The sequence below is a fragment of the Janthinobacterium sp. LS2A genome, from assembly GCF_036543145.1.
Lineage (GTDB): Bacteria > Pseudomonadota > Gammaproteobacteria > Burkholderiales > Burkholderiaceae_D > Janthinobacterium > Janthinobacterium aestuarii.
The window spans coordinates 1-57200 of record NZ_JAZHPB010000004.1; the positions used below are offsets into that span (position 1 = coordinate 1).

Below are 57200 nucleotides of genomic sequence, written 5' to 3' on the forward strand. Positions count from 1 at the left end.
ATTCCCGACCATCATCGGCGCGAAAGTGGCGGCGCCGCACCGTCCAGCCGTGTCGTATGCGGGCGACGGCGCCTGGGGCATGAGCCTGATGGAAACGATGACCTGCGTGCGCCACAACATTCCCGTCACAGCCGTGGTGTTCCACAACCGCCAGTGGGGTGCGGAAAAGAAAAACCAGGTCGATTTCTACAACCGCCGCTTCGTTGCCGGTGAGCTCGACAACCAGAGCTTCGCGGAAATCGCGCGCGCCATGGGCGCCGAAGGCATCACGGTCGACAAGCTGGAAGACGTGGGCCCGGCCTTGAAGAAGGCGATCGACATGCAGATGAATGAAGGCAAGACGACCATCATTGAAATCATGTGCACGCGCGAGCTGGGCGACCCATTCCGCCGCGATGCGCTGAGTAAACCAGTGCGGCATCTGGATAAATATAAAGATTACGTTTGATTTGCTGGTGTTGTTGGATTACGCCCTCTGGGCTAATCCAACCTACGCACACGGATGGCGTGTGTGTAGGTCGGATTAGCCGGGCGCAAGCCCGGCGTAATCCGACACAGCGCTGTGACGAAATTCTCACACATTGTCACGGAAGTATCATAATTTCACTAAAGAATACAAGGCGTCCCGTTTTTTGAATTATTTGATTTGACAAGCCCATGCTTAAGGCTTAAATTCAATAAAAGACAAAAAACGGAACGTAGCGTATCAAAAACGATTTACGGAGACCACCATGAACCACCCTGTACCGCACACCGATGCCGTCACCACTGACTTCCTGCAAGCGTTCGGCGATGCCTGGAACCGCCACGATATCGAGGCCCTGATGGCCGCCATGGCCGACGATTGCGAATTCCATGCCGTGGCCGGCCCTGACTTGCTGGGCAAGAGTTTTATTGGCCGCGACGCCGTGCGCGCCGGCTTCGAATTGGCCTGGCAAACCTTCCCCGATGCCGCCTGGCTGAATCCAGAACACTTCGTCAGCGGCGAGCGCGGCGTGACGGAATCGACGTTTGCCGGCACCAAGGCGGACGGCACGCGCATCGAAGCGCGCATGGTCGACATCTTCACTTTCCGCGATGGCAAGATCGCCGTGAAGAATGCCTTCCGCAAGGATCGCCCACCGGTCGCTACCGGCAACAAAGCCTGAGCCAGCACGTTCACCGGGAATGATCATGAACAAACCTGTCGACACCCCATCTGACGTACTGGGCACCAGCACCGCCGCCCGCACGTCCTACGATCCCGCCTACGATCCGCTGGTGGCCCAGCGCCCCGGCCATGGCAATGCCTACGCGCCCACCTACTGGATCGGCACGGCCGGTGAGCCGCCCGCCGACGACGGCCCCATCACGCATGACATCGACGTCGACGTGGCCATCATCGGTTCCGGTTTCACGGGCCTGTCCTGCGCCATCTTCCTTGCCCAGGAACACGGCATCAAGGCGACCGTGCTGGAAGCGAACCGGGTCAGCTGGGGCTGCAGCACGCGCAACGGCGGCCAGGCGCAATGCACGACGGGCCGCCTGAAGCGCTCGCAGTGGATAGACCGCTACGGCATGGACACGGCCCTGAAACTGCACGCGGAAGTGTGCGACGCGATGGAAACGTTCAAGAAGATCACGGCCGACATCGATTGCGACCCGCAGCCGGGCGGCCACCTGTATATCGCCCACAACGCGAAAGCCATGCCCGCGCTGGAAAAAGAAGCCAAGATCATGCGCGAGATCTTCAAGTACGACGCACGCATCCTCGACGCCGACACCGTCAAGCGCGAATTCGTCGACGACAAGGAAGCGGCCGGCGCGCTGCACGAGCCGGAAGGCATCGGCATCCACGCAGGCAAGCTGGCGTTCGGCTACCTGCGCAAGGCCCGTGCGCTGGGCGCCAAGGTGCATCCGTCCAGCCCCGTGATGGGCTGGGAAACGCGCAACGGCGTGCATTATCTGCAAACGCCGGGCGGCGTGGTGCGTGCCCGTTCCGTGGCCGTGGCCACGGGCGGCTACACCTCGCCCCACTTGCATCCGCAAGTGAAGAACCGCCTGCTGCCGATTCTGTCGAACTCGCTCGTCACGCGTCCGTTGACGCCGGCGGAAATCGAGGCGTGCAACTTCCGCACCCACCAGGTGATTACGGATACGCGCATCCTGCGCCACTACTACCGCTTGATGCCGGACAACCGCGTGCAGATCGGCAGCCGCAGCGCCATCACGGGCGCCGACGCGCCGGACGACAAGTACAAACAGTTTTTGATCAACGATCTGCACCGCAAGTTCCCCGCGCTGACCGGCATCGCCATCGATTATTCGTGGTGGGGCTGGGTCGACGTCAGCCACGACATGATGCCGCGCATCGTGCAACCGGATCCGAAGCAATCGATCTTCTATTCGCTCGGTTACGGCGGCAACGGCGTCATGTATTCGGCGCAGGCGGGCCGGCGCATGGCCGAACGCATCGCGGGCAAGGCCAGCGACACGGGCTTGCCGATCTTCAATTCGAAACTGCCGTACCCGAACATGATGGAACTGGTCGAGTCGCAAGCGTTCGCCCCGTTCCGCCGCCTGGGCCAGCGCTTCCTGTACCGCTGGTATCACTTGAAAGATGAAGTTTTCTAAAAGCAGCACTGCAGTTCAAGTCGTCGCATGAGCTGGCATAGACCGGCCAGCGACGCCATCCGCAAGGATGTTATTGCCCGAACGTTCACACATAACAATAACTTGGAGTGAGACATGAACACAAATACGAGCAAAACCCCGAGCAAAACAGGTTTTTCAACGATGCGCCGCGCCGTCCTCGGCACCCTGGTGCTGGGTGCCGCCCTGGCTTCCAGCGGTACCGCCTTCGCGCAAAGCAAGGAAGTGACGATTGCCTATCAGGAAATCAACGGTCCCTTCCTGGTGGCGATCGCCAGCGGCGAAGTGGAAAAAACCACCGGCTATAAAATTAACTGGCGCAAGTTCGACTCGGGCGCCAAGGTAGCCACCGGCATGGCGTCCGGCGACGTGCAGATCGGCGTCATCGGCTCCAGTCCCTTGACGGCGGCCGTCAGCCGCGGCGTCGACCTGCAGCTGTTCTGGATCATCGACGACATCAATGAAGCGGAAGCGATGGTGGCCCGCAATGGCGCCGGCATCGCCAAGCCGACGGACTTGCGCGGCAAGAAGATCGCCGTGCCTTTCGTTTCCACCACGCACTTCCATACCATGTTCGCGCTGGAAACGTGGGGCATCAAGCCCACGGAAGTGAAATTGCTCAACATGCAGCCGAATCAGATCGCCGCCGCCTGGGAACGGGGCGACATCGATGCCGCCTTCGTGTGGGACCCGGCCTTGAGCAAACTCAAGCAAAACGGCAAGGTCCTCGTCACGTCCGGCGAATTGAGCAAGAAGGGCAAGGCCACGTTTGACGGCATGGCCGTCGAGCGCGCCTGGGGCGAAGCGAACGCCGACTTCATGGCCAAATTCGTCAAGGTGATGGCCGCTGCCGACGCCGACTACCGCGCCAATCCGAAGGCGTGGACCATCGATTCCCCGCAAGTGAAAGCCAACGTCAAGCATTCGGGCGCGGCCGCCAAGGACGTGGCCGCTTCCGTGGCCCTGTACGCCTATCCATCGCTGCAGGAGCAGGCGTCGCCAGCCTGGCTCGGTGGCGGCGCCAAGGGCGGCGTGGCGCAAGCCTTGCTGGCCACGGCGCAATTTTTGAAGGGCGAAGGCAAGATCGACACCCTGGCAACAGATTACGCCAAGTATGTGACACCCAGGTATGCACAGGCCGCCGGCCTGCTGAAGTAAACGTTGTGCGATGGCGCGCCTGCGGGCGCGCTGACTGAACAGAATGCGTTGAACTGAAGTGACTACACCTATGCGGGGCACATGATGGAAAATCTCTACGTCAAGGATGTCAGCGTGATTTATCCGGGCAAGACGGCCGGTGAACGCGTACATGCCTTAAATAATATCAATCTCACCATCAATAGCGGCGACTTCGTCGTCGCGCTCGGTGCCTCGGGCTGCGGCAAGACCACCTTGCTGAGCCTGATGGCGGGCTTTATCGCCCCATCCAAGGGCGAGATCATGTTGGGCAGCAACAAGGTGGAAGGGCCGGGTGCCGACCGTGGCGTCGTGTTCCAGAAACATGCCTTGCTGCCATGGCTGAACGTGATGGAAAACGTGGAATTCGGCTTGAAGCTGCAAGGCGTGGCTAAAGCCGTGCGGCGCGAACAGGCGGCAAAAAACCTCGCGCTGGTCGGCTTGAAGGACTTTCACGACAATATGATTTATCAGTTGTCGGGCGGCATGCAGCAAAGGGTGGGCATCGCCCGCGCCCTGACCAGCAATCCCGCCATGCTGCTGATGGATGAACCGATGGCCGCGCTCGATGCGCTGACCCGCGAAACCATCCAGGAGTTGCTGCTCGATATCTGGGCCAAATCCAGCACCATGTTTTTCTTCATTACCCACAGCGTCGACGAGGCGCTGTTCCTGGCGAACCGGCTGATCGTCATGTCGCCCCGTCCGGGCCGCATCACGCACACGTATGAACTCGATTTCAACAAGCGCTTCCTCGAATGCCGCGATGCGCGCGCCGTGAAATCGAGCCCGGACTTCATCAAGATGCGCGAAACGGTGCTCAACATCATTTATGGCGACGAACGCGCTGTCAATAAAGAGCTGGAGGTGTCCCATGCATAGCCCATCCGCCGTGGGATTTCCTCCCGCCAGCACCAAGCGCGCCGGCTTCTTTGGCCGCCTGTTCGCTCCCCGCTGCGCCATGCCCGGCGAAGCGTTCGGCGCGCCGGGGCAGGGCAATTCCAGCCGCATCGCTACCGTCACCGTCATCGCGGTGCTCTTGCTGTGGTTCGGCGTGACGGCCAGCGGCATGGTCAAGCCGCTGTTCCTGCCGTCGCCGCAAGCCGTCTATGAAAAGTTCATCATGGCGGCGACCACCGGTTTCGGCGGCGCCACCCTGTGGGAACACACTGTCGCCAGTCTGGTGCGTGTGTTCGGCGCCTTCGGCCTGGCCTGCCTGTTCGCCATTCCCATCGGCGTGATGATGGGCGTCAACCGCGTGGCACGCGGCATCTTCGATCCCTTGATCGAGTTCTACCGCCCGCTGCCGCCGCTCGCTTACTTGCCACTGGTCATCATCTGGTTCGGCATCGGCGAGTTTTCGAAGGTCTACCTGATCTTCCTGGCCATCTTCGCACCGATGGCCATCGCGGCCCGCGCCGGCGTCAGCTCCGTGTCGCTGGAGCAAATCCACGCGGCTTACTCGATGGGCGCTACCCGTTTCCAGGTCATCGTGCACGTGATTTTGCGTGCCGCGATTCCGGAAATCCTCACCGGCATGCGTATCGGCATCGGCGTGGGCTGGACCACCCTGGTGGCCGGCGAAATGGTGGCGGCCACGCGCGGCCTCGGCTACATGGTGCTCAGCGCTTCCGAGTTCCTGGCCAGCGATGTCGTGATCATGGGCATCATCGTGATCGGCTTCTTCGCTTTCCTGTTTGATTTGATGATGCGTTACCTCGAACGTACCCTCGTGCCATGGAAGGGCAAGGTGTAAGACGTTCTTGGGAGTGGCTCTTACGCCACAAGTGTTGCCGCCGCTCCCATTTTTTTAACCAGCAATAACCCAGCAATACCCCGTACTTACTCTCCAGCGCGCTTGCCCCTTGGCGACCGCGCCGGGCCGCTGCATTTCCAGATTGACTTATGGCATGCAGCCAACCAGACTGATTTGATGATGTATCGATGCTGCTTGACGGTGTTGCCTAAATAAAACAAAGCCGCGCGGCTGAAACATGCCGCAGCAGGCGAGGGCGCACCGAGCTTCAGATATTACTAGGAGACACAAATGATTAGCGAATCGCATAACAGTACCGGCTTGCAGCACTCGCTGAAGCAACGCCACATGAGCATGATCGCCATTGGCGGCGTGATCGGCGCCGGCCTCTTTGTCGGCAGCGGCGTCATCGCCAAGGCCGCCGGCCCGGCCGCCATCCTGTCCTTCCTGCTCACGGGCGGCCTGGTCGTCCTGATCATGCGCATGCTGGGCGAACTGGCTTCGTCCCTGCCCGTGGTCGGCTCCTTTTACGAATATGCGCGCCTGGCCTTCGACGACAAGCCGAAGGTCTCGAAATTCCTCGGTTTCATGAGCGGCTGGATGTACTGGTATTTCTGGGTCGTCGTCGTGGCACTGGAAGCCATCGCCGGCGCCAAGCTCGTCAACTTCTGGCTGCCCGACGTGCCGTCATGGTCGATCAGCCTGGTGCTGCTCGTCTCGATGACCATCCTTAACCTGTTCTCCGTGAAAGCGTTCGGCGAATTCGAATTCTGGTTCGCTTCGATCAAGGTGGTCGCCATCATCGTCTTCCTGTTCGTCGGCGCCCTGTTCATCACGGGCAGCCTGCCCAACAGCATCCCGACCCTGGGCTTTTTGACGAGCAACGGCGGCTTCATGCCCCACGGCTGGGGACCCGTGCTCAGTGGCGCCGTCGCCGCCACGGCCTTTTATTCGGGCGCCGAGATCGTCACCATCGCCGCCGCCGAAACGTCGGACCCGGCCAAGGCCATCGCCCGTGCCACCAATTCCGTCATCACGCGCGTGCTGATGTTCTATGTCGGTTCCATGTTTGTCGTCGTCTGCATCGTGCCATGGGATTCGCCAGCCATCGCCACGCCCTTCGTCAGCGCCCTGACCGTCATGAATATCCCGTACGCGGCCCACATCATGAACGCCATCATTTTGACGGCCGTGCTGTCGGCCCTCAATTCCAGCCTGTACGCCTCGTCGCGCATGATCTTTGCGCTGACGCGCCGTGGCGATGCCCCGACGGGCCTGGTCAAGCTGAGCAAGAACGGCGTGCCGATCCGCGCCATTTTGTTCAGCACCTTGTTCGCCTATTTCGCCATTGCCGTATCGTATGTGTCGGCCGACCTCGTGTTCCCCTTCATCGTCAATTCCTACGGCATCCTGATCCTGTTCGTCTACCTGCTCATTGCGATATCTCAATTGCGTTTGCGCCGCCGCCTCGAGCGCGAATGCCCGGAACGCATCAAGGTGCGCATGTGGCTGTTCCCCTACCTGACGTATTTCACCATCATCGCCATGCTGGTGATCCTCGGCGCCATGAGCGTGTCGTCCGATACGGAGCAGCGCGTGTCTTTCTGGTTCGGCCTGTTGAGCGTGGTCATCATGAGCGTCATGTACTACATCAAGAAGCTCGTCAACGACGATCGCAACGGCGACAACGAAGCCAAAGTGGAGCTCAAACATGTCTGACACGACCTTGTTGCCCGCAGGCCGGCGCCGCTTCCTGCGCACGACGGCCGCCCTGGGCGCCGCCGCCGTGGCGGGGCCGACCTTGGCCAACTCCGCCTCCGTCACCTTGCCGTTTGAAAATGGCGAGCGCGAACTGGTGGCTTTCCCGCAAAAGCGTCCGCTGATCCTGCTGACCAGCCGTCCGCCCCAGCTGGAAACGCCGTTCAGCGTCTTCAGCGAAGGCGCGATCACGCCCAACGACGCGTTTTTCGTGCGCTACCACTGGAGCGGCTTGCCCACCAGCATAGATGGCGGCAGCTACCGCCTTCGCATCGGCGGCCTCGTGAAGACGCCTTTGGAACTGTCGCTGGCTGAACTGAAGCAGTTGGCCGAGCCCGTCGACGTGGTGGCCGTCACGCAATGTTCGGGCAATAGCCGCGGTTTCTTTACGCCGCGCGCCAACGGCGGGCAGCTGGGCAATGGCGCCATGGGCAATGCCCGCTGGACGGGCATCCCTCTGAAAACCGTGCTGGAAAAGGCCGGTATCGCGGCCAGCGCCGTGCAGGTCGCCTTCAATGGCCTGGAAACGCCGCCCGTGGGCGACGGCCCCGACTTTCAAAAAGCCTTGTCCGTCGAGCACATCATGGCCGGCGACGTGATGCTGGCCTGGGCCATGAATGGCGAGGACATTCCTTTCCTCAACGGCTATCCGCTGCGCCTGATCGTGCCGGGCTTCTATGGCACCTACTGGGTCAAGCACCTGAGCGACATCACGGTGCTCGACAAGCCGTTCGACGGCTTCTGGATGAGCACGGGCTACCGCATCCCCGACAATGGCTCCGGCTTCATCGAACCGGGCACGCCCGTGGGCAAGACGACGCCGATCAGCCGCCTCAACGTGCGCTCTTTCATTACCAACGTGCACGATGGGGCGCAAGTGAAGGCGGGGCGCGACTTGGCCCTGCGCGGCATCGCTTTTGATGGCGGCCAGGGCATCAGCGAGGTGGCCGTGTCGGTGGACGGCGGCCAGACGTGGCAGGAAGCGAAGCTGGGCAAGGACCTGGGGCGCTTCTCGTTCCGCGAATGGACGATGGTCATGAAGGCGCCGCGCAAGGGCAAGCACGTGCTGATGGTGCGCGCCGTCAACCGCATCGGCCAGAGCCAGCCCATGAAAGCCCTGTGGAATCCCATGGGTTATATGCGCAACGTGGTGGAAACCACGCGCATCCAGGCAGTCTGAGGAGAACCATATGAAGATATTATTTGCCGCGCTGGCACTGTCGGCGGCGGGCGGCGCGTGCGCGCTGGAAATCCATTTGCCGCCGGAAACGGCGACCTACAAAGCCAGCGCATTGCCCGGCTACCAGCTGGTGCAGCGCAACTGCATGACCTGCCACGCGGCCCAGTATACATCGAGCCAGCCGCCCGCTTCGCCGCGCGCCTACTGGGAAGCGACCGTCAAGAAGATGAAAAAGCCGTTTGGCGCCCAGTTTGACGACGCGGACGTGCCGGCCATGGTCGATTACCTGGTGAAAACCTATGGCGTGGAGCGGGGCGCCGCAGCAGCGGGCGCGGCCGTCGCCAAACCCGTGGCAGCCGCTGTCCCGGCCGCCAGCGGCAAGGATGTCAAAACCTTGCTGGCGGCGAACGGCTGCATGGCTTGCCATGCGCTCGACCAGAAAGTGGTTGGCCCCGGCTTTGCGGAAGTGGCGGCCAGGTACAAGGGCAAGGATGGAGTCGCCGCCGTGGCGGCCAACATCCGCAGTGGCGGCACCGGCAAATGGGGGCCCGTGCCCATGCCGCCATTCAGCCAGCTCAGTGCAGCCGACGCGGCGGCTCTGGCGAAGTACGTGCTGAACCGATAAGTTCGTCCCGGACGCGCGGCAACCCTTAATACCACTTGCCGCCACCCATCTTGCGCGGTATTGCCCGCTGCCATGACGCAGCGGGCTTTTTTTTACCTGTTCCATTCGCCGCCGCATCGCTTGCGAACGCAGCGGTCAGCAGCACTGGTACTGTAAAAAACACCGTTATATAAAACCACTTGACTACCAATTTGGGGCGTCGCATTCTCTGTGCAGAAAGCCGATGCTTCGCTGTGCTTTCTTTACGTACAACATAAAAAGCTACTTCGATAGTTTTCGTATAACGTTCAGGAGACATTGTGAAGACACGGCAAATTAGCCGGCTGGCCTCGCCTTTGATGGCAGGCCTGCTGGGCAGCGCGCTGCTCGCTTGCGGCGGCAATTCCACCACCGAACTCCCATCGACCCTGCTGGCCGCCACGGCCGCCAGCGACAGTTGCGCGGCCTGGAGCGCCGCTGCCGTCTACACGGCGGGCCAGTGCGCCGTCTACGACGGCAAGGTCTACCGCGCCAAATGGTGGGTGCAGGGCACGGCACCGAACAACGACCAGTGGGGGCCATGGAGCCTCGATAGCAGCACTCCCACCCCGACACCCACCCCGACGCCAACGCCCACTCCGACACCCACGCCGACACCGACGCCGACACCCACGCCCACGCCGACACCGACGCCGACACCGACGCCGACACCGACGCCAGGCGTGCCCACCAAGGCCCAGGCCGAGGCGAACGAAGCGGCGCTGACGAACAACGATTTCTTCCGCAAGGTCAAGGCGTCGATCCGCACCTTGGGCAATACGGCCGTCGAGGCCGTGCAGCCTGGCCTGGCCAGCAATCCGCTCAACGTCAAGCGGGTCGAGCGCCTGCTGCCGGCGGCGAAGTGGGACTACTATTTTGCCGCGCGCGACGCCAGCTATACGTATCAACGTTTCCTGCAAGCCGTGGCCAAGTTCCCCGCCGTGTGCGACGACTACAGCGATGGGCGCAATGCGGACGCCATCTGCCGCCACAGCCTCGCCACCATGTTCGCCCACTTCGTGCAGGAAACGGGCGACCATAACGCCAGCAGCCCGCTGCCGCAATGGCGCCAGGGCTTGAAGTATTTGCGCGAACTGGGCTGCGACGAGACGGGCGCCGGCTGCGGCTACAACGTCGAGTGCGCCGACCCCGTCTTCAACAAGGTGTGGACCTGCGGCAAAAATGCAGACGGCAGCTTCAAGAAATATTTCGGCCGCGGCGCCAAGCAGCTGTCGTACAACTACAACTACGGCCCCTTCTCGCAAGCCATGCATGACGGCGACCAGTCCGTGCTGCTGAAGAACCCGGACCTGGTGGCCTCGACCTGGCTGAACCTGGCGTCGGCCACGTTCTTCTTTGTCTATCCGCAACCGCCGAAACCGTCGATGCTGCACGTGCTTGACGGCACGTGGGTGCCGAACGCGGCCGATACGACGGCTGGCGCGGGCAATAACTTTGCCACCACCATCATGATCATCAACGCCGAATGCGGGCAGGGCACGGAAAAGCAGGCCGCGCAAAACCGCATCGATTACTACAAGCAGTTTGCCGCCGACATGGGCTGGGATTATTCCGGCGAACAATTGTCTTGCGCCAACATGCAACGCTTCACCCCGGCCAGTTCCGCTTCCTACAACATCTATTGGGAAAAGAACTGGAGCACTGGTGGCGAGAACCAATGCCAGCTGGTCAGCTATCAAACCCCGTACAGCGCCTTGCTGGCGGGGAACTACGTGAAATGCGTGGAAGCCAACTGGAATGTGAAGTTGCAGTAGCAGTAAAGGCAGGACTAGCCAGCCAGGGATAACAGTTGACAAGAGCCCCTCGAGGGGCCTGCAACAGCTCTCGATGTAAAACCATAACGGAGACCAATACAACATGAAATCGAATGCATTATTGATGGCCCTGCTCAGCGGCGTACTCGTCGCTTGCGGAGGCGGCGGCCAGGACGGTACGACCGCCACCCCGAACACCTTGCTCGCCGCCGTCGAGGCGTGCGCCGTCTGGGATGCCGCCACCGTCTACACGGGCGGCCAGTGCGTGCTTTACCAAGGTGTCACCTACAAGGCCAAGTGGTGGACGCAGGGCAATGTCCCCAGCGCCGCCGACCAGTGGGGCCCATGGGCCGTGATGGATACGACGCCAACTCCGACGCCAACCCCGACTCCGACGCCAACCCCGACTCCAACGCCGACACCAACACCGACGCCGACGCCGACGCCGACACCGACACCGACACCGACACCGACACCGACACCAACGCCAACACCGACGCCAACACCGACGCCCACACCGACGCCCACGCCCACGCCCACGGCTTGCCGTCCGGACGGCCTGATCTCGGCCGTGCCGAATGTGCCGTATTGCAAGGTGTACGACGCGAATGGCCGCGAAGTGCTGAGCAATGGCTTGAACCGGCGCATCGTCGGCTACTTTGCCAGCTGGCGCACGGGCGTCGATGGCAGCCCCACGTATCTGGTGAATAACCTGCCGTGGGACAAGATCACCCACCTGAACTATGCGTTCGCCACCGTCGATCCGGCCACGTCGAAAATCGCCATCGGCAGCGGCGCCGCCAATCCCGATACGGGCCTCACGTGGCCAAACGTGCCGGCCGCTGCCATGGACCCGTCCTTGCCGTACAAGGGTCACTTCAACTTGCTGTCGCAATACAAGAAGAAGTATCCGGGCGTCAAATTGATGATTTCCGTGGGTGGCTGGGCCGGCAGCGGCGGCTTCTACACGGCCACGACGAACGCGGACGGCAGCATCAACACGGCCGGCATCAACACCCTGGCCGATTCCATGGTGGCCTTCGTGCGCCAGTACAACTTCTTCGATGGCGTCGACGTCGATTACGAACACCCGACCACCAACAATGAAGCGGGTAATCCGAACGACTTCGCCGTCTCGAAGCCGCGCCTGGCCGGCTTGATGACGAGCTACAACCTGCTGCTGAAAGTGCTGCGCCAGAAGCTCGACGAAGCGGCCGTGCAGGACAATAAATACTATCTGCTCACCATCGCCGGTTCCGCTTCGGGCTGGGTCTTGCGTGGCGAGGAAAACATGTCGGGATTGAAATATCTCGATTACGCCAGCCTGATGAGCTACGACTTGCACGGCGCATGGAACCAGTATGTGGGACCGAACGCGGCGCTGTTTGACGACGGCAACGATGGCGAACTGCGGGCCGGCAATGCCTATCAGTTCCAGAACATCGGCTACCTGAACACGGACTGGGCTTACCGCTACTACCGGGGCGCCATGCAGGCGGGACGCATCAATATCGGCGTGCCGTTCTACACGCGGGGCTGGAAGGATGTGACTGGCGGCACCAACGGCCTGTGGGGCACGACGCCGCTGATCAGCTCCACTGTCACGTGCGCCGGCACCAAGACCTGCGGCACGGGCGCAACGGGCATCGACAACGTGTGGTTCGATCTCGATTCCCAGGGCAAACCCACGCCGGGCGGCGGCAATCCGATCTGGCATGCGCTGAATTTGCAGAACGGTATCGTGCCGAGCTACCTGGACGCCTATAAAGTCACGGACAAGGCGCTGGTGGGCACCTATGTGCCGCATTACAGCAGCACCATGGTGGCGCCGTGGCTGTGGAATGCGACCAAGAAAGTGTTCATTTCCACGGAAACCACGCAGTCGATCGCGGCCAAGGCCCAGTACATCGTCAACAATAATATCGGCGGCGTGATGATCTGGGAAATGGCGGGCGACTATGCCTGGGATGCCACGCGCAATGGCGGCAAGGGCGAGTATTTCATGGGCACCACCCTGACGGACGTGCTGTACCAGGCTTTCCGCACGGCTGGCGCGTATGGCAACAAGCGCGCCGAAATCGCCATGCCGGGCACGGCGGCCAACGTCAGCATCACCCTCGGCGGCTGGAAGCTGGGCGACAGCAACTTCCCCATCAACCCTGTGATGACGGTGAAGAACAACACGGCCACGACCCTGCCGGGCGGTACCGTGGTGGAGTTCGACTATCCCGTCTCGGCGCCATCGGACATGAGCGACCAGTCCGGCTTCGGCTTGACGGTCATCAATGCCGGCTACACGGGGCCGAACAATATCGGCGGCTTCACGAAGAACTACAACCGGGCCCGCTTCGCGATTCCCGCCTGGCAATCGCTGGCGCCGGGCGGCTCCGTCGCGCTGACCTTGAACTACCGCCTGCCGATCTCGGGACCGGCCAACTACACGGTCACCGTGGGCGGCACCAAGTATGCGCTGACGCAGGAGTACCCGGAATTGCCGGTGGCCTTGCCGTAAGTTGAATCCGGTAGTGTAAACAGAGAAGGGCGGAACCGAGGTTCCGCCCTTTTTAATGGCTGCCGTTAAGCTGGCTTAAAACCAAGTTTCCACTTGGAAACCATACGACGTGCCGCTGGTATTGTTGTTGTAGATCGGGCCGCCGTTGTTCGACGCATTGACCGAAGCGGTGGCCGCATCGTTCCATTTGCCGTAGGTCACGAAAGCGCGCAGTTCAGGGCGCGACCACAGGCCAGGACCGGCGGAGATCGTCGGTGCGATGGTCAGCTTGGTCAGGCGCTTGGCTGGCTGGCCGCCCGATTGCGTCACGCGGTCCGTACCCAATTCGCCCACCAGCTTGAAGTTGTTGGTGAACGCGTACACAGGACGTACGCCGACCGAGGTCCAGGTCGAGGAACCGGTAGCATTCGACTCGTCTTTTTGCCACAGGGCGACAAATTCCATGCCGAAGTTGGCCATCGGCTGGATCGCCATGTCATTGAAGACGCGCGTACGCTTGCGGTCCGAACCGAAACCGGTGTCGCCCGAAGCGCCGAACTGGCCGTTGCCGGCACCGCCGACGCCAGGACCGACGCCGTACTGCACGCCGAAGGTGTTGCCGCCGCCGAAGACTTTCGCTTGACGGTGGAATGCCGACAGCTGCCAGCCATTGTGCTTTTGGCCATAAGCGTCGTTGTCCTTGCCTTCGCCGATGATGTAGGTCGCGGCCAGGTCCAGGGTGCCGTTTTCATTGACGGGAATCTCGCCGTAGATGAAGTTCTGGCGCACGGCGGACTTGGTGCTGACGACGCCGGTTGGCGACACGGTGTTGACGTCGTTGTCCTTGAAGAAGGCATACGAGAATTTACCGGGGCCCGCAGGAATGCGGTCCAGGCCGGCGCCCGTGCCGTTCATGTTGATGTATTGCAAGTCCAGCATGTGGATGTCAGGACGGTAGTAGAAGCGTTTACCGATCCAGGCCGTGCCGCCGTTCAGGAAATCGAGTCCCTGCGCTTCGACATAGGCTTTGACGATGCCCAGTTTGTTGTCGCCGAAATCCGAGTTTGGCGCATAAGCGTTGACCCAGATCGTGGCCAGGTAGTTCACGCCGCCGGACTGGGCAACGGACTTGGTGTAGCCGAACTCGGTGTAGGCGTCGCACTCATTGCCCAGACGATATTTCATGGTGTTGCCACCGAGGCCGAAGCAGCCTTGCGAACCGCCGTCACCCGAAGTATTGCTGCCGGCGCCAGCGCGCAGGTAGCCGTGGAAGCCTTCGGCATCGCTTGGGTACATCGGGTCGGCCATGGCGGAAGCGCTGGCTATGGCCAGCAGCAGGGCAGGTAAAGTTTTCAATGCAGTGCGATTCATGCGGTCTCCAGAAGAATGTTGGTGGTAGCGGTGATGCCCCGGAAGGCGGCCACCGCACACGGTCTAATGCCGAAAACCAAGTCTAGCAGCGCTTTTTTGACCACCCTGATACAAAACGTGCAAGTACTGATACTTTCTTTCAGAGTGTTGTTTTTGTCACATATCGATACTCTTGCGCATGGCGGGCTTGCAAAAGAGTATCGAATTGCGGTTTTGGAGTATCAGAAAGTATCAAAGGCCGGTGCTACATTGTGGTCGTGGTGCCAAGTAATCGGGCATTGCCAACGACAAAAAACACTGGAGACACACAATGAAACGTTCCGCCATTGCCGCGCTGATCGCCGGCTGCCTCAGCTCGTCCGCTTTTGCCGCCACCGACCTGGTCATCGCGACCGTCAACAACGGCCACATGATCGAAATGCAAAAGCTCGGCAAGTTCTTCGAGCAAGCCAATCCCGACATCAAGCTCAAATGGGTGACCCTGGAAGAGGGCGTCTTGCGCCAGCGCATGACCACCGATATCGCCACCAAAGGCGGCCAGTTCGACGTGATGACCATCGGCCTGTATGAAACGCCCATCTGGGGCAAGAAAAACTGGCTGATCCCTATCAAGCCGGACGCCAAATACGATATCGACGACTTGCTGCCCGCCATCCGCGAAGGCCTGTCCGGCGACGGCAAGCTGTACGCGTCGCCGTTCTATGGCGAAAGCTCGATGATCATGTACCGCAGCGACCTGGTGAAAAAGGCGGGCGTGACGATCGAGGACCGCCCGTCCTGGAACCAGCTGCGCGACGTGGCGGCCAAGCTGCACGATCCGGCCAACGGCGTGTACGGCATCTGCCTGCGCGGCAAGCCGGGCTGGGGCGATAACATGGCGTTGATCACCACCATGGCCAATTCCTACGGCGGCCAGCTGTTCGACATGAAATGGAAGCCGCAATTTACCAGCAAGCCATGGAAGGACGCGGTCAACATGTACGTCGACCTGATGAAGAAATACGGCCCGCCGGGCGCGGCCGCCAACAGCTTCAATGAAAACCTGGCCCTGTTCAACCAGGGCAAGTGCGGCATCTGGATCGACGCGACGATTGCCGCCTCCTTCATCACGGACCCCAAGCAAAGCAAGGTGGCCGACAAGGTGGCGTTCGCCCAGTCGCCCGTCGGCGTGACGGAGCGGGGCGCCAACTGGCTGTGGATCTGGTCGCTGGCGATTCCTGCAAGCTCGAAGCACCCGAATGAAGCGCAGCGCTTCATCAACTGGGCCACGTCGCCCGATTACGTGAAACTGGTGGCCAAAGAAACGAGCTGGGCCAACGTGCCGACGGGCACGCGCAAGTCGACGTATGCGAGCCCCGAGTTCCAGAAAGTGGCGAAATTTGCCGCCGCCGAAGGCAAGGCGCTGGCCACCACGCGCGCCGTGCAAAGCACCTTGCCGCCATCGCCATATGTAGGCGTGCAATTCGCATCGATTCCCGAATTCCAGGTAATCGGCGTGGCGGCCGGCCAGCAGATGGCGGCAGCGCTGCTGGGCAAGGTGACGGTGGACCAGGCGCTGGAGTTGTCGCAGCAGACGGCGGAGCGGGAGATGCGTAAAGGCGGGTACTACAAGTAGGCCTGCTGCATAGTTTGCGTACCCCCAACGGCGTAAAGCAGGGGTCAGACCCGCCGGGTCTGACCCCAGATTTCCCCTTGCCCCAAGAGAACACTATGAAACGCATTATCCCCCGGACTTTGCTGACGCCGGCCGTGCTTGCCGTCTCCGTCATTTCCGTGATCCCGCTGCTGATCACCCTGTACTACGCGTTCGTGCGCTATTCCATGCTCGATCCGAGCGGCCATCCTTTCCATGGCCTCGCCAATTTCCACTTTTTCTTTACCGATGCTTCGTTCCTGCCGGCCTTGCAGAACACGTTTACCCTGCTGTTTTCCGTGATGCTGGTCACGGTGGTGCTGGGCACGGCGCTGGGGCTGCTGATCAATGAAGCGTTCCCCGGGCGCGCCATCGTGCGCGTGCTCCTGATTTCGCCCTTCCTCATCATGCCGGCCGTGAATGCCCTGATGTGGAAGAACATGCTGCTCAATCCGATCTACGGCCTGTTCGCACAAATCAGTATTTTTTTTGGCGCCACGCCCGTCGACTGGCTGTCGGCCCACCCCCTGTTTTCCATCATCATGATGGTCTCGTGGCAATGGCTACCGTTTGCCTGCCTGATCTTCATGACGGCCCTGCAATCGATGGACCGCGAGCAGCTGGAAGCGGCGCGCATGGATGGCGCCACGTATTTGCAGCAGTTGCGCTACCTCTATATCCCCCACCTGGGCCGCGCTGTCTCGGTGGTGCTGATGATCGAGATGATTTTCCTGCTGTCGATCTTTGCGGAAATCTTTACCACGACGGGCGGCGGTCCCGGCTTCGACACGACCACCATCACCTTCATGATCTATCAGCAGGCACTGCTGTCGTATGACGTGGGAGCGGCCTCGGCCGGCGCCCTGTTCGCCGTGCTCATCGCCAACATCGCCGCCTTCTTCCTGATGCGCGTCATCGGCAAGAATCTGTCGAAATAAGGAGACCTTGATGCATAGCAAACTCAATCTATACGGCCGCACAGCCGCCGCCTGGCTGTTCGCGCTGCTGCTGTTCTTTCCCATCTTCTGGCTGGGCCTGATGGCCTTCAAGACGGAAGGGCAAGCCATTTCCACACCGCCGCTGCTGTTCTTCACACCGACCCTGGACAGCTTCCGCGAAGTGCTGGCGCGCGACAACTACTTCGGCTACGCGTGGAACTCGCTGTTTACCAGCGTGCTGTCGACGGCCATCGGCCTCTTGATCGCCATCCCGGCCGCCTATTCGATGGCCTTCTTTCCCACGGGCGGCACCATCGGCTTGCTGAAATTCATGCTCAGTTCGCGCTACATGCCCGGCGTAGGCGCCCTGATGCCGATCTATATCTGCTACCAGTACTTCGGCCTGCTCGATACGCGCATCGGCCTGACCATCATGTTCATGCTGATGAATTTGCCCATCATGATCTGGCTGCTGTACACGAGCATGAAGGAGTTGCCGCGCGAAATCCTCGAAGCATCGCGCATGGATGGCGCCACCGTGTGGGATGAATTCTGCCACGTCGTGCTGCCTTTGTCCGTGGGCGGCATCGCGTCCACGGCGCTGGTCTGCATGGTGTGGTCGTGGAATGAATCGTTCTGGTCATTGAACCTGGGCGCGTCCAACGCGGGCACCCTGGCCTGGCTCATCGCCTCGTATTCGAGCCCGGAAGGCCTGTTCTGGGCCAAATTGTCGGCCGCTTCGCTGATGGCGATTGCGCCCATCATGGCGCTGGGCTGGTTCTGCCAAAAACAACTGGTCCAGGGGATGACCTTCGGCGCAGTCAAATAAACTACAGAATAGAGACACAATCATGGCTTACCTTCAACTGAGCAATATCGAAAAATTCTTTGGCGAGCACCGCGCCATCAAGGGCATCGACCTGGAGATCCAACAGGGCGAGTTCGTCGTTTTTGTCGGGCCGTCCGGCTGCGGCAAGTCCACCTTGCTGCGCCTGATCGCGGGCCTGGAGCCGATCGACGGCGGCAAGCTGTCGCTCGACGGGCGCGACATCACGGCCCTGCCATCGTCCAAGCGCGACCTGGCGATGGTCTTTCAATCGTATGCGCTGTATCCGCACATGACGGTGTTCCAGAACATGTCGTTCGCGCTGAAACTGGCTGGCGTCGATCCGGCCATCATCCGCGAGAAAGTCGACAAGGCGGCCACCATCCTCGACCTGGGTAAATACCTGGAGCGCACGCCGAAGGAACTGTCGGGTGGCCAGCGCCAACGTGTGGCCATCGGCCGCGCCATCGTGCGCGATCCGAAAGTGTTCCTGTTCGATGAACCGCTGTCGAACCTCGATGCGGCACTGCGCGTGCAGACGCGCATCGAGATCGCCAAGCTGCACCGCGAACTGGGCGCCACCACGATTTATGTGACCCACGACCAGGTCGAAGCGATGACCCTGGCCGACCGGGTCGTGGTGCTGCGCGACGGGCAGATCGAGCAGCATGGCTCGCCATTGGAACTGTATGACCGCCCCGCCAACCGCTTTGTCGCGCAATTCATCGGCACGCCCAGCATGAACGTGGTGCCGGCCGATGCGGCGCCTCAGTTGCTGGCGCAAGCGGGCAGCGCGGCGCAGGCGGACGGTTTTGTCGGCATCCGCCCCGAGCACGTGCACCTGGGCGCGGCGCAGCCGGGCAGCGTGCCCGTCACCGTCGACCTGGTGGAGTCCTTGGGCGTGGAAACCCTGACCTATGTGCGCCTGCCGAACAATGTGCAGGTGGTCTCGCGCGGCGCCGAGCGCAGCAGCCTGCAGCCGGGCCAGCAGACGCATCTGACGTTCGAGCCGGGCTTCGTCCATTATTTTGACCGCGCCGGCAAGACCTATGCGGCGGCGAAAGGAGCGCTGTAATGGAATCGATCGCATTGAACCAGGCGAACCTGGCCAAGCTGCCAGGGAACGTGGCCGTGCCCGCATACGTGCGCGAGACGCTCGTGCCCAGCATCGTGCATATCGGCGTGGGCGGTTTTTTCCGCGCCCACCAGGCCGTCTACCTCGACGATTTGCTGGCCTTGCCTGGCAACGTGGAATGGGGATATTGCGGCGTGGGCTTGCTGGCGATTGATGCGGCCATGCGCGACGCCATGCGGTCGCAGGATGGCTTGTACACGGTGGTCGAGCGCAGCGCGGCGGGCGATTCTGCCCGCGTCATCGGCTGCGTCGGCGAATACCTGTATGCGCCCGACGACCCGCAAGCCGTGCTGGAAAAGCTGGCCGACCCCGGCACGCGCATCGTCGCGCTGACCATCACCGAGGGCGGTTATTATGTGAACCAGGGCACGGGCGAATTCGATGCGGCCCACCCCGACATCGTGCATGAACTGGCGCATCCGGAATCGCCGCGCTGCTCGTTCGGCTACCTGGCCGCCGCGCTGGCCCTGCGCCGCCAGCGGGGACTGGCGCCGTTTACCATCATGTCCTGCGATAACCTGCAAAACAATGGCGACGTCACGCGCAAGATGCTGCTGGCCTTTGTCGCCCTGCGCGACCTTGAGCTGGCGCGCTGGCTGGCCACCGATGGCAGCTTCCCCAACAGCATGGTCGACCGCATCACGCCTGCCACCACCGATGAACACCGGGCGCTCGTGCGCGACAGCTTCGGCATCATCGACGCCTGGCCCGTCGTGTGCGAGCCATTCCGCCAGTGGGTCATCGAAGACGAGTTCCCGCAGGGCCGGCCGGCCTGGGAAAAGGTGGGGGCACAGATGACGCACGACGTGCTGCCGTATGAAAAGATGAAGCTGCGCCTCCTGAATGCCAGCCACCAGGCACTGTGCTACATCGGCATGCAGCTCGGTTACACGTTTGCGCACGAAGCGATGAACGATCCTGGCATCCGCGCGCTCGTGCGGCGCATGATGGATGACGAGGTCACGCCTTTGCTGGATGAAGTGGAAGGCATCGACCTTGAACGGTACAAGGCTACCCTGATCAAGCGCTTCTCGAATCCGGCCGTGCGCGACCAGCTGGCGCGCATCGGCACGGAAGGTTCCGCGCGCATCCCGAAATTCGTGCTGCCGTCCGTGCGCGAAGCGCTGGCCAAGGGCGGCGCAATCAAGCTGCTGGCGTTTACCGTGGCCTGCTGGTTCCGCTACCTGGAAGGCCACGACGAGCAGGGGCGCGAGATGCCCTTGAACGACCCGTATGCGGTGCGCCTGCGCGTGCTGGCGCTGCAGGGCGGGGCGGACGCCGCGGTGCTGCTGTCCCTGCGCGAGCTGTTCGGCGACTTGAGCGACACGCCAGCGTTCACGCAGGCGGTGGCGCAAGCGCTGGCCAGCCTGTATGGACTGGGTGCGCGCGGGGCGCTGGAACAGATCGTTGCCTGACGGGGAGGGCGCGCCATGCCACGCAAAGCCGACGCTTGCTTGCCGCAGATGGAGCTGGAACAGCAGCGCGACGCCACGCCCGGCTTCGAGCCGAAAGGCAGTTTCGGCTTCATCCGCTACCTCGAGCACGGCTTTCCGAATGCGCTGGTGCGCTGGCATTACCACGACGAGTACGAACTGCACCTGATCGTCGAGAGCAGCGGCAAGGTCTTTGTCGGCGACTATATCGGCCAGTTCACGCCTGGCCACCTGGTGCTGACGGGGCCGCGCGTGCCGCACAACTGGGTCTCGCTCGACACGCCGCCCGAAGGCGTGGCCTTGCGCGACATGGTGGTCCAGTTTTCGCATGCGCCGCTGGCGTCGATGGCCGCCGCCATTCCTGAATTGAAGGATGTTTTTCCGCTGCTGCAGCGCGCCTTGCACGGCGTGGAATTCTTTGGGGTCAGCGAGCTGTCGCTGCGGCGCTTCCGGCGCATCCGCGACAGCAGCGGCCTGCCGCGCTTCATCGAATTTTTGACCTTGCTGGGCGAGCTGGCGCAGACCAGCGACTACCAACTGCTGTCGACGGTGCCCATGCAGTCGAGCGACGACGACGTGGCGTTGGCGCGCATCAGTTCCGCCATCAACTTCATCGTGCACAATTACAGCAGCCAGTTCTCGCTGAAGCAGCTGGCCGAGCAGGTGGACATGCCCGAGCGGACGTTTTCGCGCTTCTTTCGCCACGCCACGGGCAACAGCTTCACGGACTTCGTCAACCGCCTGCGCATCAACAAGGCGTGCCAGCTGCTGATGGAGACGGAGCGCTATGTCAGCAACATCTGCTACGAGGCGGGGTTCAATAACGTGGCCAATTTCAACCGCCGTTTCCTGGAATTGAAGGGCATGACGCCGAAGGAATTTCGCCAGCAGGCGCTGGGCCGCTTTGGCGAGTGACGCTTTTTGAGGTACATTGGATGGCACAGGCGGGGACAGCCTGGGAGAGACAAGCATGGAATACCGATGGCAGAAGGACAGCGAGCGCAAGGCGCCCGAACTGGAACGCGAAAGCTACGACGGCATCATCAATTACCTGGAACATGGTTATCCCAGCTCGCGCGTGCGCTGGCACTGCCATGAAGAGTATGAGCTGCACCTGATCGTCGCCACCAGCGGGCGCTTGTTCGTGGGCGACTATATCGGCGAGTTTTCACCGGGCCACCTGGTGCTGACGGGACCGCGCCTGCCGCACAACTGGATATCCAACGTGATGCCGGAAGGCGGCGTGGCCCTGCGCGACATGATCGTGCAATTCGCCCATGCGCCGCTGGCCGGCGCCGCGCGCGTCATTCCCGAATTGCGCGAGCTGCTGCCGCTGCTCGAGCGCTCCAGCTATGGCGTGGAGTTTTTCGACATGGGCCACGAGGCCGAACAGCATCTGGCGCGCATCCGCGCCACGCACGGCGCCGAGCGCTTCGCCGAATTCGTGCAATTAATGAGCAAGCTGGCGCGCACGGCCAACTACCGCTTGCTGTCGAGCGCCTCCTTGCGTTCCTACGACGATGACGCCACCCTGGCCAAGGTCAATGCCGTCCTCAACTACATCACGGACAATTACCGCGAGCCGATTTCGGCGGAAATGCTGGCCGAGCAGGTGGGCATGTCGCTGAGTAAATTCTCGCGCTTCTTCCGCAAGGCGACGGGCAACAGCTTCACGGATTTCATGAACCGCCTGCGCATCAACAAGGCTTGCCAGCTGCTGATGGATACGGATCAATACGTATCGAATGTCTGCTACGACGTGGGTTTCCAGAACGTGGCCAATTTCAACCGGCGCTTTTTGCAGGTGAAGGGCGTCACGCCGAAGGAATTCCGGCGCCAGGCCGATGGGCGCTTTGGCGGCATCGGCGGACCTGTTGCTGATACGCCACCGCCGTAACGGCTGTCATGGGCTTGTCACTTTGAGCAGTTATCCTCCACGGCTTCAATCCCACCCTAGCCGAGGAATGCATGAAGACTGCCGTAACGTCCACCCCGAAACTGACCCTGCTGGCCATCGCCGCCGGCCTGGCCCTGGCCGCCTGTGGCGGCAGCGACAGCCACAATGAGCCGGCCAAGCCCGTGGCGCAGACGGGAGTGTTCCTCGACGGCGCGGTGGAAGGGCTCGATTACGTGGCCGGCAGCGCGGCCAAGGCCAGCACCAATGCCAAGGGCGAGTTCATTTGCAACCCGGGCGATACGGTCGCCTTCAGCGTGGGCGGCCTGGCCCTGGGTTCGGCCCCATGCGGCCCCGTCGTCACGCCGCTGGCGCTGGCCGCCAGCACCAACGTGGGGGACGACAAGGTCGTCAACCGCCTGCTGGCGCTGCAATTGCTGGACGAGGACAGCGATCCGTCGAACGGCATCAAATTGACGGCGGAAGTGAAGGCCGCGCTGGCCGGCAAGACCTTGGACTTTGCCGCCGTTCCGGCCGTCTTCAACGCGGCCCTGTCCGCGCATCTGGCGGCCGTGGGCGCGAAGTTCGCCGGCCGCACGGTCGATGCAGAACGCCGCGCCCTCGTGCGCGAGCATTTCGAAGACACCCTGGCCTCGAAAGCGGGCGCGCCCGTCAACGAGGCGCTGACGCAAGCCAACCCGGTCGGCGAAGTGAAAGTGACCGTGACGCGCTACCAGATCCAGGCGGACAGCAAGTTCTACGTGCCGTACGAAGGCGCGAACGCCAAGATCAAGGGCGAATTCCCGAACGGCTTTTTGCCATCGTATGGTTCGGGCCTGGCCTATAAGGGCAAGAATGCGGCGGGCGACCTGGAATTCTATGGCTTGACGGACCGCGGTCCGAACGGCGACGGCCCGCTGGTGCCCGATCCATCGGGCAAGGGTACGATCGGCAGCAAGATCTTCCCGTCGCCGAGCTTCACGCCTTCGTTCGGCGTGCTCACGGTGGGCAAGAACGGCGCCGTGCTGTCGTCGAGCACACCGATCAAGGTATCGGCCACCGTCAACAGCTCGGGCTTGCCCGTGCCCGTGGGCGCCGTCGGCAATTCGGCCGAGATTCCCGTCATGGATGCGATGAAGTTCGACGCGGCAGGCAAGGCTGTCTTCAATGCGGGCGGTCTCGATTCGGAGTCCATCGTCGTCGATGCCAAGCGCAACGCGCTGTGGGTGTCCGACGAATACGGCCCGTTCATCGTCAGGATTGATGCGGCCACGGGCATCATCCAGGCCAAGTACGAGCCGGGCAAGGGCTTGCCGGCGCTGTTCGCCAAGCGCCGCGCCAACCGCGGCATGGAAGGCATGACGCTCGATACGAGCAACGACAAGCTGTATGCGTTCCTGCAAAGCCCTCTGTCCGACGGTACTGCGCCGTATTCGGTGACGAAGAAGAATGAACAGGTCGAGCGTTTCGCCCGCTTCACGCGCTGGATCGAATTCGACCCGGTGACGGGCACCAGCGGCAAGATGTATGCGTATCCGCTCAATGCAGCCGACTACCAGGATGGCCGCACGGGCAATGCCAAGCTGGGCGACATGGTGGCGCTGGGCGGCGGCAAATTCCTCGTCATCGAGCAGGGCGCCGCGCCATCGGGCAAGGTGTTCAATAAACTGATGCTGGTCGAACTGAAGGGCGCCACGGACATCGCGGCCGCCGCCTTCAACGCGGCGACGTCGGACCTGGAAAAAAGCAGCATGGGCGGCGCGGCCGTCAATGGCGCCGACTGGACGGCCGTCACGCCGTTGAAAAAAACCATGTTGCTGGACTTGAACGCCATCGGCTGGGCGGCGGAGAAGGCCGAAGGCCTGACCCTGATCGACGACTCCACCATTGCGCTGGCCAACGACAATGACTTCGGCCTGAAAACCAAGGTCTTTGACGCGAATGGCGTGGAAGTCGATGGCGCCGACGTGACCAAGTGCACGGTCGATGCGAACGGCACCATTATCACCAGCAGCGCGGCCGGCTGCAACGCCGCCAACACCATCCGCGTGGCGCGCGGCGACGACCGCGAGCGTCCAAGCCGCTTGTGGATCGTGAAGTTTGCCAAGGCGCTTAATACGTATTGATGTGCTGCTGTGTCGGATTACGCGGCGCTGCGCGCCGCTAATCCGACCTACATGATAAAAAGCCGCGCGGTGCATCTCTGCATCGCGCGGCTTTTTTACGTAGGTCGGATTAGGCGGGGCCGCCGAGGCCGAAGGCCGTAATCCGACATGTATCCGTTTACTTCTTGGTGTAGGTATTCAACCAATCCAAAACGGTGTGATGCCACAGCAGCGAATTGGCCGGTTTCAGTACCCAGTGGTTTTCGTCCGGGAAGACCAGCAGCTTGCTCGGGATGCCCTGGCGCTGCAGCGCCGTGAAGGTGCCCAGGCCTTGCGCGGTGGGGATGCGGAAATCGAGGTCGCCCTGGACCACCAGCATCGGCGTCTTCCAGTTTTTCACGAAGTTCACGGGATTGAACTGCTCGTGTTTGGCCGGTGCGTCGTAGTACGGGCCGCCGTTTTCCCATTCCGTGAACCACAGTTCTTCCGTCGCGTACGCCATGCCGCGGTTGTCGAACACGCCGTCGTGGTTGACCAGGCACTTGAAGCCGTCCGGCCAGTTACCGGCGATCCAGTTCATCATGTAGCCGCCGTACGACGCGCCCAGCGCGCAGCTGCGCTCGCGGTCCAGCCACGGGAATTTCTTGGTGGCCGCTTCCAGGCCCTTCTGCAAGTCGACCAGCGGCTTGCCGCCCCAGTCGCCGCTGATGGAGTCCGTGAACTTCTGGCCATAGCCGGTCGAACCGTGGAAGTCGATGAAGACGGTGGCGTAGCCGGCGCCCGCATACACTTGCGGATTCCAGCGGTAGCTCCAGCTGTTGCCGAAGCTGCCTTGCGGGCCGCCGTGAACGAGGAAAGCGATTGGATATTTTTCACCGGCCTTGGCATTCCACGGTTTCATGACGTGGCCGTAGACGGTCTCGCCATTCGCGCCGGCGAACGAGAACTGTTCATATTCGCCGAAACGCACGTCGGCCAGGGCTGCCGCATTCTGTTTCGTCAGCTGCACCATCGGTGCGTTTTCCGACTTGGCGTCAAGCTTGCGCGTGTACAGCTGCGCGCCCGAAGCCAGGTTGGCCTGCGCCAGCACGATGGTGTTGCCGCGTACGTCGAAGTCGCCCACGGCGCCCTTGCCCGTCAGCGCTGCGACCTTGCCGCTGGCCGCGTCGATGTGGAACAGACGGTGCTGGCCCACGTCATCGGCGGAAACGAGGAAGGCCTTGCTATCCGGCGTCCAGCGGAAGTCGGCCACGGAACGGTCCCAGTCGTCGGCCACGGTGCGCTTCTTGCCGGTCGCAACATCCATCAGCACCAGATGAAAACGGTCCGCTTCGAAGCCCGGCTTGGTCATGGCGACATAGGCCAGGGTGCGGCCATCGGGTGAGTAGGTGGCTTTCGCGTCCCAGGCCGGATTGTCGGCCGTGAGGTTGCGCGGCGCCTGGCCGCCGGCGGCGGGAATCGTGTAGACGTCGAAGTTGGTCGACCACGATTCCGTGCGGCCGGCCACGCGCACGGAGAAGGCCACGGTCTTGCCGTCCGGGCTGAAGTGGTATTCCCCGTTGTCGCCGAACGGTTTCGATGGCGCGTCGCCATCGAGGGTGCCGCTCAGGCTGACGGGTGCGGCGCTGACCTTGCCGGTCGAATCGATCGGCGCCGAGTACAGCGCGTTGCGGCGGCCATCGGCCCAGGTATCCCAGTGGCGCACGAACATCTGGTCGTAGACCATGCCGCTCGCCTTGTTCTTGGCTTTGTCATCGAGGCGCTTTTTCGTGCAGGCGAGGTCCGCGCAATCGAGGAAGACGCCCATGCTGAAGGCCAGGCGGTCGCCCTGCGGCGACAAACGGTAGCTGTCGACGTCCAGCGCCAGGTCGGTGACCTTGGCCGCTTCGCCGCCGTTCAGGGGCAGCTGCCACACTTGCGATGAGCCGGAACGGCCGGAGAGGAAGTAGATGGCGTCGCCGTTCGGCGACCATTGCGGGTCGCTGGCGCTGGCATCGCCGCGCGTGAGCTGGCGTGGCGCCGCGTTCGGCGCGCGCAGGTCGATCATCCACAGCTGCGTGTTGCCACGGTTTTTGTCCAGGTTGGTGGTGCGCACCGTGTAGACGACGCGCGTGGCGTCCGGCGACAGCACGGGGCTGCCCACGCGTTCCATGGCCACCATGTCTTCCACGGTGAAACCGCGCGGCGCGGCCAATGCCGGCACGGCGGCAGTGGTGGCCATGGCGGCACTGAATGCTCCCAAGAGCAGCAGACGTAAACTCATTCAAACTCCCGTTTTATATTGCGACGTTATCGATATGGTATTGACGTGGCCGGCTGTACCGCCGGCAGCCCGACATCATAGCAATAAAGACGCGCCTGCTGCGGGAGTTGACCGCCGGTTAGCCGGCCTTTGCTGCCAGTTGGTCGAGCGCCACGTGGCCGAGGAAACCGCCGCGGCTGGCGGCCGGCAAGCCGTCTTCGATGGCGTGGGCAAAGCGGATGCCGGGGTCTTGTTCCAGCGCGGCCAGCACGCGCGCCGTGTTCGGATAATCGGCCAGGCTGGCCAGTTGCAGCGGTTCGGCCCAGCGCGCCGTGGCGGCCAGGTAGGCGTCGGCGATGGTGGGCGCGGCATCGGAGGCGAGCCATGCGCGGCCCTCGAGCAGGCGCTCCAGGTGGGCCAGGCTTTTGTTCACCTTCTCGACGGCCATCTCGCGCCAGACGGCCGCGCGCGCATCGTCCGGTGACGCGCGCGCGGCCTGGAAGGCGGGCATGAAGGCCGCGTGAAACGTCGTGTGCAAAAAGGACAGCACGCTGTTCAGGCGGTCGTAGTCTGGCGTGCCTTGCGCAAAGCCCAGGCCGCTGCCTGGTGCGCGGGCGGCCAGGTGCAGCAGGATCGCCATGCTTTCCAGCAGCGGCGTGCCCGTGTGCGTGAGCAGGGCCGGCGTCTGGCTCAGCGGATTGATGGCGAGAAAGGCCGGATGCTGCTTGCTGGCCGGGTCGCGCGCTTCCACGCGGGCCAGACGATACGGCAAGCCGCTCCATTCGAGGGCGGCGATGGCGGCAAACGAGCAGCCGAACGGCACGCTGTAGATCAGGGTGGTTTCCAAGTCAAACTCCGATGAGGTGAGGGAAGAGCAGTCTAATCGCGATGGTTACTATTTGGAAGAAGGCAGAATAATGTGGTATAGGTACATTTTTTATACCAGGTTGGAAGCGAACCATGAAAGACAATGTCTCCGGCTGCGCCGTGGAAGAAGCGATGCGCTTGCTGGGCGGGCGCTGGCGGGTGGTGCTGCTCAGCTATCTGATGGCGGGGCCGAAGCGCTTCAGCGAAATCCGCCGCGCCGTGCCGAATATCTCGCAGCGCATGCTGACCCTAGACTTGCGCGCGCTGGAAGAAGCGGGCTTGCTGACGCGCACGATCTACGCGGAAGTGCCCGTCAAGGTGGAATACCGGCTGACGGACGAGGGCTTGCGTCTGCGCGAACTGGTCGAGATGCTGCGGGCCATCGGCTTGCGCCTGCGCGGACAGGCGGACGCGGGCGGGGCCTTTCTCGCGCCCGATGCAGTGGATAATTCTCTATAGAAACAGCTGTTTTTATGCAAAGTGCTAGACTGCCGGCCTTAGCTCACTACACTCGATACCCATGCGCCTGACTTCCATCGCCCTGACCGCCGCCGCCCTGTTCGCCGCCCTGCCGGCCCATGCCGCCACCATGCCCACGCTCGACCAAATTCACGCCGCCGTGCAGGCAGGCGTAGCCAAGACACAAGCGAAGACGCAGTCGAGCATGCCGTTCGTCATCAAGGTCACCAGCCTGGCCGGCTGCCAGGACTCGCAGGAAGTGCCGGGCGAAGTGGTGTGCCTGGTGGGGATGAGCGCCGGCATGCGCGATGCCTTTAATGTACTGCCTCTGCGTAAAGAGGGCGATACCTGGGTCGGCGTCGAGCGCAAGAACGCCAAGTTCACGGGGCCGTCGCCGGCCGAGGCGCAAGCGATGATACGCGCGTGGGCCAAGGAAGAAGTGGCGCGCAATCCGGAAGCGGCCAAGGACGTGCAGATGCAGGAAGCGCAAAGCACCATGCAGGTCAAGGCCGTTAACGAATGCGACGTCAAGCGCAAGACGGGCTACCTCGTGTGCGATACGGAATTGAGCGTGCCGAGCCGTCCGGAAGCCATCAAGACGGAACTGACCTTCATGCTCGAGAGCGGCAACTGGCGCTACGTGCCCCGTTAAACGTTTTTCCTCCGGGACAGCCACGCTGTTCCGGCATCATTCCCGCCATCCCCCGCAGCCACGCCGCCGTCTGCAATATTTGCAGATCCACAAGGCAATCTCCTCCGTGAAAATTGCCGATTTAAATTAATAATTAAATATTAAAATTAATGTATCGGTGCAGATTGCAGCCGGCATGCTGCCGTGCCGCATTTGACCGTTCCCCCGTGCCAGCAAGGGCTACAGCCAAGGATCCGACCATGCGACTCAATCTTCCCGTCAGCGATACCGAAATCAATTTGAGTGATAGCGAGACCATCGTCTCGACTACCGACTTGCAAGGCAATATCACCTATGCCAACCCGTATTTCATCGCCGTCAGCGGTTACAGCGCGGAAGAATTGATCGGTGCGCCGCAAAACATCCTCCGGCATCCGGACATGCCGGTCGAGGCGTTCGCCGATTTCTGGGCCACCATCCGCTCGGGGCGCTCGTGGAGCGGCATGGTGAAAAACCGCTGCAAGAACGGCGATTATTACTGGGTGCTGGCGAACGTGACGCCCGTGGTCGAGGATGGCGTGGCTGTCGGCTACATGTCCGTGCGCACCAAGCCCACGCGCCAGCAGGTGGCGCAGGCATCCGCCCTGTACGCGCGCATCAGGGCGGGGCAGGCAGATGGCATTGTCATCAGCCAGGGCGCGGCCGTGCGCACGGGCTGGCTGGCCAGGCTGGCGAGCTTGCGCGACCTGCCGCTGGGCAAGCGCATCGGCTGGAATCTGGGCTTGCTGAGCCTGGTATTGCTGCTGCAGCTGGCGTGGAATGCGGGCGTGCTGCCGGCCGGCGCGGGCGGCTGGCTGACGGGCCTGTCCGTGCTGGCCTTGGGCGCAACCCTGTATTTCTGGCACAGCTTGCACCGCGCCGTGCTGCAACCGTTGCAGCAGGCGCGCCAGGCCTGTGACGTGATGGCGGGCGGCGACCTGACGGGCGAGCTCGACACGACACGGCGCGACGAGATGGGGCAGCTGCTGCGTTCCTTGCGCCAGCTGCGCGTGAATTTGCACTCCATCGTTGGCGACGTGCGCGGCAATTTCCTGCGCATCAGCATGGCCAGCCAGGAAATCGCCGCCGGCAATATGGACTTGTCGGGCCGCACGGAAGCGCAGGCGTCGGCCCTGCAGCAGACGGCGTCGAGCATGGAGCAGCTGGCGGCCACGGTGCAGCAAAACAGCGGCAACGCCGTGCAAGCGAGCGACATGGCGGGCAAAGTCCACGGCCTGGCCGGGCGCGGCGGCGAACTCGTCGGCCAGATGGTGAGCATGATGGCGGACATTAACGCTTCATCGAAGAAAATCGGCGACATTACGGGCATTATCGAAGGCATTGCCTTCCAGACGAATATCCTCGCTTTGAACGCGGCCGTGGAAGCGGCGCGCGCGGGCGACCAGGGTCGCGGCTTTGCCGTCGTGGCGGGCGAAGTGCGCAGCCTGGCGCACCGCAGCGCGGCGGCCGCCACGGAAATCAAGCAATTGATCACGGCGTCTTTGGCGCAGGTGGAGGCGGGCGCGAAGCTGGCGCAGCAGGCGGGCGCGAGCAGCGCCGAAATGCTGGGCGCCGTGCAGGGCGTGCACGGCATCATGGAAGAGATCGCCTCGGCTTCGCGCGAGCAAAGCCACGGCATCGGCCAGGTCAACATGGCCGTCACGCAGATGGATGAAGTGACGCAGCAGAACGCGGCGCTGGTTGAGGAATCGGCGGCCGCTTCGGCGTCGCTGCAAGACCAGACCCTGCAGCTGGAGCAGGCGATGGCCCTGTTCAAACTGGAGCGGCGGCGCGGCGGCCCGGCCACGCCTGTACGACCAGCCGAGCGCCGCCGCGCTACAGCAGACGCTCTGACAGCGCCTTGAAGGCAACCTCGGGCACGAGAAAGGCAAACGGGGTTGACAGGGGCGGCAGCTGGCCCAGCAAGCCGCAGTCGGCGCGCAAGGCCGTCAGCGCCTGCACTTGATCCACATCGACGGGCAAGTCGATTTCACCGAAGACCAGCTTGCCGTTGCGCGGCACGTGCGCGATGGCCGCATCCTGGCAGGCGAGGAAGGCGACGGCATCGTGCCAGTTGCCGAACGGCGCTTGCCAGTCGGCATCGAGGCCATGCTCCGCCATGATGTCCGCCTGCATATCGAGCAGTGGGGCGCTGCCGACACCGGGCGTGATCGTGCAGCGCGCCTGCGTGGCAGTGACTTCCAGCGCCATGTTGTCGGCCAGGTGGCTCGGCAGGATGTCGCTGAACAGCCGCGTGCCCAGCGCATGGGGCAAGCTGTCCATGATATTTTTCAAGAAATACACGCAGGGCACGGCCGGCGCGCCCGCTGGCGTGTGGTCCAGGTACAAGCGCCAGTTGCTTTGCAGCGGAGACGGCAGCAGCTTGCGTAAGGGACCGAGCAGGGCCGGGCCGAAATGCCCGTGGCGGTAGGTCAGCACCGTGAATGGCGTCTTGCCATCGCGCTGCCACAGGGTCACGCCGGCGGGCAGCAGCCGCTGCGCGGCAGCGGCATCGACCAGCCAGCTCACGTAGACGACGTCGCGCACGTCGCTGTGCAAGGTCAGGAAGGGCAGGCGTGACATGACGGCCTGGCGCACCTTGGCAAAGCGCGTGCAATTGGCGAGCGCGGCAAAGAGCCGCCCCGGCCAGCCCGCGCGCGGGTGGCGGTAAGTGTTGTCTTGCAATTGGGGACTTTCAGATGCGGTGATGCAGGCGGACGGCGCCGCCTGCCGGAGACGCTGCGTGTTTACTGCATATGCCAGCCGTGGCTGACGACAATCGATTGGCCGCTCAAGGCCGTCGACGGGAATGCCGCCAGGAAGACGGCCGTTTGCGCCACGTCTTGCGTGGTGGTGAATTCGCCGTCGATGGTGTCTTTCAGCATCACTTTCTTGATCACGTCTTCTTCGCTGATGTTCAGCTGGGCCGCCTGTTCGGGGATTTGCTTGTCGACCAGCGGCGTGCGCACGAAGCCCGGGCAGATGACGTTGGCGCGGATGCCGTCCTTCGCGCCTTCCTTGGCCACCACCTTGGCCAGGCCCAGCAAGCCGTGCTTGGCGGCCACGTAGGCGCTCTTGAACGGCGAGCCTTCGTGCGAGTGCACGGAACCCATGTAGATGATGGCGCCGCCGCGGCCGGCCTTGATCATTTCGCGCATGCAGGCGCGCGTGGTGAGGAAGGCGCCGTCCATGTGAATGGCCAGCATCTTTTTCCATTGGTCGAACGGGTAGTCGACGACGGGGCTGATGATCTGGATACCCGCATTGCTGATCAGGATATCGATGCCGCCGAAGTGGGCCACGGCATCGGCCACGCCCTTGTCGACCTGTTCTTCGCTCGAGACATCCATGGCGACGGCAAACGCCTGGCCGCCCGACTGCTTGATTTCCTCGGCCGTCTTGCTGGCCGCTTCCAGGACCAGGTCGGCGATGACGACCTTGGCGCCCTGTTTTGCGTATTCGATGGCCATTTCCTTGCCGATGCCACTGGCGGCGCCGGTAATCAGTGCGACTTTGTCTTTGAGTTGCATATTAATCCTTTGCATTGCGGGTTGGAGTGATCGTGGAAAATCTGACTTTGCCAGTATAGCGAGAAAACGCGGTGTACATGCCCCGCGCACGTCTATGGGGCTTGCTGCCTGTCAAGGATTTCCTGCAGCCGCCAGGCGCCGGGATTGGTGCCCGCCCACGTGCGAAACGCGTGGTTGAACGCGCTTTGTTCCTGGTAGCCGAGCAGGAAGGCGATGTCGACCAGCGACAAATGCGGCTCGCGCAGATAGTCGCGTGCCAGGCCGTACCGGGCCTGGTCCAGCAGGGCCTGGAAGCTGGTGCCGGCGTCGGCCAGCTTGCGCTGCAAGGTGCGCGGCGTCACGGCCAGGCTGGCTGCAACGGTCGCCAGCCGCGCCGAGCCCTGGCGCAAGCCTGCCACGATGGCCGCGTGCACTTGCGCGTCAATGGCGCCGCCAGTGTCCGTTTCAGCCTCGCGCTGCGCCAGCAACTGTTCCGCATGCTGGCACAGCACGGGGTAGAGGCTGACGTCGGCGTTCGGCACGGGCCAGTCCAGCAATTGCGCGTCGAAAGTGGCCGTGTTGGCGCCCGCGCCAAAGGCGGGCAGGCTGCCCAGCACGCGCACGTATTCGTCGCGGTGGGCCGCGTGGCGCAGCAGGTCGCCGCCGCCATCGTGGGTGAAGGCCAGCCGGGCCGGCGGCAGCGGCATGCCGGCCAGCCAGTCGCCGCTGACACGGATGCCGGCAAAGACGCTGTCGACCAGGTGCCGGCTGGCGCCCGGGTAGTTGCTGGTCCAGCGGTAATGCGCGACGGCGCCATCGCGCTGCAGGGCCGACTGGCCCAGGTCGTGCGCCAGCCGTTCATAGCGGGCCGTCTGTTCCAGCACCTGGCCCACGTTGCTGCAGCTGAGTAAAATCAAGCCATAGGCGCTGTACGTGCCCATGCGCACCCGCTGGCCCACGTGCAGGCCGAAATGCGCATCGCCCGCCAGCAGCGCGCCCGCATCGAGCAGGCGCACGTAGTCGCGCGCGGCCAGGCCGGGCGTGGACGCTTCCAGGCTGTGCGGCGCCACGCCGGCCGCTTGCGCCAGGGTGACGCCATCGATGCCGTGCGCGCCGGCCGCTTCGAGCAGCGGCAGCAGATAGGCGCCGGCGACCCGGCCGTCAGTGCTTGTCATGATGGAACAATGCGATTGTCATGAAAAACCAATACCCTTCGTCTGTGGCGGCATATGCTATTGATCTAGCAAGAAAATCAGGCAAGAACAGTATAGCAAGCCGCCGTGGCGCGCAACTGGCCGAATATAGGGGATGTCGATGCAACGCTGGAATGGCTGGGGAGACGAGAGCATCACGTATGCGCTGAGCGGGGACGCGCTGGCGTTTCTGCGCGAGCGCCTGGGGCCTGGCAGCGGCATCGTCGATGCCACCTTCGACGACGCCTGCGCGCAAGTACCCGCTTCGCGCCTGGCGCCGCATCCGCTGATCGACACCCAGCCCGCCACGCGCGTGCGCCATGCGCTCGGCCAAAGCCTGCCCGACTGGTTCAAATTGCGCCATAGCCGCATCGGCGCGGTGCCCGATGGCGTGGCCTTTCCCGACAGCGCGCTGCAGGTGCGCCAGCTGCTCGCGTATGCGCGCCAAGCCTGCGTGGCCGTCATCCCGCATGGTGGCGGCACCAGCGTGGCCGGGCATTTGACGGTAGCGGCGGGACCGCGCCCCGTGCTGTCGGTCAGCCTCGCGCGCCTGCGCGCGCTGGGCCACCTGGACCGCGAAGCGCAGCTGGCCACGTTCGGCGCCGGTGTGTATGGTCCCGACCTGGAAGCGCAGCTGCGCGCGCACGGCTACACCCTGGGCCACTATCCGCAGTCGTTCGAGTATTCGACCCTGGGCGGCTGGATCGCCACGCGCTCGTCGGGCCAGCAATCGTTGCGCTATGGCCGTATCGAGCAGCTGTTCGCGGGCGGCGAAGTGGAAACGCCGGCCGGCACCTTGCGCATCCCCACGTTTCCCGCGTCGGCGGCCGGCATCGACCTGCGCGAAATGGTGCTCGGCTCCGAAGGGCGGCTGGGCATCCTGACGCAAGCGACGGTGCGCGTCTCGCCGCTGCCGCCTTACGAAGCGTTCCATGCCGTGTTCTTTGCGGATTGGGGCCCGGCGCAGGCGGCCGTGCGGGCGCTGGCCCAGTCGCGCCTGCCCTTGTGCATGCTGCGCTTGTCGAACGCCCTGGAAACGCAAACCATGCTGACCCTGGCCGGGCACAAGAAACTGGTGGGACTGCTGGAACGATATTTGTCGCTGCGCGGCTGCGGCGACGGCAAGTGCATGCTGATGCTGGGCACCAGCGGAGAAGCCGGCCCGGCCCGTGCGGCCCTGCGCGGCGCCCTGGCGCTGGCGCGGCGGCATGGCGGCGTGCACGTGGGGCGGCACATGGGCGACAAATGGAAGCAGGGGCGTTTTCGCAACGTCTACCTGCGCAACGGCGCGTGGGAGCACGGCTATGTGATCGACACGGTGGAGACGGCCGTCGACTGGCCCCGCGTGGCACCGATGATGGCGGCGCTCGAGCAGGCGGGTGTCAATGCGCTGGCCGCGCATGGCGAGCAGGTGCACGCGTACACGCATCTGTCGCACGTGTACGCGCAGGGCGCCAGCGTCTACACCACCTATGTCTACCGGCTGGCGTCCACGTACGAGGAAAACATGGCGCGCTGGCGTGCCCTGAAAGACGCGGCCGGCGCCGCCATCGTCGCCAACGGCGGCACCATCAGCCACCAGCATGGCGTGGGCACGGACCACGCGCCGTGGCTGGTGGCCGAAAAGGGCGAGCTGGGCATCGCCGCCATGCGCGCGCTGCTGCGCCAGTTCGATCCGCAGGGCATGATGAATCCCGGTAAGCTGCTGCCTGACGCGGGAAGTGGATTGTGAACAGGGACGATTTGCCCGGCCTCCTGGCGCGCGAGTGGGACGTGCTGATCGTCGGCGGCGGCATCACGGGCGCCGGCATCTTGCTGGAAGCGGCGCGGCGCGGTTTGACGGCGCTGCTGGTGGAGCAGCGCGATTTCGCCTGGGGCACCTCGAGCCGCTCCTCGAAGCTCGTGCATGGCGGCTTGCGCTACCTGAAGCAGGGCCAGTTCGCGCTGACGCGCGAATCGGTGCACGAGCGGCAAACCTTGCTGACGGATGCGGCCGGGCTGGTCGAGCCGCAAGGCTTTGCCTTTGGCGATTACAGGGGCAGGAAGCCGGGGCGGCGCCAGTTCATGCTGGGCCTGGCCATCTACGACGTGATGGCGGGCCGGCGCGCGCGCCGCTATGTCGACGCGGCGGATTTCGCCATGCTGGCGCCGCATATCCGGCGCGACGGCCTGCAGGGCGGCATGCTGTACCAGGATGCCAAGACGGACGACGCGCGCCTGGTGCTGCGCGTGCTGCAGGAAGCGCGCCGCCATGGCGGCGTGGCCGTCAATTACCTGGGCGTGGCGTCCTTGCTGCACGACGGTGGCAAGGTCGCCGGCGCCACCTTGACCGATGCGCTCGATGGCAGGGCATTCACCATGCGTGCGCGCCTGGTGATCAGCGCCACGGGCGCCTGGGCAGACGCCTTGCGCGGGCAGGTCGGAGAAACGCCGAAACTGCGGCCCCTGCGCGGCAGCCATCTGCTGCTGCCCGCCTGGCGGCTGCCGCTGGCGCAAGCCGTCAGCCTGATGCACCCGCATGATGGCCGCCCCGTGTTTGCGTATCCGTGGGAGGGTGTGACCCTGGTGGGCACCACCGATGTCGACCACGGCGCCAGCCTGGACGTGGAGCCGGCCATCACGCGCGGCGAACTTGCGTATCTGCTGGCCGCCTTGCAGTGGCAGTTCCCGCAGCTGGCGCTGGGCGAAGGCGATGTGCTGGCCACGTTTGCCGGCGTGCGTCCCGTGATCGGCAGCGGCCAGCTTGACCCGTCGAAGGAAGCGCGCGAACATGCGCTATGGCTGGAAAACGGCTTGCTGACGGTGGCGGGCGGCAAGCTGACGACGTTTCGCGTGATCGCCCTCGACGCATTGCGCCGCGCCGCGCCGCTGCTGCCGGGCTGGCAGGCGGATTTGCGGCCCTTGCCGATTTTCGATGCCACGCCACCGTTGTCGGGCAAGGCCCTGGCGCTAGATGCCGAACAGCGCGAACGGCTGCTGGGCCGTCATGGCGCGGGGGCGCAGGCGCTGTGCGATGCGGCACAGGACGGCGAACTGGCGCCGATTCCCGGCACGCAGACCCTGTGGGCGCAGCTGCGCTGGGGCGCGCGCATGGAAGACGTGCAGCACCTGGACGACTTGCTGCTGCGGCGCACGCGCCTCGGTTTGCAGCTGGCCGGCGGTGGGCTTGCTATCATGCCGCGCCTGCGCGCCATCTGCCAGCGTGAACTGGGCTGGGACGACGCGCGCTGGGAGGCAGAGCAGCAGCGCTATCTGGCCCTGTGGCGCCGCCATTACAGCGTGCCGCAGGGTGAAGAAAACCATAAAAATAAGGAGAGCATCATCGAGACCATCCTGTTTGGCCAGCCCCTGGAACTGGGCGACGCGCGCATCACCTACGACAGCCTGTCGCCGCTGGACTTGCGCCGGAGCGTGGACGTCCTCGTCGACGACCTGGGCGAAGACCTGCTGCAAATCACGTGCGCGAATGGCGACATCGTCGACGTGGGCTGGTATCCGGCGTGGAACGAACAGGGGCGCTTGCGCGTGGTGGCCGTGCGCGGGCAGGACTGGGAAGCGCCTGTCTTCAGCGCGCAGCCTGACAAGGATCCGCAAGCGCTGCTGCAGGCGCTGCGCGCCGCGCTGGCCAGCCTGGCATAAGCCATGGCCTCCTTGGCGGGCGACGGCCCGTATATCCTTGCCATCGACAATGGCACGCAAAGCGTGCGCGCGCTGCTGTTCGACCAGGATGGCAATCTGGCGGCAAAGGCGCAAGTGTTCCTCGAAGCGTACTATTCCGATCACCCCGGCTGGGCCGAGCATGACGCCGACGGCTACTGGCAAGCCGTGTGCGCAGCGTGCCAGCAGCTGTGGCGCGGCACGGACATCAATAAATCCTTGGTGGCCGGCGTGGCCGTGACGACGCAGCGCGGCACGGTCGTCAACGTGGATGAAGAGGGCCAGCCCTTGCGGCCCGCCATCACCTGGCTGGACCAACGCAGCACGCGCGACATCCCCCAGTTGGCGCCATGGTGGCGCGCCGCCTTCCGCGCCACGCGCCTCGATGGCACGATCACGTACTTCCGCCGCGAGGCCGAGATCAACTGGATCAGCGCGCACCAGCCCGACGTCTGGCGCCGCACGCACAAATTCCTGCTGCTGTCGGGCTTTTTGAACCATCGCCTCTGCGGAAAATACATCGATTCGACGGGTTCGCAAGTGGCGTACATCCCGTTCGACTACAAGCGCCACGCGTGGGCAGGGCGCTTCGACTGGAAGTGGCAGGCGCTGGCGATCAAGCCGTCCATGCTGCCGGAACTGGTGGCGCCGGGCACGCGCATGGGCGCCATCACGGCATCGGCCGCCGCGGCGACGGGCATCCCCGAGGGTACGCCGCTGCTGGCGGCCGCCGCCGACAAGGCCTGCGAAGTGCTGGGCGCCGGCTGCGTCGAACCGCACGTGGCGTGCCTGAGCTACGGCACCACGGCCACCATCAACACGACCAACCGCAAATACGTGGAAGTGACGCGCTTCATTCCGCCGTATCCGGCCGCCATGCCGGGCGCCTACAGCACGGAAGTGCAGATTTTCCGCGGCTACTGGATGGTCAACTGGTTCAAGGAACAGTTCGGCGACCGCGAACGGGCGGCGGCGGCCGAAGATGGCACGGGCTTGTCCGCCGAAGCCTTGTTCGACCGCCTGGTCGACGCCGTGCCGCCCGGCTCCATGGGCCTGATGCTGCAGCCGTACTGGAGTCCCGGCATCAAGGTGCCGGGCCCGGAAGCGAAGGGCGCCATGATCGGTTTTGGCGATGTGCATACGCGCGCGCACATCTACCGCGCCATTCTCGAAGGCCTCGCGTATGCGCTGCGCGAAGGCAAGGAACGCATCGAGCGGCGCAGCGGCATTGCCATCACGGAGCTGCGCATCGCGGGCGGTGGTTCGCAAAGCGACGCCGCCATGCAGCTGACGGCCGACATCTTCGGCTTGCCGGCCGCGCGCGCCCACGTGTATGAAAGTTCGGGCCTGGGCGCGGCCATCGCCGCCAGCGTAGGCCTGGGCTGGCATGCGGATTTCCCCGCCGCCGTGCAGGCGATGACGCGCAAGGGCAAGGTATTCCAGCCGCATCCCGAGCACCGCAAGATCTACGAGCAGCTGTACCGGCGCGTGTACCAGAAAATGTATGCGCGGCTGCAGCCCCTGTACCGCGAGATCGCCGACATCACCGGCTATCCGGAATAGCCAATCATTAAATCGTATTGCGAATCATTCGCATCCGATATATGATGTGTTCCGCATTTCACTAAGGCAACTTATCCCGGTGACTGCAGTGCGCCGCCGGCCATGCGCCGGCGGCGTGTCCGCGCGGGCAGAGTTCCGCCGCAACGCTTCCTTCAACGCCGCCGCTTGATCGTGCACCGCTGTCCTCTGCCCTTGCATTTTTTCATTCCACAAGCATCGAGCAGCAAGCAAACCCAGGCAAGGATAGCGATGAAGAGCAGCAGCAAACAACGATTGACCCCGCTGGCCGCCGCGCTGGCGCTGGCATTGGGTGGCGCGCACGGCCACGCGTGGGCGGTGGCGATGGCCGACAAGACCGAGAAGGCCGACGCCGTGCAGATGCCCGCCATCAGCGTGTTCGGCGACGCCATCAGTGCCGGCACGGCCGGACGCTCGTATATCAACAGCGCCGACATCGAACGCCAGCAGGCCGACAATGTCGCGTCCCTGCTCGACACCTTGCCCGGCGTGGACCTGGCCGGTACGGCCCGTCCCAGCGGCCAGAGCCTCAATATCTGGGGTTTCAACAAGGTGCAGGACGTGAAAGTCATCCTCGATGGCGTGCCCAAGGGCTTCGAGAAATACCGCCAGGGTTCCATCTTCATCGAGCCGGAACTGATCAAGCAGATCGAAGTGAACAAGGGCGCGCATACGAGCTTGTATGGCAATGGCGGCTTCGGCGGCGTCATCACGGTCGAGACCAAGGATGCGCAGGACTTGCTGGAAGGCGGCGAGAAAGTGGGCGCCATGCTCAAGTATTCGCGCCACTCGAACAATGGAGAAAACGACGCCACCGTGGCCGTCTACGGCCGCACGGAAGATGGCCGCTTCGATGCGATGGCCTTCACGACGCAGCGCAAGTCCGACGATTTGCGCAAGCCCGATGGCAAGCCATTCCGCTTTTCCGCCATCGATGCGCCATCGAGCCTGGCCAAGCTGAATATCCGGCTGACGCCGGAGCAGCTCTTGACCCTGACGGCCATGAAGAGCGGAAGCTCGGGCTGGGGCCCGTTCGCCGCCATGGGCGAGGACGTGCCCACGCCGACCGAGGCGGAAATCAAAAAATACGGACTGGAAGAGGCGTGGCAGCGCAAGGCCGTGTACCGCGACCAGGACGACGATACGTATTCCGTGAAGTGGCAGTACGCGCCGCAGAACAACCGATGGATCAAGCTGACGGCCAGCGCCGGCTATTCGCACACGGACCAGCATGACAAGCGCCTGCCCTCCGCTTCACTCGGTTCCTACCTGGGGTCCCTGGGCAACGAGAGCTGGGCTTCGTACGTGGACCGCATCGCCGAGGTACGCAACGAAAGCGTATTTAGCACGGGCGCCGTGTCGCACGTGCTGCTGACGGGCCTGCAATGGCACAAGAACGTGCGCGACACTCTGATGTATTACCCGTCGTCGACGGCGCTGAAGGACCCCAGCTACAACTATGGCTACTTCCAGCCCTACTACATGCCGGCCGGGCGCCAGGAAACCACGGGCCTGTATCTGCAGGATGCGATGACGTATGGCGACGTGACGGTGACGGCGGCGCTGCGCCACGACAGAGTCGTTTCCGAGGGCGTGCCGAACAAGGCGTCGCGCTACAACAGCCCGCTGGCGGCGGCTGGCCACGACTTCAGCGAAAAGGCGCACGAAGACTGGTCGCCGCGCCTGGGCCTGTTCTGGAAGGCATCCAGCACGCTGGCCTTGTTCGGCGACTTGAGCCGCACTTGGCGTGCGCCGACGATCGACGAGATGTACTCGAATGAATACTATGTATCGGCCAGACAGGGTTCATCGACGCCGGGTACCAGCCGCGACCTGGCCGTCGAACGGGTGACGGCCATGCGCACGGGCGTCATGCTGCACCGGCAAAACGTGTTCATGGAACGCGACGACGTGCAGCTGCGCCTGACGGCGTACCGGAACCGCGTCAGCGACAATATCGGCCCGCGCCTGGGTATCCTGATCGAAGGCTATGTGCCGGGATCGGGCAAGGTGCCGCCGGCCCTGTCGTCCTACCGCAACCTGGCCGGTTTCCGCACGCAGGGCGTGGAAGTCGAGTCTTACTACAATTCGCCGCGCCTGTTTGCCAGCGCTTCGCTGTCGAAGCAGCGCGGCACGCGCACCGGTTCCCAGCGCGACCCGTGGGGCCAGGACGAAGCCGTGTCGACCATCGCGCCCGATAAACTGATGGCGGGCCTGGGCTGGCGCATGCCCGACCTGGGCGCCAGCATCGGCTGGCAGGGCCGCTTCGTGGCGAAGCAGGAGCGCGTCTTGCCGGTGGGGAATGTGTACCGCCTGCCGCCATCGAAAGGCTATGCGCTGCATACCGTGTTTGCGTCGTGGAATGGCCGGCAAGGCGTGTGGCGCGGCACGGAGGTGCGGCTGACGGTTGATAATGTTTTCAACCGCAATTACATGCCCTACTTGAGCGAAGCCGTTACCGGCGTGGGGAGGAATGCGAAGTTGAGTGTGTCTAGAAAATTCTGATTACTTCTGAAAATGGCGGGCCGGAGACGCGGGCCTGAGAAAATGCCGATGGCGGCGTTGCAGCTTCCTTGCCGTACATTCGTACTGTCTGCGTCGCTGCGCCTTGCCCTCGACATTTTTCAGGCCCGCTTGGCCCCGGGGTGCCTTTGCGTGGGACGTGGGCCTACTCTTTGTTTGCCGCATGTCTTGCTAAGCTTTAACGCAGTACGATCGCCTTGACCGTCTCCCAGGCCGTGCTGCCCGAGTGGGTGGCGCGGACCTGGTTGCGGCCCGCTTCCTTGGCCACGTACAGGGCGCGGTCGGCGGCGACGAACAGGGCTTCGCGGTCGTCCAGCTGGTGCGGGCGGATGGTGGCCACGCCGATGCTGACGGTGATCCATGGCGACGTGCTTGACCGCGGGTGCGGCAGTTGCAGCGCTTCGATGCTGGCGCGGATGGCTTCGGCCAGGTGCAGGGCGCTGTCGGCGTCCGTGTCGGCGAACAGCAAGACGAATTCCTCGCCGCCGTAGCGGGCCGCCAGGTCGCCGGAGCGGCTGGCGTGGGCGGCGATCGCCTGCGCCACCTGCTGCAGGCAGAGGTCGCCGGCCGGGTGGCCCAGGCTGTCGTTGTACAGCTTGAAGTGGTCGACGTCGAGCACCACCAGCGACAGGGCGCCGCCGCCGCGCACGGCGCGCTGCCATTCTTTTTCAAGGAAGCTGTCGAAATGCCGGCGGTTGGCGATCTGCGTCAGCGGGTCGAGATAGGCGGCGCGCTGCAGCGCGTCTTCCGACTGCTTGTGGTGCGTGATGTCGTGCAGCAGGCCGATATACAGGGGCTGGCGCAGATACATGGGCGTCAAGGTCAGGTCCATGCTCAGCGCCGCGCCGTTGCGGTGGCGGATCGCCACTTCGCGCGTGCCGTGGTTGTGCGCTTTTTCCGGATTGGCCGCGTGCATGGCGAAATAATCGAGGTATTCCTGCGTCACGAGGGGGCTGAGCAGCTCTCCGATGAAGCGCCCGGCCAGTTCGTTTTCGCGGTAGCCAAGGTACTGGTCGCAGGCCGGGTTGGTGTACTGGATGCGGCCATCGGCCTCGATGATCAGCAAGCCCTCGGCCATGTTGTTGACGATGGTGCGCAGGCGCTCGGCCTGTTCCTGCTGCGTTTCATTGTTGCTGCGGATTTTCAGCTGGGCGCGCACGCGCGCGCACACTTCGGCCATGCGCAGCGGCTTGCTGATATAGTCGACGGCGCCGCAGTCGAGACCGGCCACCACGTCTTCCGTTTCCGTCTTGGCGCTCATGAAGATGACGGGGATGCGCTGCGTCAGCGGATGCTGCTTGAGGCGGCGGCACGTTTCGATGCCGTCCATGTCCGGCATCAGCACGTCGAGCAGGATCAGGTCGGGCTGGGCGCGCTGGGCGATCGCCAGCGCCCGCTCGCCGGACGTGGCGACATAGGTTTGATAACCCTGTTCGCTCATCAGCTTGCGCAGCAGCTCAAGGTTGGCCGGCGCATCGTCGACAATCAAAATGGCGGCTTCATGCCGCTGGGAATGCTCCACACTGCCTGGACTCATTGCTTCCGGCCTTCTCGATGTACTCTGCGCTGCCTGCGTTTGCTGCATATTCGGTGATGCTGACCGGGTTCAAATCTGATACAGCCGTCAAATCATACCGCCTCGCCATTTTTTTGGGTGAAAAAATCGATGTTACGCGAGCAATGAAAGTATTATTTTTATGATATTTTTAAAAATAAATACACGCAATTGCTATCATGAAAGCGGTTTTTAGGCGGAAAAGACGCGTGCCCCTGGTGCGGGGCAGCGGGGGACACGCCCCGCGGCAAGCGGGGCGTGGAGAGTGCCATTACATTTTTGCGGCGATCAGTTTGCCCAGGATGGCGATGCCTTCGCGGATGCGTTCCGGCGGTACTGTCACGAACGACAGGCGCAGAGTATGCGTGTCGGGCGTGTTCGCGTAGAACGGCGCGCCCGGTACGAAGGCGACCTTGTTGGCGATGGCTTCATCGAGCAGTTTCATCGCGTCGATGTGTTTCGGCAGGGTGACCCAGATGAACATGCCGCCTTCCGGCTTGGTCCACGTGACGCCGGCCGGGAAGTGTTCTTCCAGCGCCGACAGCATGGCCTGGCACTGGTTGCCATACAGGCTGCGGATGCTGGGAATATGCCGGTCCAGGAAGCCATCCTTGATTACTTCATGCACGACCATCTGCGTCAGCTGCGAGGTGTGCAGGTCGGCCGCCTGCTTGGCCAGTTCCAGGCGGCGCACGAGCGGCATCGGCGCCACCACGTAGCCGAGGCGGATGCCTGGCGTGAGCACTTTCGAGAACGAGCCCATGTAGATGACGCCGTCCGGATTCATGTTGATCATCTTCGGATACGGCTCGCCGCTGTAGCTGAGGGCGCCGTACGGATCATCCTCGATCAGCGGCAGGCCGTGGCGGGCGCAGGTTTCCACCAGCTCCACGCGGCGCGCCACGGACAGGCTGCGGCCCGTCGGGTTCTGGAAGTTCGGCAGCGCGTACAGCAGGCGGGCGCCATCGGCGACGGGGTTGATCGACGATGGCACCAGGCCTTCGTCATCGGTATCGACGGAAACGAATTCGGGACGATAGACGGAGAATGCCTGCAGGGCGCCCAGGTAGCTGGGGGTTTCCACCAACACTTTGCTGCCTTCGTCGATCAGGACCTTGCCCAGCAAGTCCAGCGCCTGCTGCGAGCCGGACGTCATCAGCACCTGTTCTGGCAGGATGGTGCTGCCATTGCCCGACAGCGAGTCGGCGATCCACTGGCGCAGCGGCAGGTAGCCGTCGGTCGGGCCGTATTGCAGGGCCACCTTGCCATTGTTCGACAGGACCTTGTCGAAGGCGGTCTTCATTTCTTCCACGGGGAAGGTGGCGGGCGAGGGCAGGCCGCCGGCAAACGAGATGATCTCGGGACGCTGCGTGATCTTCAGTATTTCGCGGATGAACGAGCTTTGCAGCTGTTCCGCGCGTTCGGCAAAGCGCCATTGGATCGGATTCGGATTTTCAATTTTCATACGAGTCTCACAGAAGATGCCGAGCTGCGCCGGCTGGATTTGTTGGCCCGCTTGTGGCGGTGCGTTCGCAAGCGGCGCCGGATAGGCGTCGCCATGGTGCTGCGGTATTGTACGGCTTGCACGCCGCCGTGCCCATGTGCACGCGCAACGGCGTTGCAAATGGGCGTCAAGAAACCTTACTTCAGCTTGCGTCCGATGGCCACCACGGCGATCACGGCGCCGGCAAACAGCAGGCTTTCGCCCGTCAATGGCTCGTTCAGCAGCACGGCCGCGCCCAGCAAGGTGAGGAAGGGCTGCAGCAGCTGCGTCTGCCCCACACGGGCCACGCCGCCCAGCGCCATGCCCCGGTACCAGAAAAAGAAGCCGATAAACATGGAAAACACGGAAATATAGGCAAAGCCCAGCCACGCCGCGCCGCTGGCCTGCGCCATCAGCGCGCGCTGGGGCCAGGCGTTCCACAGGACCACGGGCAAGACAAAAGGCACGGCCAGCAGCAGCGCCCAGCAAATCACATGCTGGCCCGGCATGGCTTGCGCCAGGCGTCCGCCTTCCGCATAGCCGAGTGCCGCCAGCAGCACGGCGGCAAAGATCAGCCAGTCGGCCACGTGGAAGCTGCCGCCGCCCTGGCGCAGCGCGAACGCCACCACCAGAGCCGTGCCGAGCAGGGCCATCAGCCAGAAGCCGGCCGAGGGGCGCTCCTTGCCGCGCAGTACGGCAAACACGGCGGTGGCCAGCGGCAAAATGCCCACCAGCACGGCGCCGTGCGAGGCGGGCAGGCTGCGCATGGCGATCGACGTCAGCCACGGGAAGCCCACCACGCAGCCCAGCGACACCAGGGTCAGCGGCAGCCATTGTTCGCGGCGCGGCAGCGGTGCGCGCTGCTGCCACAGCCACAGGCCGGCCAGGCAGGCGGCGACCAAGGCGCGGCCCAGGGCGACAAAGGTGGGATCGAGTTCGGCCACGGCCAGCCGCGTAAAGGGCAGGGTCAGGCTGAAGAGGGCGACGGCGATCAAGCCCAGTAGCAGGCCCTTGCGGTCGGCGCCGAGGCGCAGGGAATGGCTGGGGGAAGGTGTGGCGTGCGATGGCATGGCTGTCCTGGTACGGGTGGTGTGGAATAAAGGCGGGCAGATGTGGATGAATGCGCCCGGTACTGCTATCCTAGGGCGCAATAGCAATACAGTACAAATACACTTTTACGCATAACTCCACATACTGTAATGGTCATATGAGCAATACACTCGCCTCTCCGTCCCTGCCCTTGCTGTCGCGCGCCTCGGGCGAAACCCTGATCGACCAGATCGCGCGTTCGCTGGTGGCGCGCATCGATGACAAGCTGCTGCGCGGCGGCGCGCGCATGCCGTCGATCCGCCAGTGCGCGGCCAGCCTGGACGTGTCGTGCGCCACGGTGGTGGCCAGCTACGACAAGCTGGTGGCGCGCGGCTACCTGGAATCGCGGCGCGGCGCCGGCTTTTTCGTGCGCGAGCGCTCGCCCCTGAACACGCCGGCGGCGCCCGCTGGCGCGCAGGACGCAGCGGCGCAGCCGATGGACGTGGTGTGGCTGATCCGTAACATGTTCCGCCAGACGCCGGCCATTCCCGCGCCCGGCATCGGCATGTTGCCCGCCGAGTGGCTCGATGGCGACCTCGTGGCGCGCGCCTTGCGCGAAGTCAGCCGCCAGCCCGGCAGTTTGTTGCTCGGCTATGGCATGCCGCAAGGTTTCTTGCCGCTGCGCCAGCAGTTGCAGCTGAAGCTGGCGGGGCTGGAAATCGCCTGCCCGCCCGAGCAGATCGTCACCACGGTGGGCGTGATGCAGGCGCTGGACCTGGTGGCGCGCGAGTTTGCCCGCCCCGGCGACACCATCTTCGTCGACGATCCCGCGTACTGGCTGATGTTCGGCGCCTTTGCCGCCATGGGCGTGAACGTCATCGGCATCCCGCGCCTCGGCGACGGCCCCGATATCGCCGTGCTGGCCGAGCTGGCGGCCCTGCACCGTCCGAAGCTGTACGTGATCAACTCGGTGCTGCACAACCCCAGCTCGACGTCGCTGTCGGCAGCCAAGGCGTTCCAGGTGCTGCGCCTGGCCGAACAGCACGATTTCCTCATCGTCGAGGATGACATCTATTGCGACATGCACCCGGGCGGCGCGGTGCAGCCGGCCACGCGCCTGGCCGCGCTGGACCAGCTGCGCCGCGTGATTTACCTGGGCGGCTTTTCCAAGAGCCTGGCGGCGAACCTGCGCGTGGGCTTCATCGCCACATCAAATGAGCGGGCGCAGCGCCTGGCCGACCGCAAGATGCTGGCGACCCTCACCACCAGCGACATCGGCGAAAGGGTCGTGTATAAAATCCTCTCGCAGGGGCTGTACCGCAAGCATGCGGAGCGTCTGCGCGCGCGGCTCGACAAGGTGCGCGAGGGTACGTATCGCAAGGTCGAACAGGCAGGCTTGCGCTTCGATCCCGCGCCGGCCGGCATGTTCGTGTGGGCCGATGCGGGCTGCGACACGAATGTCCTGGCCGAAAAGGCGCTGGCCGAGGGGCTGGTGCTGGCGCCGGGCAGCCTGTTCTCGCCGCGCCAGCTGCCGTCGACCCGCATGCGCCTGAACCTGGCCACGGTGCAGGACGAGCGGGTGTGGGCGTTTTTCGCCCGCGCGCTGGGTTAGAGGCGACTTTCGGCAGCCGCTCTTGAAATCGCTGGCACCATCCCCAACTCCGTAGAATCCGTCCCATCCACAAGACTATGAGGTAAAAATGGCTGTCTCCGAAAAGCAAACCCTGGGTTTTCAGACCGAAGTGAAGCAAATGCTGCACCTGATGATCCATTCCCTGTACTCGAACAAGGAAATCTTCCTGCGCGAATTGATCTCGAACGCGTCCGACGCGGCCGACAAATTGCGCTTTGAAGCGATCGATAACGACGCCCTGTACGGCAACGATCACGAATTGAAGATCAAGGTCAGCTTCGACAAGGATGCGCGCACCATCACCATTTCCGACAACGGCATCGGCATGACCCGCGACGAGGCGATCTCGCACCTGGGTACCATCGCCAAGTCGGGCACCAAGGAATTCTTCGGCAAGCTGTCTGGCGACCAGCAGCAGGATGCGGCCCTGATCGGCCAGTTCGGCGTGGGCTTCTATTCGGGCTTCATCGTCGCCGACAAGATCACCGTCGAAACGCGCCGCGCCGGCGCGGACGCCTCCGAAGGCGTGCGCTGGGAATCGGCCGGCGAAGGCGATTACAGCATCGAGACCATCGAAAAAACGGGCCGCGGCACGGACATCATCCTGCACCTGCGCGAAGGCGAGGACGAACTGCTGTCGAGCTGGAAGATCAAGTCCATCATCCGCAAGTACTCGGACCATATCTCGCTGCCGATCGTGATGCAGAAGGAAGAGTGGGACGACGAGAAAAAAGAAACCGTCCTGAAAGACGAATTCGAAACCGTCAACCAGGCCAGCGCCCTGTGGGCCCGCAACAAGGCCGACATCACGCCGGAACAGTACGACGAATTCTACAAGCACGTATCGCACGACTTCCAGTCGCCGCTCACGCACACGCATAACCGCGTGGAAGGCCGCAGCGAATACACGCAGCTGCTGTACATCCCGGCCAAGGCGCCGTTCGACATGTGGGACCGCAACAAGCGCGGCGGCATCAAGCTGTACGTCAAGCGCGTCTTCATCATGGACGATGCCGAGCAGCTGATGCCGACCTACCTGCGCTTCGTGCGCGGGGTGATCGACTCGGCCGACCTGCCGCTGAACGTATCGCGTGAAATCCTGCAGGAGTCGCGCGACGTCAAGGTCATCCGCGAAGGCTCGACCAAGCGCGTGCTGGGCATGCTGGAAGAACTGGCGAACGCGGACGAGCAGGACAAGAAGGACAAGTACGCCGTCTTCTGGAAGGAATTCGGCCAGGTGCTGAAAGAAGGCATCGGCGAAGACGCGGCCAACAAGGAACGCCTGGCCAAGCTGCTGCGCTTTGCGTCGACGGCCAACGACAGCGACGAGCAAATCACCTCGTTCGCCGACTACGTGGCGCGCATGAAGGAAGGCCAGGACAAGATCTATTACGTCACGGCCGACAACTACGCCGCCGCGAAAAACAGCCCGCACCTGGAAATCTTCCGCAAGAAGGGCGTCGAAGTGCTGCTGCTGACGGACCGTGTCGATGAATGGATGCTGTCGTTTATCCAGGACTTCGAAGGCAAGGAACTGGTCTCCGTCGCCAAGGGTGGCCTGGACCTGGGCGCGCTGGAAGACGAAGCGGAAAAGAAGGAGCACGAAGAAACGGAAACCTCGTACGCCGACCTGGTGGGCAAGATGAAGACGGTGCTGGCCGACAAGGCCAAGGACGTGCGCGTCACGTTCCGCCTGACCGATTCGCCAGCCTGCCTGGTGGCCGATGAAAACGAATTGTCGGGCAACCTGCTGCGCATGCTCAAAGCGGCGGGCCAGAGCGCGCCGGAATCGAAGCCTATCCTGGAAATCAATCCGAACCACCCGCTGGTGACGCGCCTGAAATACGAAGATGCGGAAGGCGGCAAGTTTGGCGACTGGGCCAACATCCTGTTCGACCAGGCCATGCTGGCCGAAGGCGGCTCGCTGGCCGACCCGGCCAGTTTCGTGAAACGCCTCAACGAATTGCTGCTCAATTCGGCGAAGTAATCACCACCGCATGCCTAAAATGTAGACGTAGGTCGGATTAGCGCAGCGTAATCCGACACGGCGGCGGTGACCGATGTACTGAAGCCGGCCCTTTCCTCCCGAAAGGGCCGGCTTTTTTCATGCGCATGCCCCAAGCCCTGGCTGCGGCGACTTCAGGCATAATTGCCCCTTGTTGAATTTAATCCGTCAATGGCCGGCATGGCCGTTGGTGCAGGAGCCTGTCATGTCAGTGAGTACCCGCGACGCCCTTTTGAAAAGCGCAGAGATCCACCTGCGTTCGAAAGGCTACGCCGCTTTCAGTTATGCCGATTTGTCGGAAGAAATCGGCATACGCAAGGCCAGTATCCACCACCATTTCCCCACCAAAGAAAACCTCGGCGTGGCCTTGATCACGCAATATATCGACGTGTTTACCGAAAAGCTGCAGGCGATCGATGCGGCGCATGCCGATCCGGTCGAACGCCTGCGCGAGTTCGGCGGGCTGTTCCTGGCCAGCGCCAACGACCATTTGCTGCCGCTGTGCGGCGCGCTCGCGGCCGAAATGGCGGCGCTGCCCGAATCGCTGCAGGCCCTGGGCCGGCAGCTGATGGCGCAGCAGCTGGACTGGATGGAAAACAATCTCGTGCAGGCGGCGCAGCTGCATGGCTGGACCTTGCGGAAAGCGCCGAAGGATTATGCCTTCATGCTGCTCAGCGCTCTGGAAGGCGCCAGCTTTATCGGCTGGGCCCTGGGGCCGTCGACTGATCCGCTGGCCGCTTTCCATTACATGCTCGACAATCTGGCGTAGCGCGGGCCAGCCCGCTCAGGCAAACAGGGCGGGCTTGGCGATCATGAGCGCGCAGATGATCAAAAAAACGGCCAGCTTGAGGCACAGCCAGGTTTTCAGCCTGGCGCCCGCCTGCGCGTATCCCTGTTCCACCTTCTCTTCCACCTTGTCCGCCCAAAAATGATCGATGGCTTGCGCGCCGATAAAAAGCGCGAGGGACAGCCGCATCCAGCCCATGTGCAGCCAGGCCCATTCTTGCTGGTACAGCAGGACCAGCCCGCCGGCAAGCAGTATCCAGCCTGCGACGGCGATCTGCTGATGGAGCTTATGCAAGGTGTCGCGGCCGGCAGGCTCGCGCATCAGGTTCAGCAGGCGCGGCGTCAGCATCATCGGGCCGATGAAGGCGATGGCGGCGACTACGTGCAGTATCAGCAGGAATGTATAAGTGTGCATGGCGTTCTCGTCTCGGCAAGGACAGTTGTTTGCGGAACGTTTAGAATAAGTTTTACTACCCACTTTCGCTACTCGCATTCATGGCAAAAACTGCAGCGCATGCGGAGCCCCGCAAGCGGCCGTCCCAGGCCAGATCGGCTGCCACCGTCGCGGCGATGGTGGAGGCGGCTGCTCGCATTATTGAGGTGCGGGGCTGGGCCGCGTTGACGACGAATCACGTTGCCGAGCTGTCCGGCGTCAGCATCGGCTCGCTGTACCAGTACTTCCCGTCGAAAGAGGCGCTGCTGGCCGAACTGGTACGCCGCGAACGCGCAGTGCTGCTGCACGACGTGGGGCTAGCCATGGCGCTGGAGGGTGAGCTGCCGCTCGCGATAGAACAGGGGGTGATGGCCGGCCTGGCGCACCAGTTCAGGCGGCCCGCGCTTGCCCTCGCGCTGGAATCGGCGCCGTCGTCGCCATCGTTGCAGCATGAGGACGACGCCTTGCGGCATGCGCTTGCGGGCCAGCTCGCGGGGCTGCTGGCGCGTCATGGCGTCGCCGATCCTGATATGGCCGCCGCCGACGTGATTGCGCTATGCCGCGGCATCATCGACGCCGCGGCGCTGCGGGGAGAAACGGATATGGCGTCGCTTGCGCGGCGCCTGGGGCGCGCGGTCCATGGCTACCTGGACACGGCGGGACCTGCCACGGAAGCTGCCGCCAGCGCTTAAGGGAGGATGCAGCTGTCCAGGCCACACATTTCCCCGGCCGATGCGGCCAGATCCTCCTGGGACCTGGCATGCATTTTTTCCAGTGCCTGCAGGAATACCTCTTGCGGCTGCGCGCCGGAAATGTGCGTCCCATTGCCAAAGACAAACAGCGGCACGCCGGAAGCGATGCGCGAGGCGCTGCGTTCATCGTCCTGCACCTGCTGGCGCAATTGCGGTGTCGACCACGCGCGCTGCACCGCCTCGGCAGGCACGCCCGCCTGCGCCGCGAGCAGGGCGAGGGAATCGCGGTCGAACAGCGACTTGCCGTGCGAAATACTCTGCGCATACAGCACTTCGACCAGGCGCTGTTGCAAAGCCTCGTCGTTGACGGCCTTGACGAGCATGTGCGCGTCCATGGTGTCGCCAAACAGCATGGTGTCGAAGCGGTAGTCCAGGCCTTCGGCCGTTCCATGCGACTGCACCGAATACAGCATGCCCTCGGCGGCCATCGGATCGCGAAATTTTTTCAGCAAGGCTGCCTTGATCGGTTCGGCCCGATGGTTCGGTGCGATGCGGTAAGCGCGCAGCCTGACCTGCACGGCGTCCCTGTGTTCGAAAGCGGCAAGGGCCTTCTCGAAGCGGCGCTTGGCGATCCAGCACCAGGGGCAGACGAAATCGGACCAGATGTCGACGACCAGCGCTTGTGTGTTGTTTTTCATGGTTGCTCCTTGAGTGGCCGGCCCGGCGTGCACGCAAGCCAGGCCGGCTGACGCGGCGGTATCAAGCCTTGTCGAACGCGTCCAGCACGTGGGTGCTGTACACAACGGCGGCGCCCGCATTGAGGTTGATCGCCACGCCGAGCGCCTCGCCAATTTCTTCCACGGTCACGCCCAGCTTCTTGGCGGCGGCAGCGTGGAAGGCGATGCAGCCGTCGCAGCGCGTGGTGACGGCCACTGCCAGCGAGATCAGTTCCCGCGTTTTCGCATCGAGATGGTTGGTCTTGTCGCCAGCGCCGCCCAGTGCGGCGATGCCTTTCATGGTGTCGGGCGTCAATGCGTTCAGTTGCATCGCACGTGTGTTGATGTCTTGCCGAGCTTGTTTCCAGTCTTCCATGATTTCCTCATTATGTATGCGCTTGCGCGCGGGTTGGTGGTTCGATGATTCCCGGGATGGGTATCAGGCCTCGATTATTTCCAGGGTGGGCAGCATGCGGATGGCCTTCGAGAAATTGGCCAGGTTGACCGACGTTTTGGTGACGGCCTGGTGCAGCGCCTCGACGCGCTCGCGCGAGGCATCCGTGCGCAGCCGCACCACGTAACTGACTTCGTCGTAGCCGGGATTGACGTTCTCGTCCAGGCCGAGGAAGCCGCGCAGGTCCAGCTTGCCGTCCGTTTCGATTTCCAGGCTGTGCACGGTGATGCCCATGGCCGCCGCATTGGCCGCGTAACCGACCGACAGGCAGGCGTTGAGGGCGGCCATCAGCAGTTCTTGCGGATTGGGCGCCGTGTTTTGGCCCAGCAATTCATGCGGTTCGTCCGAGGCGATCTCGAAATGGCGCGCATGTTTTTCGCCGCCCAGCACATAGTGGCTGACGGTGGCCACGCTGCGCGTCTGGTGCTGCCAGCGGGTCTTGACATTGAAACGCGCCTCGCCCTTGTCGGGATGCCCTGCCACGCCCTGGGCGAATTGCTGCAATGCTGCCACGTTGATGCCATTGAGCATATTGCTGGCAGGCGCCGCGCCATACGCGGGATAGTCGGTATAACCGTGGGACGGGGCGCCGCTGGCGCCGTAATAGGTCGAGCGGTCGCTGTCGGCCAGCGGCCAGTTGTTTTGCATGCGCTCCACCAGATCCGGGTTGGAGATGAATGGCATGCCGAAGGCGATCAGGTCGAGGTCGCCTTTTTCCAGCTCGCTGCGCGCCAGTTCCTGCGTGAAGCCGCCCGCGCCGATCAGGGTGCCGTGATAGTCCTGGCGGAATTGCGCGCCAAAGCCGGCTGGCACTTGCGCCGCCGTGATGGTCGGCTGGTAGTTCAGGTGCACATAGGCCAGCTGCCTCGTATCGAGTGCCTGCGCCACGCTGCTCCACACCTGCGCTTCATCGGCATAGGCGCGCATATCGTACAGGCGGCCGAATGGCGAGACGCGCACGCCGACCTTGCCGCTGCCGATGGCGGCCGACAGCGCGTCTATGGTCTCGAGCAAAAAGCGCTGGCGGTTGGCGATGCTGCCGCCGTACTGGTCGGTGCGCGTATTGACGGCGCTGCTGAGGAACTGGTCGAACAGGAAGCCGTTGGCCGCCATGATCTCGACCCCGTCAAAGCCAGCGTCGATAGCGACTTTTGCCGCATGCACGAAGTCGGCGGTGACGCGGGCGATCTCGTCGACGCTCAGCGCGCGCGGCACGCTGGGCAGTACCGGTCCCGCCTTGCCTGGCTCGATCCAGGCGTAGACGGTGGTGTTTTCCGCCGCCACGTCGCTGGGGCCGACGGGCGCCGCGTTGCCCGGCTGGATAGACACGTGCGACATGCGGCCCACGTGCCACAGCTGGGCGAAGATCTTGCCGCCCTTGGCATGCACGGCATCGGTGACCTGGCGCCAGCCCTGGCCCTGTATGTCGCTATGGATGCCCGGCGTGTACAGATAGCCGCGGCCTTCATCGGAGACGGGCAAGCCCTCGGTGACGATCAGGCCGGCCGAGGCGCGCTGGGCGTAATACAGCGCGGTGAGCGCATCGGGATTGTTTTCGAGCGTGCGCGTGCGCGTCATCGGCGCCATGACAACGCGGTTGGCCAGAGAAATGCCGGACAGGTCATAGGGGGTGAACAGTTGATGCATGTAATGCCTCGCAAAGGTCGAATGCGCCGTGGCGCGAAAAGATTGCCGGGTGAAATACCGGGTTCGAAATAAGTCTACCATCTAGTAGGTAGACAAGTCAACCGGTCGCATTGTCGGCAAAATCGCTATGATGCGGCTTTGCACGGGACGATATGGATGATGGCAATGAAGAAGCGCCTGATGGCGGGCCTGGGCGCGCATGCGCTGGGCTGCCTGTTGTTTATTGTGTTGAGCTGGCTGGGATTTTTCCTGTACACGCAGCTGTTCGGCAGCCTCGGCTCGCGCGGCGTGGCGGGCGGCCTGGCCTTGCTGCTGGTGTTCTACGTGTATGCGGGCACGAATCTGCTGCTGGCGCTGCTGCCGCCCGGCTGGTGGAAGCCTGCGCTGTGCGGCTTGCTGGGTGCGGCCGTGCTGGCGTATCTGTTGCCCCAGCATCCGCTGCGGGCGATCTACTTCAGCGTGCTGGCGGGCGGCTTGAGCTGGCTGGCCGTGCTGGCCAGCGCGCGTTTAAGCCGATATCTGCGGGGCTGACAGGCTGTCGATGAAAGCGGCGACGGCGCCGGCCGCCGCTTCCGGCGCGGCCTGCAGCAGCATGTGCGGCGCGGCGATGTCGACCAGTTGCGCGCCCGCTGCCTGCCGCAGTATCTGCACGGCGTTTGCGGGCGGCACCAGGCGGTCGTGGCGGGCGCGCAGATACAGCACGGGCAGGCTGCCGCGCGCGAAGCTGCGCGAGGCGTCCGTTTCCAGTACGGCGCGCAGGCGCTGGCGCAGCGTTGCCGGTGGCACTTGCGCCAGCGCCGTTGCCAGTTCCGCCTGCAGTTGCGGCGTGGAGTAGGGCGCCAGCAGCGCCTGGCGCAGGGCGAAGCCGGGCATGGCGCCAAAGGGCACGAGGCCGAGCAGGTGGCGCAGCGGCGCCAGCACCGGGCGCGGATTGCGCACAAACGAACAGCACAGGACCAGGGCGCGCATGTCAGGCGGCGGATCGGCGCGCAAAGCCGCCCCCAGCGGTCCCGAAAACGATTCGGCCAGCACGACGAAAGGGCGGTCCCGCGGCAAGCGTTCGCGCACGAATGCTTCCAGCGCCGCATAGTCGAGTGGCGCGGCCGGGTAGGCGATGGCCAAGGTATCGATGGCGCTGTGCGCGCGCAAGGCGGCGTCGAAATGGTGGAACAGGCTGGCCGTGCCATCCATGCCGGGCAGGAGGACGAGCAGTGTCGAAGCGGGAGGAGAGATCGTCATTGCAGCCATCATAACAGCCGCGCCGGCGCACGCGCCGTCCGCCAGCCGCACGGCATGGGGGCTGGCGCCATGCTAGAATCGCCGGCGCGCCATGCGTGGCCGCAAGAGCGGCCAAATCCCCGACAGACAGAATCATGCATATCATTTTTTCGAATTACCGCACCCTGGGCGGCGCCTTGCTGGCAGCGGCCTGCATCCTTTCCCAGCCCGCCCGCGCCACGGCGGCGCCCTCGGCGCCGGCCGGGAAAAGCCTGTCGTCCTTGCTGGCCGGCGGTCCCTTGCCGCGCCTGAGCGAAGACCCGCAAGTGCGCGCGGCCCTGTTCGATTTCTTCGGTTACGCGCGCGGCAGTTACACGGAGGACGATGAACTGCTGCTGGCGCAGGCGCTCGAAGCGATCAGCGAAAAGCGCGACGCCACGCGCACCGTGCTGGCCGACGGCCGCCAGTTGCTGGCGTCGATGAATGACCGCAAGCAGGGCCGCGAACGCGGTGCCATGCTGCTCGACAAGCGCGGCGCCATCATCGCCTTTGGCCTCGTCAACGGGCATTGCCGCCTGGAGGGCCAGCCGCTGGCGAAGGTCTGCAATCCCGATCCGAACGCGGTACTGACCGTGTTCCACCGCAAGGGCATGCTGGTTGGCGATGCGGCGCCCTTGCTGGCCTGGGCCCGGCAATTGCCGCCCATGCTGGCGCTGATCGCGGGCGACAAGGAAGCGGGCGCCGACGGGCAAAAGATCGCCACCGTCGAATATGTGCTGGCGCAGCCGGCCCTGCCGGGCTGGAACCGTGCCCAGCTGCCGCCCGCGTATCCGCCGGCGCTGCTGCCGCTGCTGCTCGATAAATCCACGGTGCTGACGTCGGCCGGCGCGGGCGTGTTTGCCTATCCGCTCACCTTGAAGGGCAAGAAACAGAATAATGTGCTCGACCATGCGGAAGGCCGCCCGCCGCGCGACCTGGAAGTGGCGCTGCGCAGCTATGCCAGTTTCGACACGGTGGTCGAGCGCTATCGCCAGCTGGCCAAGGGCGCCCGGCTGCAGCGCAATGAGCGCACGGCCTACCTCGATGGCAACATGGGGCAGGGCAGCTACCGCGTCTATATCCGCAACACGGGCGCCGATGGCGTGATGATCGACGTGGCTTTGTGGCAGCGCAAGCTGGCCGCCAGCCGCTGATCTAGCAGGGACCTGGCTGCTCGTAGCCTAGTTGCGCCAGCTGCGCGGCGATGGCGTCGTCGCGGGTTTTTTTGCCCGTTCGCAGGCGCGCATGCGTGAGGGACGCGGGCAAGCCATGCGCCAGCAGGGCGTCGATGTCGAGCATGGTTTCCGATGCCGACAGCTGGCGCAGGGCGGGCAGGGCGGCGAGGCCGGGCAGGCTCTCGAGCGTCTTGCAGGTGTGCAGATGCAGGCGCTCAAGCACGGGATTGGGCCCCAGCGCGATTTGCCGCAGCTTGATCTGGTCTTCCACCCATAGCGCCTGCAGCAGCGGGAAGCGGCCGATGTCGCCCAGGGTTTCCAGGCCGCGCACGCGTATCACTTCCAGTTTCCGCAGCAGGGGCGCCTCGATGTGCGCGAGCGATTCGCGCCCGCCCAGTTGCAACAGCAGCCGGTCCAGGCGGGCCATCTCCGAGATGAAATCCAATGGCACCTTGTTCTTGATGCGGTACAGCGACAGCTCGTGCAGCGCCGGCAGGCCGGCCACAGTGTCGATATGCTGGTCGTGGCCCTCGATGACCAGGCTGGCCAGCTGCGTGTAGTGGCGCAGCGGCGCCAGGTCGATATTGTTTTTGGCCGACTCGCCCAGGTTCAGGTATTCGAGGCCGCGCAAATTATCGAGCTGCAGGATGTCGGCCTGCGCCAGCTTGTACACGCCCAGGCTCAGGCGCTTCAGGTGGCGCAGCTCGCCCAGGGTTTCCAGATGGATGGCTTGCCAGTGGCAGTCGATGGACAGGCTGGCCACATGCGGCAGCGCGCGCAGGATGCGGGCGTCGAACACCCTCGGGTCGTAACCGTAGATGCGGATGGTCAGCGCCGTGCCGCAGGTGGCGGCCAGGGCGTCGAGGTCGGCCAGCAGCGGCTCCGGCTC

General features: G+C 63.7%; 48 protein-coding genes and 1 pseudogene (1 of these 49 running past the window's edge). 32 read left to right on the plus strand and 17 right to left on the minus strand.

Going from position 1 to position 57200, the window contains the following annotated elements:
- From V3C40_RS12775 to sorB, 9 genes are all read left to right on the plus strand, one after another.
- Positions 1-448, plus strand: a 448-nt coding sequence (locus V3C40_RS12775; RefSeq protein ID WP_331777619.1) for a thiamine pyrophosphate-dependent enzyme, incomplete at its 5' end; no start/stop codon positions are given.
- Between the two features lie 283 nt (positions 449-731).
- A complete protein-coding gene (locus V3C40_RS12780) occupies positions 732-1148 on the plus strand; it encodes a nuclear transport factor 2 family protein (RefSeq protein ID WP_072454822.1) in 417 nt (138 codons plus the stop codon).
- Positions 1149-1173: 25 nt separating this feature from the next.
- Positions 1174-2613, plus strand: coding sequence for an NAD(P)/FAD-dependent oxidoreductase (locus V3C40_RS12785; RefSeq protein ID WP_331777620.1), 1440 nt, complete (start codon positions 1174-1176; stop codon positions 2611-2613).
- Positions 2614-2727: 114 nt separating this feature from the next.
- On the plus strand, positions 2728-3789 hold the full coding sequence (tauA, locus tag V3C40_RS12790; RefSeq protein WP_331777621.1) for a taurine ABC transporter substrate-binding protein: 1062 nt from the start codon (positions 2728-2730) through the stop codon (positions 3787-3789).
- An 84-nt stretch (positions 3790-3873) separates the two neighbouring features.
- A complete protein-coding gene (locus tag V3C40_RS12795; RefSeq protein WP_035828937.1) occupies positions 3874-4689 on the plus strand; it encodes a taurine ABC transporter ATP-binding protein in 816 nt (271 codons plus the stop codon).
- A gap of 79 nt (positions 4690-4768) precedes the next feature.
- Positions 4769-5563, plus strand: a complete 795-nt coding sequence (locus V3C40_RS12800) for an ABC transporter permease subunit (RefSeq protein WP_051959683.1) — start codon at positions 4769-4771, stop codon at positions 5561-5563.
- Positions 5564-5854: 291 nt separating this feature from the next.
- Positions 5855-7282, plus strand: a complete 1428-nt coding sequence (locus V3C40_RS12805; protein ID WP_046683319.1) for an amino acid permease — start codon at positions 5855-5857, stop codon at positions 7280-7282.
- Positions 7275-8501, plus strand: coding sequence for a SorA family sulfite dehydrogenase catalytic subunit (sorA, locus tag V3C40_RS12810; RefSeq protein WP_331777622.1), 1227 nt, complete (start codon positions 7275-7277; stop codon positions 8499-8501). Before V3C40_RS12805 ends, sorA begins: the two co-directional genes overlap by 8 nt.
- Before the next feature lie 10 nt (positions 8502-8511).
- Entirely contained in the window at positions 8512-9126 is a 615-nt protein-coding gene (gene sorB, locus V3C40_RS12815; RefSeq protein WP_331777623.1) for a SorB family sulfite dehydrogenase c-type cytochrome subunit, read from the plus strand.
- Between the two features lie 25 nt (positions 9127-9151).
- Here sorB and V3C40_RS12820 read toward each other — a convergent pair whose 3' ends face one another.
- Positions 9152-9424 carry a hypothetical protein gene (locus tag V3C40_RS12820; RefSeq protein WP_331777624.1) on the minus strand — a complete coding sequence of 91 codons (273 nt, stop codon included), beginning with the start codon at positions 9422-9424 and terminating at the stop codon, positions 9152-9154.
- 1 nt (position 9425) lies between these two features.
- On the opposite strand from V3C40_RS12820, the gene V3C40_RS12825 reads away from it, so the two are divergent.
- Positions 9426-10919, plus strand: coding sequence for a glycoside hydrolase family 19 protein (locus V3C40_RS12825; protein ID WP_331777625.1), 1494 nt, complete (start codon positions 9426-9428; stop codon positions 10917-10919).
- Between the two features lie 103 nt (positions 10920-11022).
- Positions 11023-13431: a chitinase C-terminal domain-containing protein gene (locus V3C40_RS12830; RefSeq protein ID WP_331777626.1), complete on the plus strand. Its 2409-nt coding sequence runs from the start codon at positions 11023-11025 to the stop codon at positions 13429-13431.
- A 75-nt stretch (positions 13432-13506) separates the two neighbouring features.
- Here V3C40_RS12830 and V3C40_RS12835 read toward each other — a convergent pair whose 3' ends face one another.
- Complete coding sequence (locus V3C40_RS12835; RefSeq protein ID WP_072454815.1) at positions 13507-14781, minus strand: maltoporin; 1275 nt, start codon at positions 14779-14781, stop codon at positions 13507-13509.
- Positions 14782-15091: 310 nt separating this feature from the next.
- Here V3C40_RS12835 and V3C40_RS12840 point away from each other — a divergent pair, with 310 nt between their 5' ends.
- The 8 genes from V3C40_RS12840 (at position 15092) to V3C40_RS12875 (ending at position 24766) form a co-directional block, all read left to right on the plus strand.
- On the plus strand, positions 15092-16396 hold the full coding sequence (locus tag V3C40_RS12840) for an ABC transporter substrate-binding protein (protein ID WP_139090994.1): 1305 nt from the start codon (positions 15092-15094) through the stop codon (positions 16394-16396).
- Positions 16397-16491: 95 nt separating this feature from the next.
- Complete coding sequence (locus V3C40_RS12845; RefSeq protein ID WP_034758457.1) at positions 16492-17352, plus strand: carbohydrate ABC transporter permease; 861 nt, start codon at positions 16492-16494, stop codon at positions 17350-17352.
- 10 nt (positions 17353-17362) lie between these two features.
- Positions 17363-18181: a carbohydrate ABC transporter permease gene (locus V3C40_RS12850; RefSeq protein ID WP_331777627.1), complete on the plus strand. Its 819-nt coding sequence runs from the start codon at positions 17363-17365 to the stop codon at positions 18179-18181.
- 22 nt (positions 18182-18203) lie between these two features.
- Positions 18204-19253 carry an ABC transporter ATP-binding protein gene (locus V3C40_RS12855; protein WP_331777628.1) on the plus strand — a complete coding sequence of 350 codons (1050 nt, stop codon included), beginning with the start codon at positions 18204-18206 and terminating at the stop codon, positions 19251-19253.
- Positions 19253-20728: a mannitol dehydrogenase family protein gene (locus V3C40_RS12860; RefSeq protein ID WP_331777629.1), complete on the plus strand. Its 1476-nt coding sequence runs from the start codon at positions 19253-19255 to the stop codon at positions 20726-20728. The genes V3C40_RS12855 and V3C40_RS12860 overlap by 1 nt, the downstream gene beginning before the upstream one ends.
- 15 nt (positions 20729-20743) lie before the next feature.
- A complete protein-coding gene (locus V3C40_RS12865) occupies positions 20744-21661 on the plus strand; it encodes a helix-turn-helix domain-containing protein (protein ID WP_072454811.1) in 918 nt (305 codons plus the stop codon).
- A gap of 55 nt (positions 21662-21716) precedes the next feature.
- Positions 21717-22643, plus strand: coding sequence for a helix-turn-helix domain-containing protein (locus tag V3C40_RS12870; protein ID WP_046684811.1), 927 nt, complete (start codon positions 21717-21719; stop codon positions 22641-22643).
- A gap of 71 nt (positions 22644-22714) precedes the next feature.
- Entirely contained in the window at positions 22715-24766 is a 2052-nt protein-coding gene (locus V3C40_RS12875; RefSeq protein WP_331777630.1) for an esterase-like activity of phytase family protein, read from the plus strand.
- Positions 24767-24923: 157 nt separating this feature from the next.
- On the opposite strand, the gene V3C40_RS12880 is transcribed toward V3C40_RS12875, so the two are convergent.
- Both V3C40_RS12880 and V3C40_RS12885 read right to left on the minus strand, forming a co-directional pair.
- A complete protein-coding gene (locus tag V3C40_RS12880) occupies positions 24924-27008 on the minus strand; it encodes a prolyl oligopeptidase family serine peptidase (RefSeq protein WP_442907258.1) in 2085 nt (694 codons plus the stop codon).
- 118 nt (positions 27009-27126) lie between these two features.
- Complete coding sequence (locus V3C40_RS12885) at positions 27127-27834, minus strand: glutathione S-transferase family protein (protein WP_331777631.1); 708 nt, start codon at positions 27832-27834, stop codon at positions 27127-27129.
- Positions 27835-27947: 113 nt separating this feature from the next.
- Between V3C40_RS12885 and V3C40_RS12890 the strand changes: the two genes are divergently transcribed.
- The 3 genes from V3C40_RS12890 to V3C40_RS12900 all read left to right on the plus strand — a co-directional run bounded on the left by V3C40_RS12890 (position 27948) and on the right by V3C40_RS12900 (position 30848).
- Positions 27948-28313 (plus strand): winged helix-turn-helix transcriptional regulator, encoded by a 366-nt coding sequence (locus tag V3C40_RS12890; protein ID WP_034758434.1) that lies wholly within the window; start codon positions 27948-27950, stop codon positions 28311-28313.
- 61 nt (positions 28314-28374) lie between these two features.
- Entirely contained in the window at positions 28375-28965 is a 591-nt protein-coding gene (locus V3C40_RS12895; RefSeq protein WP_331777632.1) for a hypothetical protein, read from the plus strand.
- 239 nt (positions 28966-29204) lie between these two features.
- Positions 29205-30848: a methyl-accepting chemotaxis protein gene (locus V3C40_RS12900; protein ID WP_331777633.1), complete on the plus strand. Its 1644-nt coding sequence runs from the start codon at positions 29205-29207 to the stop codon at positions 30846-30848.
- Here V3C40_RS12900 and V3C40_RS12905 read toward each other — a convergent pair.
- The 3 genes from V3C40_RS12905 to V3C40_RS12915 all read right to left on the minus strand — a co-directional run bounded on the left by V3C40_RS12905 (position 30820) and on the right by V3C40_RS12915 (position 33667).
- Complete coding sequence (locus V3C40_RS12905) at positions 30820-31668, minus strand: DUF2071 domain-containing protein (protein ID WP_219329854.1); 849 nt, start codon at positions 31666-31668, stop codon at positions 30820-30822. The genes V3C40_RS12900 and V3C40_RS12905 overlap by 29 nt on opposite strands.
- A 62-nt stretch (positions 31669-31730) precedes the next feature.
- A complete protein-coding gene (locus V3C40_RS12910) occupies positions 31731-32513 on the minus strand; it encodes a 3-hydroxybutyrate dehydrogenase (RefSeq protein ID WP_046684805.1) in 783 nt (260 codons plus the stop codon).
- A 92-nt stretch (positions 32514-32605) separates the two neighbouring features.
- Entirely contained in the window at positions 32606-33667 is a 1062-nt protein-coding gene (locus V3C40_RS12915) for an AraC family transcriptional regulator (RefSeq protein ID WP_331777634.1), read from the minus strand.
- A gap of 139 nt (positions 33668-33806) precedes the next feature.
- Here V3C40_RS12915 and V3C40_RS12920 point away from each other — a divergent pair, with 139 nt between their 5' ends.
- The 4 genes from V3C40_RS12920 (at position 33807) to V3C40_RS12935 (ending at position 41428) form a co-directional block, all read left to right on the plus strand.
- Positions 33807-35417: an FAD-binding oxidoreductase gene (locus tag V3C40_RS12920; RefSeq protein WP_331777635.1), complete on the plus strand. Its 1611-nt coding sequence runs from the start codon at positions 33807-33809 to the stop codon at positions 35415-35417.
- Positions 35414-37324 carry a glycerol-3-phosphate dehydrogenase/oxidase gene (locus tag V3C40_RS12925; RefSeq protein WP_331777636.1) on the plus strand — a complete coding sequence of 637 codons (1911 nt, stop codon included), beginning with the start codon at positions 35414-35416 and terminating at the stop codon, positions 37322-37324. Before V3C40_RS12920 ends, V3C40_RS12925 begins: the two co-directional genes overlap by 4 nt.
- Before the next feature lie 3 nt (positions 37325-37327).
- On the plus strand, positions 37328-38905 hold the full coding sequence (locus V3C40_RS12930) for an FGGY-family carbohydrate kinase (protein ID WP_331777637.1): 1578 nt from the start codon (positions 37328-37330) through the stop codon (positions 38903-38905).
- A 249-nt stretch (positions 38906-39154) separates the two neighbouring features.
- Positions 39155-41428 carry a TonB-dependent hemoglobin/transferrin/lactoferrin family receptor gene (locus tag V3C40_RS12935; RefSeq protein ID WP_331777638.1) on the plus strand — a complete coding sequence of 758 codons (2274 nt, stop codon included), beginning with the start codon at positions 39155-39157 and terminating at the stop codon, positions 41426-41428.
- Between the two features lie 196 nt (positions 41429-41624).
- Here the strand turns inward: V3C40_RS12935 and V3C40_RS12940 are convergent, their stop codons facing one another.
- The 3 genes from V3C40_RS12940 to V3C40_RS12950 form a co-directional block, all read right to left on the minus strand.
- The gene (locus tag V3C40_RS12940) at positions 41625-42983 is read right to left on the minus strand and encodes a diguanylate cyclase (protein ID WP_072454801.1); all 1359 of its coding nucleotides are present in this window, start codon (positions 42981-42983) and stop codon (positions 41625-41627) included.
- Positions 42984-43272: 289 nt separating this feature from the next.
- Entirely contained in the window at positions 43273-44466 is a 1194-nt protein-coding gene (locus V3C40_RS12945; RefSeq protein ID WP_034758412.1) for an aminotransferase-like domain-containing protein, read from the minus strand.
- 176 nt (positions 44467-44642) lie between these two features.
- Complete coding sequence (locus tag V3C40_RS12950) at positions 44643-45554, minus strand: DMT family transporter (RefSeq protein ID WP_219329845.1); 912 nt, start codon at positions 45552-45554, stop codon at positions 44643-44645.
- Positions 45555-45691: 137 nt separating this feature from the next.
- On the opposite strand from V3C40_RS12950, the gene V3C40_RS12955 reads away from it, so the two are divergent.
- The 3 genes from V3C40_RS12955 (at position 45692) to V3C40_RS12965 (ending at position 49920) form a co-directional block, all read left to right on the plus strand.
- Positions 45692-47125 carry an aminotransferase-like domain-containing protein gene (locus tag V3C40_RS12955; protein ID WP_331777639.1) on the plus strand — a complete coding sequence of 478 codons (1434 nt, stop codon included), beginning with the start codon at positions 45692-45694 and terminating at the stop codon, positions 47123-47125.
- An 88-nt stretch (positions 47126-47213) separates the two neighbouring features.
- Positions 47214-49133 carry a molecular chaperone HtpG gene (gene htpG / locus V3C40_RS12960; RefSeq protein ID WP_034758403.1) on the plus strand — a complete coding sequence of 640 codons (1920 nt, stop codon included), beginning with the start codon at positions 47214-47216 and terminating at the stop codon, positions 49131-49133.
- Between the two features lie 223 nt (positions 49134-49356).
- A complete protein-coding gene (locus V3C40_RS12965; protein ID WP_070306130.1) occupies positions 49357-49920 on the plus strand; it encodes a TetR/AcrR family transcriptional regulator in 564 nt (187 codons plus the stop codon).
- Between the two features lie 15 nt (positions 49921-49935).
- Here the strand turns inward: V3C40_RS12965 and V3C40_RS12970 are convergent, their stop codons facing one another.
- A complete protein-coding gene (locus V3C40_RS12970) occupies positions 49936-50352 on the minus strand; it encodes a hypothetical protein (RefSeq protein ID WP_070306132.1) in 417 nt (138 codons plus the stop codon).
- Between the two features lie 80 nt (positions 50353-50432).
- Here V3C40_RS12970 and V3C40_RS12975 point away from each other — a divergent pair, with 80 nt between their 5' ends.
- The gene (locus V3C40_RS12975; RefSeq protein WP_070306134.1) at positions 50433-51062 is read left to right on the plus strand and encodes a TetR/AcrR family transcriptional regulator; all 630 of its coding nucleotides are present in this window, start codon (positions 50433-50435) and stop codon (positions 51060-51062) included.
- On the opposite strand, the gene V3C40_RS12980 is transcribed toward V3C40_RS12975, so the two are convergent.
- The 4 genes and pseudogenes from V3C40_RS12980 to V3C40_RS12995 all read right to left on the minus strand — a co-directional run.
- Positions 51059-51760: a DsbA family oxidoreductase gene (locus tag V3C40_RS12980; protein ID WP_331777640.1), complete on the minus strand. Its 702-nt coding sequence runs from the start codon at positions 51758-51760 to the stop codon at positions 51059-51061. The two genes, V3C40_RS12975 and V3C40_RS12980, sit on opposite strands and share 4 nt — an antisense overlap.
- 61 nt (positions 51761-51821) lie before the next feature.
- The gene (locus tag V3C40_RS12985) at positions 51822-52154 is read right to left on the minus strand and encodes a carboxymuconolactone decarboxylase family protein (protein ID WP_331777641.1); all 333 of its coding nucleotides are present in this window, start codon (positions 52152-52154) and stop codon (positions 51822-51824) included.
- A 63-nt stretch (positions 52155-52217) separates the two neighbouring features.
- Positions 52218-52763, minus strand: a complete 546-nt coding sequence (locus tag V3C40_RS12990) for an OsmC family protein (RefSeq protein ID WP_331777878.1) — start codon at positions 52761-52763, stop codon at positions 52218-52220.
- Positions 52764-52784: 21 nt separating this feature from the next.
- A pseudogene (locus V3C40_RS12995) lies at positions 52785-53879 on the minus strand (alkene reductase); the annotation flags it as partial.
- A gap of 165 nt (positions 53880-54044) precedes the next feature.
- Here V3C40_RS12995 and V3C40_RS13000 point away from each other — a divergent pair.
- On the plus strand, positions 54045-54410 hold the full coding sequence (locus V3C40_RS13000) for a hypothetical protein (protein WP_072454881.1): 366 nt from the start codon (positions 54045-54047) through the stop codon (positions 54408-54410).
- Here the strand turns inward: V3C40_RS13000 and V3C40_RS13005 are convergent.
- Positions 54387-55118 (minus strand): alpha/beta fold hydrolase, encoded by a 732-nt coding sequence (locus V3C40_RS13005; RefSeq protein ID WP_331777642.1) that lies wholly within the window; start codon positions 55116-55118, stop codon positions 54387-54389. The genes V3C40_RS13000 and V3C40_RS13005 overlap by 24 nt on opposite strands.
- Before the next feature lie 134 nt (positions 55119-55252).
- Here V3C40_RS13005 and V3C40_RS13010 point away from each other — a divergent pair, with 134 nt between their 5' ends.
- Entirely contained in the window at positions 55253-56290 is a 1038-nt protein-coding gene (locus V3C40_RS13010; RefSeq protein WP_051991956.1) for a hypothetical protein, read from the plus strand.
- 1 nt (position 56291) lies between these two features.
- Here V3C40_RS13010 and V3C40_RS13015 read toward each other — a convergent pair whose 3' ends face one another.
- A protein-coding gene (locus tag V3C40_RS13015; RefSeq protein WP_331777643.1) for a hypothetical protein crosses the window boundary here: on the minus strand, positions 56292-57200 show its 3' portion. 117 nt of this gene lie beyond the right edge of the window; only the last 909 of its 1026 coding nucleotides appear in the window; its start codon lies off the right edge, out of view — the gene reads right to left on this strand; the stop codon is at positions 56292-56294.

What these genes read in the sequence shown, in the direction of transcription:
- V3C40_RS12950 (WP_219329845.1), bottom strand. Translation starts at nt 45,554, where the DNA reads ATGCCATCGCACGCCACACCTTCCCCCAGCCATTCCCTGCGCCTCGGC.
- V3C40_RS12945 (WP_034758412.1), bottom strand. Translation starts at nt 44,466, where the DNA reads ATGAAAATTGAAAATCCGAATCCGATCCAATGGCGCTTTGCCGAACGC.
- V3C40_RS12850 (WP_331777627.1), top strand. Translation starts at nt 17,363, where the DNA reads ATGCATAGCAAACTCAATCTATACGGCCGCACAGCCGCCGCCTGGCTG.
- V3C40_RS12920 (WP_331777635.1), top strand. Translation starts at nt 33,807, where the DNA reads ATGCAACGCTGGAATGGCTGGGGAGACGAGAGCATCACGTATGCGCTG.
- V3C40_RS12975 (WP_070306134.1), top strand. Translation starts at nt 50,433, where the DNA reads ATGGCAAAAACTGCAGCGCATGCGGAGCCCCGCAAGCGGCCGTCCCAG.
- V3C40_RS12980 (WP_331777640.1), bottom strand. Translation starts at nt 51,760, where the DNA reads ATGAAAAACAACACACAAGCGCTGGTCGTCGACATCTGGTCCGATTTC.
- V3C40_RS12935 (WP_331777638.1), top strand. Translation starts at nt 39,155, where the DNA reads ATGAAGAGCAGCAGCAAACAACGATTGACCCCGCTGGCCGCCGCGCTG.
- sorB (WP_331777623.1), top strand. Translation starts at nt 8,512, where the DNA reads ATGAAGATATTATTTGCCGCGCTGGCACTGTCGGCGGCGGGCGGCGCG.
- V3C40_RS12830 (WP_331777626.1), top strand. Translation starts at nt 11,023, where the DNA reads ATGAAATCGAATGCATTATTGATGGCCCTGCTCAGCGGCGTACTCGTC.
- V3C40_RS12835 (WP_072454815.1), bottom strand. Translation starts at nt 14,781, where the DNA reads ATGAATCGCACTGCATTGAAAACTTTACCTGCCCTGCTGCTGGCCATA.
- V3C40_RS12880 (WP_442907258.1), bottom strand. Translation starts at nt 27,008, where the DNA reads ATGAGTTTACGTCTGCTGCTCTTGGGAGCATTCAGTGCCGCCATGGCC.
- V3C40_RS12890 (WP_034758434.1), top strand. Translation starts at nt 27,948, where the DNA reads ATGAAAGACAATGTCTCCGGCTGCGCCGTGGAAGAAGCGATGCGCTTG.
- V3C40_RS12870 (WP_046684811.1), top strand. Translation starts at nt 21,717, where the DNA reads ATGGAATACCGATGGCAGAAGGACAGCGAGCGCAAGGCGCCCGAACTG.
- V3C40_RS12940 (WP_072454801.1), bottom strand. Translation starts at nt 42,983, where the DNA reads ATGAGTCCAGGCAGTGTGGAGCATTCCCAGCGGCATGAAGCCGCCATT.
- V3C40_RS12930 (WP_331777637.1), top strand. Translation starts at nt 37,328, where the DNA reads ATGGCCTCCTTGGCGGGCGACGGCCCGTATATCCTTGCCATCGACAAT.
- V3C40_RS13010 (WP_051991956.1), top strand. Translation starts at nt 55,253, where the DNA reads ATGCATATCATTTTTTCGAATTACCGCACCCTGGGCGGCGCCTTGCTG.
- V3C40_RS12970 (WP_070306132.1), bottom strand. Translation starts at nt 50,352, where the DNA reads ATGCACACTTATACATTCCTGCTGATACTGCACGTAGTCGCCGCCATC.
- tauA (WP_331777621.1), top strand. Translation starts at nt 2,728, where the DNA reads ATGAACACAAATACGAGCAAAACCCCGAGCAAAACAGGTTTTTCAACG.
- V3C40_RS12910 (WP_046684805.1), bottom strand. Translation starts at nt 32,513, where the DNA reads ATGCAACTCAAAGACAAAGTCGCACTGATTACCGGCGCCGCCAGTGGC.
- htpG (WP_034758403.1), top strand. Translation starts at nt 47,214, where the DNA reads ATGGCTGTCTCCGAAAAGCAAACCCTGGGTTTTCAGACCGAAGTGAAG.
- V3C40_RS12900 (WP_331777633.1), top strand. Translation starts at nt 29,205, where the DNA reads ATGCGACTCAATCTTCCCGTCAGCGATACCGAAATCAATTTGAGTGAT.
- V3C40_RS12860 (WP_331777629.1), top strand. Translation starts at nt 19,253, where the DNA reads ATGGAATCGATCGCATTGAACCAGGCGAACCTGGCCAAGCTGCCAGGG.
- V3C40_RS13005 (WP_331777642.1), bottom strand. Translation starts at nt 55,118, where the DNA reads ATGACGATCTCTCCTCCCGCTTCGACACTGCTCGTCCTCCTGCCCGGC.
- V3C40_RS12795 (WP_035828937.1), top strand. Translation starts at nt 3,874, where the DNA reads ATGGAAAATCTCTACGTCAAGGATGTCAGCGTGATTTATCCGGGCAAG.
- V3C40_RS12875 (WP_331777630.1), top strand. Translation starts at nt 22,715, where the DNA reads ATGAAGACTGCCGTAACGTCCACCCCGAAACTGACCCTGCTGGCCATC.
- V3C40_RS12800 (WP_051959683.1), top strand. Translation starts at nt 4,769, where the DNA reads ATGCCCGGCGAAGCGTTCGGCGCGCCGGGGCAGGGCAATTCCAGCCGC.
- V3C40_RS12990 (WP_331777878.1), bottom strand. Translation starts at nt 52,763, where the DNA reads ATGCTCAATGGCATCAACGTGGCAGCATTGCAGCAATTCGCCCAGGGC.
- V3C40_RS13000 (WP_072454881.1), top strand. Translation starts at nt 54,045, where the DNA reads ATGAAGAAGCGCCTGATGGCGGGCCTGGGCGCGCATGCGCTGGGCTGC.
- V3C40_RS12840 (WP_139090994.1), top strand. Translation starts at nt 15,092, where the DNA reads ATGAAACGTTCCGCCATTGCCGCGCTGATCGCCGGCTGCCTCAGCTCG.
- V3C40_RS12855 (WP_331777628.1), top strand. Translation starts at nt 18,204, where the DNA reads ATGGCTTACCTTCAACTGAGCAATATCGAAAAATTCTTTGGCGAGCAC.
- V3C40_RS12780 (WP_072454822.1), top strand. Translation starts at nt 732, where the DNA reads ATGAACCACCCTGTACCGCACACCGATGCCGTCACCACTGACTTCCTG.
- V3C40_RS12785 (WP_331777620.1), top strand. Translation starts at nt 1,174, where the DNA reads ATGAACAAACCTGTCGACACCCCATCTGACGTACTGGGCACCAGCACC.
- V3C40_RS12895 (WP_331777632.1), top strand. Translation starts at nt 28,375, where the DNA reads ATGCGCCTGACTTCCATCGCCCTGACCGCCGCCGCCCTGTTCGCCGCC.
- V3C40_RS12805 (WP_046683319.1), top strand. Translation starts at nt 5,855, where the DNA reads ATGATTAGCGAATCGCATAACAGTACCGGCTTGCAGCACTCGCTGAAG.
- V3C40_RS12820 (WP_331777624.1), bottom strand. Translation starts at nt 9,424, where the DNA reads ATGTCTCCTGAACGTTATACGAAAACTATCGAAGTAGCTTTTTATGTT.
- V3C40_RS12845 (WP_034758457.1), top strand. Translation starts at nt 16,492, where the DNA reads ATGAAACGCATTATCCCCCGGACTTTGCTGACGCCGGCCGTGCTTGCC.
- V3C40_RS12915 (WP_331777634.1), bottom strand. Translation starts at nt 33,667, where the DNA reads ATGACAAGCACTGACGGCCGGGTCGCCGGCGCCTATCTGCTGCCGCTG.
- V3C40_RS12955 (WP_331777639.1), top strand. Translation starts at nt 45,692, where the DNA reads ATGAGCAATACACTCGCCTCTCCGTCCCTGCCCTTGCTGTCGCGCGCC.
- V3C40_RS12865 (WP_072454811.1), top strand. Translation starts at nt 20,744, where the DNA reads ATGCCACGCAAAGCCGACGCTTGCTTGCCGCAGATGGAGCTGGAACAG.
- sorA (WP_331777622.1), top strand. Translation starts at nt 7,275, where the DNA reads ATGTCTGACACGACCTTGTTGCCCGCAGGCCGGCGCCGCTTCCTGCGC.
- V3C40_RS12985 (WP_331777641.1), bottom strand. Translation starts at nt 52,154, where the DNA reads ATGGAAGACTGGAAACAAGCTCGGCAAGACATCAACACACGTGCGATG.
- V3C40_RS12965 (WP_070306130.1), top strand. Translation starts at nt 49,357, where the DNA reads ATGTCAGTGAGTACCCGCGACGCCCTTTTGAAAAGCGCAGAGATCCAC.